At 68.1% G+C, this 45008-nt stretch carries 38 protein-coding genes and 1 tRNA gene; 15 read left to right on the plus strand and 24 right to left on the minus strand.

Annotated features, from left to right (window positions below; translation table 11 throughout):
• The coding region (locus AB4Z01_RS23540; protein WP_441698120.1) for a class I SAM-dependent methyltransferase at positions 1-1161 on the plus strand (1161 nt) is incomplete at its 5' end.
• A gap of 109 nt (positions 1162-1270) precedes the next feature.
• Here the strand turns inward: AB4Z01_RS23540 and kdsA are convergent.
• The 3 genes from kdsA to secG all read right to left on the minus strand — a co-directional run bounded on the left by kdsA (position 1271) and on the right by secG (position 4171).
• Positions 1271-2113: a 3-deoxy-8-phosphooctulonate synthase gene (gene kdsA, locus AB4Z01_RS23545; protein WP_441698122.1), complete on the minus strand. Its 843-nt coding sequence runs from the start codon at positions 2111-2113 to the stop codon at positions 1271-1273.
• Between the two features lie 11 nt (positions 2114-2124).
• Positions 2125-3753 carry a CTP synthase gene (locus AB4Z01_RS23550; RefSeq protein ID WP_441698124.1) on the minus strand — a complete coding sequence of 543 codons (1629 nt, stop codon included), beginning with the start codon at positions 3751-3753 and terminating at the stop codon, positions 2125-2127.
• A gap of 91 nt (positions 3754-3844) precedes the next feature.
• Positions 3845-4171, minus strand: coding sequence for a preprotein translocase subunit SecG (secG, locus tag AB4Z01_RS23555; protein WP_441698126.1), 327 nt, complete (start codon positions 4169-4171; stop codon positions 3845-3847).
• Positions 4172-4383: 212 nt separating this feature from the next.
• Here secG and AB4Z01_RS23560 point away from each other — a divergent pair, with 212 nt between their 5' ends.
• Complete coding sequence (locus AB4Z01_RS23560) at positions 4384-6714, plus strand: xanthine dehydrogenase family protein molybdopterin-binding subunit (protein WP_441698128.1); 2331 nt, start codon at positions 4384-4386, stop codon at positions 6712-6714.
• 2 nt (positions 6715-6716) lie between these two features.
• Here AB4Z01_RS23560 and AB4Z01_RS23565 read toward each other — a convergent pair whose 3' ends face one another.
• The 8 genes from AB4Z01_RS23565 to AB4Z01_RS23600 all read right to left on the minus strand — a co-directional run bounded on the left by AB4Z01_RS23565 (position 6717) and on the right by AB4Z01_RS23600 (position 16735).
• Positions 6717-8426: an amidohydrolase family protein gene (locus AB4Z01_RS23565; protein WP_441698130.1), complete on the minus strand. Its 1710-nt coding sequence runs from the start codon at positions 8424-8426 to the stop codon at positions 6717-6719.
• A gap of 139 nt (positions 8427-8565) precedes the next feature.
• Positions 8566-9465, minus strand: coding sequence for a LysR family transcriptional regulator (locus AB4Z01_RS23570; protein WP_441698132.1), 900 nt, complete (start codon positions 9463-9465; stop codon positions 8566-8568).
• A gap of 2 nt (positions 9466-9467) precedes the next feature.
• On the minus strand, positions 9468-10067 hold the full coding sequence (locus AB4Z01_RS23575) for an NUDIX domain-containing protein (RefSeq protein ID WP_441698134.1): 600 nt from the start codon (positions 10065-10067) through the stop codon (positions 9468-9470).
• A 113-nt stretch (positions 10068-10180) separates the two neighbouring features.
• Entirely contained in the window at positions 10181-12202 is a 2022-nt protein-coding gene (locus tag AB4Z01_RS23580; RefSeq protein ID WP_441698135.1) for a prolyl oligopeptidase family serine peptidase, read from the minus strand.
• A 93-nt stretch (positions 12203-12295) separates the two neighbouring features.
• Positions 12296-13756: an IMP dehydrogenase gene (guaB, locus tag AB4Z01_RS23585; protein ID WP_441698137.1), complete on the minus strand. Its 1461-nt coding sequence runs from the start codon at positions 13754-13756 to the stop codon at positions 12296-12298.
• 66 nt (positions 13757-13822) lie between these two features.
• Complete coding sequence (locus AB4Z01_RS23590; RefSeq protein WP_441698139.1) at positions 13823-14560, minus strand: RlmE family RNA methyltransferase; 738 nt, start codon at positions 14558-14560, stop codon at positions 13823-13825.
• Between the two features lie 29 nt (positions 14561-14589).
• Positions 14590-15636, minus strand: a complete 1047-nt coding sequence (locus AB4Z01_RS23595) for a Ppx/GppA phosphatase family protein (protein ID WP_441698141.1) — start codon at positions 15634-15636, stop codon at positions 14590-14592.
• Between the two features lie 283 nt (positions 15637-15919).
• Positions 15920-16735: a hypothetical protein gene (locus tag AB4Z01_RS23600; protein WP_441698143.1), complete on the minus strand. Its 816-nt coding sequence runs from the start codon at positions 16733-16735 to the stop codon at positions 15920-15922.
• Between the two features lie 365 nt (positions 16736-17100).
• Between AB4Z01_RS23600 and AB4Z01_RS23605 the strand changes: the two genes are divergently transcribed.
• Positions 17101-17174, plus strand: a tRNA-Gln gene (locus AB4Z01_RS23605).
• Between the two features lie 1295 nt (positions 17175-18469).
• On the opposite strand, the gene AB4Z01_RS23610 is transcribed toward AB4Z01_RS23605, so the two are convergent.
• Complete coding sequence (locus AB4Z01_RS23610; RefSeq protein WP_441698145.1) at positions 18470-19414, minus strand: toll/interleukin-1 receptor domain-containing protein; 945 nt, start codon at positions 19412-19414, stop codon at positions 18470-18472.
• Between the two features lie 152 nt (positions 19415-19566).
• On the opposite strand from AB4Z01_RS23610, the gene AB4Z01_RS23615 reads away from it, so the two are divergent.
• The 3 genes from AB4Z01_RS23615 (at position 19567) to AB4Z01_RS23625 (ending at position 21117) form a co-directional block, all read left to right on the plus strand.
• Positions 19567-20040, plus strand: coding sequence for a thermonuclease family protein (locus AB4Z01_RS23615; protein WP_441698147.1), 474 nt, complete (start codon positions 19567-19569; stop codon positions 20038-20040).
• A 152-nt stretch (positions 20041-20192) separates the two neighbouring features.
• On the plus strand, positions 20193-20606 hold the full coding sequence (locus AB4Z01_RS23620) for a hypothetical protein (RefSeq protein ID WP_441698148.1): 414 nt from the start codon (positions 20193-20195) through the stop codon (positions 20604-20606).
• A 328-nt stretch (positions 20607-20934) separates the two neighbouring features.
• Positions 20935-21117, plus strand: a complete 183-nt coding sequence (locus tag AB4Z01_RS23625; protein ID WP_441698150.1) for a hypothetical protein — start codon at positions 20935-20937, stop codon at positions 21115-21117.
• A 511-nt stretch (positions 21118-21628) separates the two neighbouring features.
• On the opposite strand, the gene AB4Z01_RS23630 is transcribed toward AB4Z01_RS23625, so the two are convergent.
• From AB4Z01_RS23630 to AB4Z01_RS23655, 6 genes are all read right to left on the minus strand, one after another.
• Entirely contained in the window at positions 21629-23152 is a 1524-nt protein-coding gene (locus tag AB4Z01_RS23630; RefSeq protein ID WP_441698152.1) for an ankyrin repeat domain-containing protein, read from the minus strand.
• Between the two features lie 198 nt (positions 23153-23350).
• A complete protein-coding gene (locus tag AB4Z01_RS23635; protein ID WP_441698153.1) occupies positions 23351-24469 on the minus strand; it encodes an acetoin dehydrogenase dihydrolipoyllysine-residue acetyltransferase subunit in 1119 nt (372 codons plus the stop codon).
• Positions 24466-25497, minus strand: a complete 1032-nt coding sequence (locus AB4Z01_RS23640) for an alpha-ketoacid dehydrogenase subunit beta (RefSeq protein WP_441698155.1) — start codon at positions 25495-25497, stop codon at positions 24466-24468. Before AB4Z01_RS23640 ends, AB4Z01_RS23635 begins: the two co-directional genes overlap by 4 nt.
• 12 nt (positions 25498-25509) lie before the next feature.
• On the minus strand, positions 25510-26478 hold the full coding sequence (locus tag AB4Z01_RS23645; RefSeq protein WP_441698157.1) for a thiamine pyrophosphate-dependent dehydrogenase E1 component subunit alpha: 969 nt from the start codon (positions 26476-26478) through the stop codon (positions 25510-25512).
• Between the two features lie 129 nt (positions 26479-26607).
• The gene (locus AB4Z01_RS23650; protein ID WP_441698159.1) at positions 26608-27246 is read right to left on the minus strand and encodes an OmpA family protein; all 639 of its coding nucleotides are present in this window, start codon (positions 27244-27246) and stop codon (positions 26608-26610) included.
• 63 nt (positions 27247-27309) lie between these two features.
• Positions 27310-28146, minus strand: coding sequence for a lytic transglycosylase domain-containing protein (locus AB4Z01_RS23655; protein WP_441698161.1), 837 nt, complete (start codon positions 28144-28146; stop codon positions 27310-27312).
• A 135-nt stretch (positions 28147-28281) separates the two neighbouring features.
• On the opposite strand from AB4Z01_RS23655, the gene AB4Z01_RS23660 reads away from it, so the two are divergent.
• The 7 genes from AB4Z01_RS23660 to lepB all read left to right on the plus strand — a co-directional run bounded on the left by AB4Z01_RS23660 (position 28282) and on the right by lepB (position 35020).
• Entirely contained in the window at positions 28282-29010 is a 729-nt protein-coding gene (locus AB4Z01_RS23660) for a FadR/GntR family transcriptional regulator (RefSeq protein ID WP_441698163.1), read from the plus strand.
• A complete protein-coding gene (locus AB4Z01_RS23665) occupies positions 29007-30185 on the plus strand; it encodes a PLP-dependent transferase (RefSeq protein WP_441698165.1) in 1179 nt (392 codons plus the stop codon). The genes AB4Z01_RS23660 and AB4Z01_RS23665 overlap by 4 nt, the downstream gene beginning before the upstream one ends.
• Before the next feature lie 28 nt (positions 30186-30213).
• A complete protein-coding gene (locus AB4Z01_RS23670; RefSeq protein WP_441698167.1) occupies positions 30214-31482 on the plus strand; it encodes an ABC transporter substrate-binding protein in 1269 nt (422 codons plus the stop codon).
• A gap of 67 nt (positions 31483-31549) precedes the next feature.
• Entirely contained in the window at positions 31550-32473 is a 924-nt protein-coding gene (locus AB4Z01_RS23675) for a carbohydrate ABC transporter permease (protein ID WP_441698169.1), read from the plus strand.
• A 4-nt stretch (positions 32474-32477) separates the two neighbouring features.
• The gene (locus tag AB4Z01_RS23680) at positions 32478-33329 is read left to right on the plus strand and encodes a carbohydrate ABC transporter permease (protein ID WP_441698171.1); all 852 of its coding nucleotides are present in this window, start codon (positions 32478-32480) and stop codon (positions 33327-33329) included.
• Between the two features lie 66 nt (positions 33330-33395).
• A complete protein-coding gene (locus tag AB4Z01_RS23685) occupies positions 33396-34334 on the plus strand; it encodes an acetamidase/formamidase family protein (RefSeq protein WP_441698173.1) in 939 nt (312 codons plus the stop codon).
• Positions 34331-35020 (plus strand): signal peptidase I, encoded by a 690-nt coding sequence (gene lepB / locus AB4Z01_RS23690; protein ID WP_441698175.1) that lies wholly within the window; start codon positions 34331-34333, stop codon positions 35018-35020. The genes AB4Z01_RS23685 and lepB overlap by 4 nt, the downstream gene beginning before the upstream one ends.
• 17 nt (positions 35021-35037) lie before the next feature.
• Here lepB and AB4Z01_RS23695 read toward each other — a convergent pair whose 3' ends face one another.
• The gene (locus AB4Z01_RS23695) at positions 35038-35706 is read right to left on the minus strand and encodes a peroxiredoxin (RefSeq protein ID WP_441698177.1); all 669 of its coding nucleotides are present in this window, start codon (positions 35704-35706) and stop codon (positions 35038-35040) included.
• Positions 35707-36143: 437 nt separating this feature from the next.
• Between AB4Z01_RS23695 and AB4Z01_RS23700 the strand changes: the two genes are divergently transcribed.
• Together AB4Z01_RS23700 and AB4Z01_RS23705 are read left to right on the plus strand one after the other, a co-directional pair.
• Positions 36144-36623: a (2Fe-2S)-binding protein gene (locus AB4Z01_RS23700; protein WP_441698179.1), complete on the plus strand. Its 480-nt coding sequence runs from the start codon at positions 36144-36146 to the stop codon at positions 36621-36623.
• On the plus strand, positions 36623-38830 hold the full coding sequence (locus AB4Z01_RS23705) for a molybdopterin cofactor-binding domain-containing protein (RefSeq protein ID WP_441698181.1): 2208 nt from the start codon (positions 36623-36625) through the stop codon (positions 38828-38830). The genes AB4Z01_RS23700 and AB4Z01_RS23705 overlap by 1 nt, the downstream gene beginning before the upstream one ends.
• 61 nt (positions 38831-38891) lie before the next feature.
• On the opposite strand, the gene pnp is transcribed toward AB4Z01_RS23705, so the two are convergent.
• From pnp to infB, 5 genes are all read right to left on the minus strand, one after another.
• The gene (gene pnp / locus AB4Z01_RS23710) at positions 38892-41027 is read right to left on the minus strand and encodes a polyribonucleotide nucleotidyltransferase (protein WP_441698183.1); all 2136 of its coding nucleotides are present in this window, start codon (positions 41025-41027) and stop codon (positions 38892-38894) included.
• Positions 41028-41274: 247 nt separating this feature from the next.
• A complete protein-coding gene (rpsO, locus tag AB4Z01_RS23715) occupies positions 41275-41544 on the minus strand; it encodes a 30S ribosomal protein S15 (RefSeq protein ID WP_441698185.1) in 270 nt (89 codons plus the stop codon).
• Between the two features lie 14 nt (positions 41545-41558).
• A complete protein-coding gene (truB, locus tag AB4Z01_RS23720) occupies positions 41559-42515 on the minus strand; it encodes a tRNA pseudouridine(55) synthase TruB (RefSeq protein ID WP_441698187.1) in 957 nt (318 codons plus the stop codon).
• A complete protein-coding gene (rbfA, locus tag AB4Z01_RS23725) occupies positions 42505-42939 on the minus strand; it encodes a 30S ribosome-binding factor RbfA (protein WP_441698189.1) in 435 nt (144 codons plus the stop codon). The genes truB and rbfA overlap by 11 nt, the downstream gene beginning before the upstream one ends.
• Positions 42940-43058: 119 nt before the next feature.
• Positions 43059-45008, minus strand: a 1950-nt coding sequence (infB, locus tag AB4Z01_RS23730) for a translation initiation factor IF-2 (protein WP_441698191.1), incomplete at its 5' end; no start/stop codon positions are given.

Consider the following 45008-nt stretch of genomic DNA (forward strand, 5'->3'; position numbering starts at 1 on the left):
GTCTACGACTTCTCGGGCAAGCAGCCCGGCCCCTTCGTCTCGGTCCGCCTGCACGACCCCGGCCTGCCGCGCAAGCTGTTCACGGCCCCGGCGCTGTCGGTCGGCGAAGCCTATATGGATGGCACGCTGACGCTCGAGGACGGGACCACGCTGCGCGACCTGTTCTCCCTGTACGGCCACAACTTCCAGGCGCTGGACGGCTATCCGCTGCAGGCGCTGCTGAATTCGGTCGGCCGCAGGCTGCGCCGGCTGCAGCAGCACAACCCGGTCGGCAAGGCGCAGGAGCACGTCCACCACCATTACGACCTGTCGCGCGAGCTGTTCGAGCTCTTCCTCGACGAGGACATGCAGTACTCCTGCGCCTATTTCGGCGACGGGGTGAGCACGATCGAGGGCGCCCAGATCGCCAAGAAGCGGCACATCGCCGCCAAGCTGCTGCTCGACGACGCCAAGAACGTGCTCGACATCGGCTCCGGCTGGGGCGGCATGGCGATGACGCTGGCCGAGCTGGCGCCGGTCGAGGTGACGGGCGTGACCCTGTCGGTCGAGCAGCAGAAGCTGGCCGAGGAGCGCGCCGCCAAGCGCGGCCTGGGCAACCGGGTGAAGTTCGAGCTGCGAGATTACCGCCAGCTCGACCAGCGCTTTGACCGGATCGTCTCGGTCGGCATGTTCGAGCATGTCGGCGTCGCCCATTATGACGAGTACTTCGCCAAGGTCCGCGAGCTCCTGGCCGATGACGGCGTCATGCTGCTGCATTCGATCGGGCGGATGACCCCGCCGGGCAACACCGGACCCTGGCTGCGCAAATACATCTTCCCGGGCGGCTACGTGCCGGCGCTGTCGGAGGTGCTGGCCGCGGTCGAGCGCCAGGGCCTGTGGGTCACCGATATCGAGATCCTGCGGGTGCACTACGCCGACACGCTGGCGGCCTGGAACGAGCGGTTCCAGCAGCAGCGGGAGCGCATCGCCAAGCTGTATGACGAGCGCTTCTGCCGGATGTGGGAGTTCTACCTGCTGGGCTGCGAGAACGAGTTCCGGATGGGCACCTGCATGGTGTTCCAGATGCAGTTGGCCCGAAAGCGCGACGCCGCCCCCCTCACCCGCGACTACATCACCGATACCGAGCGCCGCTACGCCACCATGGCCACGGCGGCGGAGTAGCCCGTCCTCTCACCTCTATGGCGCCATCCCCGCGGAAGCGGGGATCTCTTTCCGATCGTCCCAAAGGGATTCCCGCTTTCGCGGGAATGACGATTGTTTGGGCGACGGCTCAGATCCGGACCGGGTTGGCTTTGGCGATACGGTCGAGCGCGACCAGGGTGGTCAGCAGCGCCTCGAGCTTGTTCAGCGGCACCATGTTCGGGCCGTCGCTCGGGGCGTGGTCCGGGTCCTGGTGGGTCTCGATGAACACGGCGGCGACACCGATCGAGACCGCCGCCCGGGCCAGCACCGGCACGAATTCGCGCTGGCCGCCCGAGCTGGCGCCCTGCCCGCCCGGCTGCTGCACCGAATGAGTGGCGTCGAACACCACCGGATAGCCGGTCTGGGCCAGGATCGGCAGCGCGCGCATGTCGCTGACCAGGGTGTTGTAGCCGAAGCTGACGCCACGCTCGGTCAGCAGCACCTTGTCATTGCCGGTCGAGGCGATCTTGGCCGCGACATTCTTCATGTCCCAAGGCGCCAGGAACTGGCCCTTCTTGACGTTGATTGCCCGGCCGGTGGCGCCGGCGGCCAGCAGCAGGTCGGTCTGGCGGCACAGGAAGGCCGGGATCTGCAGGATGTCGACCACCTCGGCCACCGGCGCGCATTGCGCCGCGTCGTGGATGTCGGTCAGCACCGGGCAGCCGAATTTCTCACGGATCTCGGCCATGATCGGCAGGCTCTTCTCCATGCCCAGGCCGCGGGCGGCCGAGCCGGAGGTGCGGTTCGCCTTGTCGAAGGAGCTTTTGTAGACCAGCCTGAGGCCGAGCCTGCCGGTGATCTCGACCAGCGCCTGGCTCATCTCCAGCGCGTGCTCGCGGCTTTCCAGCTGGCATGGGCCGGCGATGATGGTCAGCGGGCGGTCATTGGCGAAGGTGACGGGGCCGACGGTGACGGCACGGGCAGCGGTCATGGTCCTGGTCCTCAGACGAGCCGGCTCTGCTCGATCGCGGCGCGGATGAAGTCGGTGAACAGCGGATGCGGATCGAACGGCTTCGACTTCAGCTCCGGATGATACTGGACGCCGATGAACCAGGGGTGGTCCGGCAGCTCCACGATCTCCGGCAGCACGCCGTCGGGCGACAGGCCGGAGAAGAACAACCCGGCCTGCTCCAGCCGCTCGCGGTAGTTGATGTTGACTTCATAGCGGTGGCGGTGGCGCTCGCTGATCTCGGTCGCGCCGTAGATCTCCTGCACCCGGCTGCCCGGCACCAGCGCGGCGGGATAGGCGCCGAGGCGCATGGTGCCGCCGAGGTCGCCGTCGTTGCGGCGGGTCTCCAGCGCGTTGCCGCGGGTCCACTCCGTCATCAGGCCGACCACGGGCTCGTTGGTCGGACCGAACTCGGTCGAGTTCGCCGCCGGCAACCCGGCCATGTGGCGCGCCGCCTCGATCACAGCCATCTGCATGCCGAAGCAGATGCCGAAATACGGTACCTTGCGCTCACGCGCGAACTGGGCAGCGCGGATCTTGCCCTCGGCCCCGCGCTCGCCGAAGCCGCCCGGCACCAGGATGCCGTGGACATGCTCGAGATGGCTAACCGCATCCTCCGATTCGAAGATCTGCGAATCCATCCAGTCGAGCTTGACCTTGACGTTGTTGGCGATGCCGCCATGGGTCAGGGCCTCGGCCAGGCTCTTGTAGCTGTCGATCAGCGAGGTGTACTTGCCGACCACGCCGATGGTGACCTCGCCCTCCGGCGCGCGCACGCGCCGGACGATGCCGGTCCAGCGCGACAAATCCGGCGCCTTCGGCTGAGCGAGGCCGAAATAGGCCAGGACCTGATCGTCGAAGCCTTCCTCGTGATACGAGATCGGCACGTTGTAGATGGTGTCGACGTCGAGGGCGGCGATCACCCGCTCCGGCCGGATGTTGCAGAACAGCGCGATCTTGCGCCGCTCATTGGCGGGGATCGGCCGGTCGGCGCGGCACAGCAGCATCGCCGGCTGGATCCCGACCGACAGCAGCTCCTTCACCGAATGCTGGGTCGGCTTGGTCTTCAGCTCGCCCGCCGCCGGGATGTAGGGCAGCAGCGTGACATGCAGGAACAGCGCGTTCTCCGGCTCGACCTCGTTGCCGAACTGGCGGATCGCCTCGAGGAACGGCAGGCTCTCGATATCGCCGACCGTGCCGCCGACCTCGCAGATGATGAAGTCTTCGTCGGTGATGTCGGAGCGGATGAACTCCTTGATCGCGTCGGTGATGTGCGGGATCACCTGCACCGTGGCGCCGAGATAGTCGCCGCGGCGCTCGCGCGCGATCACGCCCGAATAGATCTTGCCGGTGGTGACGTTGTCGCTCTTGCGGGCGGAGACGCCGGTGAAGCGCTCGTAATGGCCCAGATCCAGGTCGGTCTCGGCCCCGTCATCGGTGACGAAGACCTCGCCGTGCTGGGTCGGGCTCATCGTGCCCGGATCGACGTTGAGATATGGGTCCAGCTTCCGGAGCCGGACCTTGAAGCCCCGCGCCTGAAGAAGTGCCCCGAGTGCTGCTGCGCCCAGTCCCTTGCCAAGCGAGGAGACCACGCCGCCGGTAATGAAGATGTACCGCGTCATGGAATTCGACCCTACCTCAGATTCGTCCAGCCAAAAACAACGGGGCGGCCCCAGACCGGGGCCGCCCCGACATGACAGATATGCCGACGGCTTATTCGGTCGTCGGAACCGACGGCCCCGCCGGCGCGGTGCTGGCCGGCGCGCCCTGCGTCGGCGCTGCCGGCACCTCGTTGACGATCGCCGAGCCGGCACGGTGGGCGCCGGCCATGATCGCCAGGACGATGCTCGTGATCATGAACGCGCCCGCCAGGCCGGCGGTGACCCGGGTCAGCAGGTTGGCCTGGCCGCGGATCGAAACCAGCCCGCCGCCGCCACCGCCGCCGATGCCCAGGCCACCGCCCTCGCTGCGCTGGATCAGGATCACCCCGATCAGGGAGACGGCGATCAGGACGTGGATGACGAGCAAGACCTGCTGCACTGGACACCTGTCGACAAACGAAAACGGCCGGCTGCGCCCAGCAGCCGGCGATGGCGCTTATGTAGCGAAGACCAGCCCCCAATACCAGCCCCTCGCTGCGCCCGCGCATGACCTGCGCTGCATTCCGGCGCTGCTAATGTCTGACATGGCATTGACGCCCGCGGCGCCACGGCCGATCCTAACCTGATTCAGACCCCGGGAGGAGCACCATCGTGGCGACGAAGTTCGGCATCGGCCAGCCCATGCGCCGCAGCGAAGACCCCCGCCTGCTCAAAGGCGCCGGTCGCTACACCGACGATGTCTCCGCCCCGGGCCAGGCGCAGGCCTGGTTCCTGCGGTCGCCCTTCGCCCATGCCGAGATCCGCGGCATCGACACGACGGCGGCCGCGGCGATGCCGGGCGTGATCGGCATCGTCACCATCGCCGATCTCGATGCGGACGGGATCGCCGACCTGAAATGCTACGCCCCGGTGAAGAACCGCGACGGCTCCGACCAGGTGCTGCCGCCGCGGCCGATCCTGGCGCGCGGCCGGGTCCGCCATGTCGGCGAGGCGGTGGCGCTGGTGGTGGCCGAGACCATCGAACAGGCCAAGGACGCGGCCGAAGCGATCGAGGTCGACTATGATTCGCTGCCGTCGGCGACCGACCCCGTCGGCACGCTCGAGGGCCCGGCGATCTGGGATGCCGCCCCCACCAACCTTTGCTTCGACTGGGAGTTCGGCGAGAAGGACAAGGTCGAGTCGCTGTTCGCCCAGGCCGACCGGATCGTGAAGGTCGACCTCGTCAACAACCGGGTCGTCGCCTCGCCGATGGAGCCGCGCTGCTGCCACGCCGACTGGGACGCGACCGACGGCCGCTTCGTGCTCTACGTCTCCTGCCAGGGCGTGCACATGCTGCGCGACATGCTGGCGAACGACATCTTCAAGCTGCCGCCGGACCGGTTCCTGGTCCGCAGCACCGATGTCGGCGGCGGCTTCGGCATGAAGCTGTTCATGTATCCGGAATACCCGGCGACGCTGTATGCCGCGCGCAAGTTCGGCCGGCCGGTGAAGTGGACGTCGGAGCGGACCGAGGCCTTCATCAGCGACGACCACGGCCGCGACAACGTCACCACGGTCGAGCTGGCGGTCGACAAGGACGCCCGCTTCCTGGCGCTGCGCGTCGACCTGATCGCCAATATGGGCGCGTACCTGTCGAACTTCGCGCCGTTCATCCCGACCATGGCCGGCGGCGCCCAGATGCTGAACGGCCTGTACACGCTGCAGGGCGTCTATGAGCGGGTGCGCGGCGTGTTCACCAACACCCAGCCGGTCGACGCCTATCGTGGCGCCGGGCGGCCGGAGGCGGCCTATAATGTCGAGCGCATCGTCGACCACGCGGCGCGGGTGCTCGGCATCGACCCGGTCGAGCTGCGGCGGCGCAACTTCATCCCGCCCTCGGCCATGCCCTACGCCACGGTCACCGGCGTGACCTATGACAGCGGCGAGTTCACCCGCAACCTCGAGGAGGCGGCGCAGATCGCCGATGTCGCCGGCTTCGAGGCACGCCGGCGCGACTCGGCCGGCAAGGGCAGGTACCGCGGGCTCGGCATCGCCACCTATGTCGAGGCCTGCGCCGGCGGCGAGGACGAGGCCGCCGATGTCCGGGTCGCCCGCGACGGCAAGGTCACGGTCTATGTCGGCACCCAGACCAACGGCCAGGGCCACGAGACCGCCTACAAGCAGATCATCGCCGAGCATCTCGGCGTCGAGCCCGACAACATCACCATCGTCCAGGGCGACACCGACCTGGTCCGCACCGGCAACGGTACCGGCGGCTCGCGCTCCATCCCGGTCGGCGGCGCCGCGATCCGCGACGGGTCGCTGAAGGTCCAGGACAAGGCCAAGCTGCGGGCGGCGGACCTGCTGGAGACGGCGGCGGTCGATATCGCCCTTGTCGACGGCCGCTTCACCGTGGTCGGCACCGACCGGGCGTTGACCCTGGCCGAGATCGCCGCCCAGACCGAGTCGGCCGCCGACACCGAGATCGTGTTCGAGGAGCGCGGCAGCTTCGCCCCGCCCTCGGCGACCTTCCCGAACGGCGCCCATATCGTCGAGCTGGAGATCGACGGCGACACCGGCGCGCTGGAGATCCTGCGCTACACCGTGGTCGACGATTTCGGCCGGGTGCTGAACCCGCTGATGGTGACCGGCCAGGTCCATGGCGGCATCGCCCAGGGGCTCGGCCAGGCGCTGCTGGAGCACGCGGTGTTCGACCCCGACAGCGGCCAGTTGCTGTCCGGCTCGTTCATGGACTACGCCATGCCGCGGGCGGTCGACCTGCCCTTCGTCACCTTCAAGTACAACGAGATCCCCTGCACCACGAACCCGCTCGGAGTGAAGGGCGCCGGCGAGGCCGGGGCGATCGGCGCGCCGCCGTCGATCATCAACGCCATCGTCGACGCGCTGTCGCCGCTCGGGGTCGAGCATATCGATATGCCGGCGACGCCGCAGAAGCTGTGGCAGATCATCAACAGCCGGCAGCAGCGCCAGGCGGCGGAGTAGCGTCAGGCAAAGGCAGCGGCGCCGTCCCAGCGAGTCCAGAAGCTCGCCGGGACACCGCCGTGCCGGGCGTGGAACGCCTCGAGGCGCTGGCGGCTCCTGGGCTTGCCGCCAGTCTCGATCGCGATGCCGAGGAACCGGGCGGCGTTCATCCCCATGAAGCCGGCCGCCTGGGTGGCGCTCATGGCGAGCCGGCTGGTCAGGATGGTCCGCATCCCCTCGTAATAGGCCTCGTTTCCGGGGGCCTTCGACAGCATCACCCAATCGGTCCCATACATCAGGCGGGATCGGGCCGGGCCGCCCTGGCTGTCCAGGATGCCGTTCAGCGCTCCCAGCACCGTCCCGTTCGTCGCCTTCTGAGCGGCGGTCCGCTCCGCCACCGCGTCGTAGTCGCTCAGATCGGCATAGAGGTTGGGATAGGTCGCCATCATCGCGACGATCGCCGCGGTCCAGCCGTTGGACCCGACCTCGGCAAGATCCCAGAAGCCGCCGAAATGTCCAAGATTCAGGCGCAAACTCGGCCATCTCTCGAGCACCGGCCGCCAGGCGTCCGGCGAACCGCGCTGGCCTGCCGCCGGGTTCGGGAACTGGCTGTACGAGCAATGCGCCATCACCGGCACATCCTCGGCGACGCACCAGTCGTAGAGCGCGGCCAGGCCCTGATCGAGACGAGTTGCCCAGTCCGGCCGGGTCTGCCGGAGCCTGGCAGGATAGGTTGCGGGATCGGCTTCGGCGTTGCCGTAAGGCAGGAAGCCCATGACCGGGTACAGCTTCACGCCGATGAAGCCGCGCTGCTCGACGGCATCCTTGACCATCGCCAGGAGGCCGGGCTCGACCATCTGCCGCCAGGGGCAGAACGGCACATAGGGATGAACCGCATAGGGCCCCGGCCGGCGCGCGATCGCGGACATCACGTCGATCTGGTCGCGCAGCGGGCTGCTCTCCTCGTTCAGCCACTTGCCGTAGTCGATCAGGGCCGGGACCAGCAGGGCCACGTCGCCGCCGTTCCGCGCCGGCAGGGTGATCAGCCGCTGCACCAGCTCGGTCCGCGGGCGGGTCACCAGCTGGGCGAGGCGGAACACGCCGGTGACCCCGTCCTCGACGGCGGTGACGCCTCGCGCCGCATCCGTCGGCAGCGCGGCCGTCCGGCCCCGCGACGACAACGCCAGCGATCTCGCCGCACGGCTCGGGTCGCGGTTCGCCAGCCGCTCCAGCAGCTCTAAATCGCCACCGCCGGGGGCGGCTCTGGTCGCCAGCCTCTCGCCGTCCCCGGGCAGCAGTTCCACCGCCTTCTGGCGAAAGGCCGCAGCCTCACTCGTGTTGGCCACGAGATCCGCCGCCGCGCGCTCGATATCCGCCCGGATCGAATCGCCGTCGGCGGGCGTCCGGCCGCTCTCGAGCTCCCGAAGCTCCCGCTGCGGCGACCAGGCGCTGCGGTTCATGATCAGCGACACCAGGGTCACCAGCGGGACCAGCGGCAACCCGCCGACCGGCTGTCCTTCCAACACCACGTCGAGCACGAAGCTGGCGATCGGCAGGTCCCGGGCATTGAAGACATGGCAGTGGACGTCGATGGCATAGGCCGTGTCCGGAATCACCGGCAGCGGTTTCACCGGATCCAGCCGGCGGCATCCGAGCGAGGCCAGCAACGCGGCACCGCCGAGCCCGAGAAGCGCGTCCCGCCGATGCAATCCGGGCGGAGAGACGATGGCCATGGGTCCTCCAAATTCTTGATCGAAATGCGGGAACGGGTCGAGCTATGAAACCAATAGAAGCGAAATCTTTGGCTATTCGGAGGCAATTCGCGGCACGAACGTTACAAATCGATCGCGGATCTGGACGGAACGGAGCGGGCTAGGACATAGCGGTGTCCTCCCCGGCGAGACCGCGCCGCTGACGCCGGAACAGCGCGGCCAGAGCCTCGGCCACGGCGCGGACGGCAGCGTCGCGGCGCAGGTCGCCATGCAGCATCAGATAGACGTCCTCGGCCAGTTCCGGCACCGGGTCGCCGAGGCGCCGCAGCCGGTCGTCGGCATCGCCCAGGAAGCAGGGCAGCAGCGCCACGCCGAGCCCGTCGGCCGCCGCCCGGTGGCGCAGATAGACCTCGCCCAGCCGGCAGCGCGTCGTGCCCCGGGCGGCCACGGCGTCGAACCAGGCGGATTGCGACGGCGTCCGCTCCGGCTCCAGCAGGCCGATGAAGTCCAGGCCGGCGAGGCTGTCGTGCCCGCGCTGCTCCATGTAGGTCCGCGCGGCATAGAGGGCGAAGCCGATGTGGCCGATCCGGCGGGCCGCCAGATCACCCTCCTCCGGCACCCGGCGCATGCGCAGCGCGATGTCGGCCTCGCGCCGGGCGAGATTGGCCCTGGCGCGCGAAGTGCCGATCGCGATCGCCTGGCCGCTCTCGGCCAGCAGCGCCTGCAGATGGCCGGCCAGGAACAGCGAGACCGAGCTGGTGGCGGTCACCTGCACCGGCTCGGTCTCAGCCGCGGCCGCCTGATGCAGCTGGCGGAGCACGGCGCCCGCCCCCTCCTCCATGCCGCCGGCGGCCTGCAGCAGCGCCCGGCCCTGGGCGGTCAGCTCCAACCGGTTCGGCAGCCGGTCGAACAGCCGGGCGCCGGCCAGCTCCTCCAGCGACCGCAGGTGCCGACCGATGGTCGGCTGGCTCAGCCGCAGGCGCCGCGCGGCCTCGGTCAGGCTGCCGGCCCGGGCGACGGCGAGGAAGATGCGGATGTCGTCCCAGTTCGGCTCGCCCACGCTCAGTCCAGAAGTCGGTGCAACTGGGCGTATTGCAGCAGGAGAATGGTCTTGCCGTCCATGATCTCGCCGCGCCCGACCATGGCCAGCGCCTCGGCCAGGGTCGGCTCCAGGATCTCGATGTCCTCGCCCTCCGCGGCGACGCCACCGCCATCCGTGGTGCGGTCCGCCGGACTGTATTCGGCGACGAAGAAGACCAGCCGCTCGGTCACCGACCCCGGGCTCATGAAGGCTTCGAACACCCGGCGCGGCGCCGCCACCCGATAGCCGGTCTCCTCCTCCGCCTCCTGGCGGATGGCGGTCTCCGGGTCGCGGTCGTCAAGCAGGCCGGCGCAGGCCTCGATCAGCGGCTCCGGGTGGCCGTTGACATAGGCCGGGAAGCGGAACTGCCGGGTCAGCAGCACCCGGCCGCGCGCCGGGTCGTACAGCAGGATCGCCGCGCCATTGCCGCGGTCATAGGTCTCGCGGCTGAGGGTCTGCCAGCTGCCGTCCTGGCGCCGGTAGTCGAAGGTGGTCTTCTTCAGCACGTACCAGTCGTCGGACAGGGTCTCGACCGACTGGATCCGGATCCGGTCCTGCATGTCGGGAGAAAGGGACGCCAAGATGCCTCCATCAATCTTGTAGATGAGGGAGGCATCCTGACGGCGGCCACAGCGGCAGGCAGCACCCCAGCGCTGAACGACCGGCATTCAGAATTGGAGGGCTGCGCCCCGCCCTAGGTCAGCCTCTCCCACAGGAAGGCGTGGATCAGCGCCTGGTTGAAGGCGGTCTGGGCGTTGTTGGCGGCGGCGCCGTGGCCGCCCTCGATGTTCTCGTAGTAGAGGACGTCCTTGCCCATCGCGGTCATCAGGGCCGCCATCTTGCGGGCATGGCCGGGGTGCACCCGGTCGTCGCGGGTCGAGGTCAGGAACAGCACCGGCGGATAGGCCGCGTCCTGCCGCAGGTTCTGGTAGGGCGAGAAGGTCTGCAGGAACGCCCAGTCCTCCGGCTTGTCCGGGTCGCCGTATTCCGCGGCCCAGGAGGCGCCGGCCAGCAGCTTGGTGTAGCGCTTCATGTCGAGCAGCGGCACGGCGCAGACGATGGCGCCGAACAGCTCGGGATAGGTCGTCAGCATGTTGCCGACCAGGAGGCCGCCATTGCTGCCGCCCTCGATGCCGAGATGCGGGACCGAAGTGATGCCGCGGGCCACCAGGTCGCGCGCCACGGCGGCGAAATCCTCATAGGCGCGCGGCCGGTTCTCGCGCAAAGCCGCCTGGTGCCAGCGCGGGCCGTATTCGCCGCCGCCGCGGATGTTGGCGACGGCATAGACGCCGCCACGGTCGAGCCACAGCCGCCCCTCGCCCGGGATGTAGTGCGGCAGCAGCGGCACCTCGAAGCCGCCATAGCCGGTCAGCAGCACCGGGGCCGTGCCGTCGCGCGGCAGGTCCTTTCGCGCCACCACGAAGTACGGCACCCGCGTGCCGTCGGCCGAGGCGACGAAATGCTGCTCCACCGCATAGGGCGTGGCGTCGAAGAAGGAAGGCGCCTGCTTGAGCGATTCGAAGCCGGACTCGCCGGCGGTGCCGCGATGCAGCGTGTCCGGCTCGAGGAAGCCGGAGGCCAGCACCAGGATCTCGTCGTCCTGGTGCGGGGTGGTGGCGACATAGGCGATGGTCGCGGCCTCGGGCAGGCCCTCCAGGGTCCCGCGCTGCCAGCCGCCCTCGCCCGGCGTCAGCACATCGACCCGGCTCTTCACATCGTCGAGGATCTGCAGCACCAGGTGGTTGCGGGTGCCGGAATAGCTCGACAGCGCCGTGGTCTCACTCGGCTCGAACAGCACGGCGAGCTCGCGCTTGCCAGCCAGCCAGTCGTCGAACCGGGCGGCCAGCAGCGCGCCGCCAGAATAGGTGTTGCCGCCGACGGTCCAGTCCGTCCGCGGCGACACCAGCAGCCAGGGCCCGTGGGTGCCGGCCTCGGCGTCGCGCGGCAGGTCGACCAGGGTGAGGGCGCCGTCGTCGCCCAGCAGGAACAGCTCGCTGGTGTAGAAGTCGATGCGCCGGGCGACGAAATCGCGCTCGAAGCCGGGGAAGCGGTCGTGGAAGGCGTCCACCGCGAGGTCGTCCTCCTGCCCCTCATAGACGGTCGCCGCCGCCTCCAGGGGCTCGCCGCGCCGCCACAGCTTCGAGATCCGCGGATAGCCGGAACGGGTCAGCGACCCCGGCCCGAAATCGGTGCCGACATAGATCGAATCGGAATCCTTCCAGCCGAAGCGGCTCTTGGCCTCGGGCAGGAAGAAGCCGTCAGCGACGAAGCTGCGGCTTTCCAGATCGAATTCGCGGACGACATGGGCGTCGGCGCCGCCGCGCGACAGGGCGACCAGGCAGCGCCGGTAGTCCGGCTCCAGCACGTCGGAGCCATGCCAGACCCAGTTCTCGCCCTCCGCCTCGGCTAGGGCGTCGAGGTCGAGCAGCACCTCCCACACCGGCTCGGCGGTGCGGAACGAGGCCAGCGTCGTGCGCCGCCACAGGCCACGCGGATGGGCGGCGTCACGCCAGAAATTGTAGTAGCGGTCGCCGCGGCGGACGACATGCGGCAGCTTGGCCTCGGAATCGAGGATCTCCAGCATCTGCCGGCGCATCCGCTCGAACTCCGCGGTCTCGGCGAAGCGGCCGGTGCTCTCGGCATTGCGCGCCCGGACCCAGTCGAGGGCCGTCGTGCCGTCGATGTCCTCGAGCCACAGAAAGGGATCAGCGTCCATGGTGCCCGTGCCGGTTCAATCCGTTGGCCGGCCAGAATAGGGACGGCCGCCGGATCGGGCCAGCGTTACGGGCGAGGCTGCGACAAACGCCCCTTACAGCCCCGGACGGTAGTTCGGGGCCTCGTGGGTCACGGTGATGTCGTGGACATGGCTCTCGCGCAGGCCGGCATTGGTGATGCGCACGAACTCCGCCCGCTGGTGCAGGTCGGCGATGGTGCGGCTGCCGGTGTAGCCCATCGCCGCCTTCAGACCGCCGACCAGCTGGTGGACGACATTGGCGACCGGCCCCTTGTACGGCACCCGGCCCTCGACGCCCTCCGGCACCAGCTTCAGCGTGTCCGACACCTCCTGCTGGAAGTAGCGGTCGGCCGAGCCGCGCGCCATGGCGCCAAGCGAGCCCATGCCCCGATAGCTCTTGTAGGACCGGCCCTGGTACAGGATCACCTCGCCCGGCGCCTCATCGGTGCCGGCGAACAGCGAGCCGAGCATCACCACGTCGGCGCCGGCAGCGATCGCCTTGGCCAGGTCGCCCGAATATTTGATGCCGCCGTCGGAGATCACCGGGATGCCGGCCTTGCGGCAGACCTCGACGCAGTCCATGACCGCGGTCAGCTGCGGCACGCCGACGCCGGCGACCATGCGAGTGGTGCAGATCGACCCCGGGCCGATGCCGACCTTGACCGCGTCCGCCCCGGCGTCGATCAGGGCCCTGGCGGCGTCGCCGGTGGCGACGTTGCCGGCGACGATCTGGGTCGAGTTCGACAGGCGGCGCGCCCGCTCGACGCTCTTCAGAACGCCCTCGGAATGGCCGTGCGCGGTGTCCAGCACCAGCACGTCGACGCCGGCGTCGAACAGCGCCTCGGCGCGCGAGATGCCCTTGTCGCCGGTGCCGGTGGCGGCGGCGACACGAAGCCGCCCCTGCTCGTCCTTGCAGGCATTCGGGTGCAGCTGGGCCTTGAGGATGTCCTTGACCGTGACCAGGCCGATGCAGCGGTAGTCCTGGTCGACGACCAGCAGCTTCTCGAGCCGGTTCTGGTGCAGCAGGCGCTTGGCCTCGTCCTTGCCGACCCCCTCGCGCACCGTGACCAGCCGGTCCTTGGTCATCAGCTCGCGCACCGGCTGGGTCGGGTTGGTGGCGAAGCGGACGTCGCGGTTGGTCAGGATGCCGACCAGCTTGCCGTTCTGCTCCACCACCGGGAAGCCGGAGATGCCGTGCCGGTCCATCAGCGCCAGCGCCTCGGCCATGCTGGCGTCGGAGCCGATGGTGATCGGGTTCACCACCATGCCGCTCTCGAAGCGCTTCACCTTGCGCACTTCCTCGGCCTGGCGCTCGATGTCGAGGTTGCGGTGGATCACGCCGATGCCGCCGGCCTGGGCCATGGCGATCGCCAGCGGCGCCTCGGTCACCGTGTCCATGGCGGCGGAGAGCAGCGGGATGCCGAGCTCGATGCGCTTGGTCAAGTGGGTCCGCGTGTCCGCATCGGCGGGCAGGATCGACGAGGCCTGCGGGACCAGCAGGACGTCATCGAAGGTCAGGGCGTCGCGGAACTGCATGTGGAGGCTCCCAGAGCTTGGAAGCGCCGCAATATAACCCCCCTCGGTCCGTTGTGAAGCGCAGATCTAGGGGGCCTGCGTTGCGTCCCGCGGACCGGAGCTGCGGAAATCGGTCGCGACGATGTAGACCTCGGCGCTGTCCTGCCGGCTGGCGGCAGGCTTGACGTGGCGGACCTTGGCGAAGTTGCGCTTCAGCACGTCGAGCAGCTCCTTCTCGGCCCCGCCCTGGAACAGCTTGGCGACGAAGGCGCCGCCCGGCACCAGCACATCGACCGCGAACTCGATCGCGGTCTCGGCCAGCGCCATGATTCGCAGATGGTCGGTCATCTGGTGGCCGACGGTCGGCGCCGCCATGTCGCTGAGCACGAGGTCGGCCGGGCCGGCCAGCGCCTGCTTCAGCCGGTCCGGTGCCGCGGGGTCGAGGAAGTCCATCTCCAGGATGGTCGCGCCGGGCACCGGGTCCATGCCGAGATAGTCGATCCCGACCACCTTGCCCTGCGGCCCGACCCGCTCCAGCGCCACCTGGATCCAGCCGCCGGGGGCGCAGCCGAGATCGACCACGCGCATGCCGCGGCGCAGCAGTTTCAGCTTGTCGTCGAGCTGCACCAGCTTGAAGGCGGCGCGCGAGCGGTAGCCCAGGCGCTTCGCCTCGGCGACATAGGGATCGTTGAGCTGGCGCTCGAGCCAGCGGGTCGAGGACAGGGTGCGCTGCTTGGCGGTCTTCACGCGCACGGCCAGGCCGCGGCTGCCGCGGCCGCTCGGCCCCCCTGCCCTTGCGGCGCTCGGCTTCTTCGGTGTCTTCATGTCACTCGGATCGTGTCTGGCGGATGGTATCAGGCGTGAAGCGCCTGCGCCTCGGCCAGCAGGTCGAACAGGATGCCCTCGCGCACGCCGCGGTCGCCGACCCGCAGCTTGCCGACCGGCCAGGTGTCGCAGATCGCCTCAAGGATGGCGCAGCCGGCCAGCACCAAGTCGGCGCGGTCGCGGCCGATGCAGGGATAGGACGACCGCCCGGCATAGTCGAGGCCGAGCAGCATGCGGCTGGCGCGCCGCGCCTCCTCGAAGCTCAGGGTGCTGCCATCGACCTCGGAGCGGATGTAGCGCGGCAGGCCGAGATGCACCCCGGCCAGCGTGGTCACGGTGCCGGAGGAGCCGATCATCTGCACCCGGCCCTGGGCGATCAGCCCGCGCAGGTTGTTGCGCGCCTCGAAATCGGCCAGGGCGGCGGCGGTCGTCGCGGTCATCGCCGCATAGGTCTCGACCGAGACCTCGTGGCCGCCATGCAGCTCGGCCAGGGAGACGACGCCGAGCGGCATGCTGAGCGCATCGAGCGTCACCGCCTGGCCGTCGGCATCGATCTCCAGCCAGGTCAGCTCGGTCGACCCGCCGCCGATGTCGAAGATGATCGCATGCGGGATCGTCCGGTCCAGCAGCGGGGCGCAGCCGGCCGCGGCCAGTCGCGCCTCCTCCGTCGCCGGGATCATCTCCAGCTGCAGGCCGGTCTCGCGCCGCACCCGGTCGCGGAAGGCCGGGAAGTTGCCGGCTTGGCGGCAGGCCTCGGTGGCCACCGCACGCGACAGGATCACGTTCTGCCGCCGCATCTTGGCGGCGCAGATGCGCAACGCCGACAGCGTGCGCTGGATCGCCTCGGGCTGCAGCCGCCCGGTGGCGCCGACGCCCTCGCCCAGCCGGACGATGCGGCTGAAGGCGTCGACCACCTGGAAGCCGCCGGTCGCGGCGCGCGCGATCAGCAGCCGGCAGTTGTTGGTGCCGAGATCTACCGCGGCGTAAAGAGGTTCGAGCCTCGGCGCCCGACGCTGATCGCCGGCCGCGGTGGCCTCGGCGATCGCAATCGACTCCACCACTGACATTCCTTCCATGGCCGTCCGTCCCGTTTCGAACGGCGCCTCCGTCCCTTCACTGAACTGTAGCGCAGCCACGGCCAAAGTGGAAATGCCCCCGGAGTCGCATCCAGGGCGATCGGATGACGTGGCGAAGCGGCCCTGCGCCCCCTGATGGTCCGCGGCCAGCGCCGAAACCCCGTGTCCGTGCTGCAATTCGCATCACAGGCGGATACGGGCGGCGATCCACAGGACGGGTACGGTCTCGGCCCATAGGGCGGAGCTCGGCCTCGCGCGGGCGGCGGTTTTCGGCCCGATCGGCCTATGTCTGCCGGTCGGGCGGCGGCCGGGGATCGGGCGCGGGCGGCGCGGTGCCGGTCGGGCCGCATCGCCGGGGCTGGGCGGATACCGGTAGGGTGCGGACGACATTGCCGGACCGGTCGAAGACCTCGCCGGTGGTGAGGTCGTGCCGCCAGTATTCGCCTTCGGGTCCGCCGAAGTCGCTGGCCCATATGAGGTGCGCGTCGGGAAAGGACGGGTCCTGCGGCGGCGGGGCGGCTGCGGCCCTGCCGACGGTCCCGCCCGGTGACTTCGGGCCGGCGCCATCGGCACCGGCGGTTCCGTCGGGGTCGAGGGCGCGGCGGGACAGGCCGATGTCGCGGCGGAGCCGCTGGATCAGGATCTCGATCGGCAGGGCGGTGTCGGCGAGGTCGGCGTCGATACGCTCGTCCTCGGTGAGCCGTTCCCAGAGCTCGGCGGTGAGCCTTTCCTTGGCCTCGGGCTTCTCGGCGGCGATGGCGCGGGAGAGGCGCTCGGCGACGGCGCGGCGCCGGTCGTCCTTCTCGCTCCGCCGCCGGTCCTTGTGGCTTTCGGCCTCGCGTTGCGCCTTCTCGCGCTGCTCCCGCAGCTTCATCTTGAGGGCGATGGCGCGGCGGATGCCGAGGAAGAGGCTGCTGAAGCGGGTCTCCGCCTCCCCGGCGCGGTCGAGATCGCCGGCCTCGAGGGCGGCCATGCCCTGGGCCTGGAAGCCGCGGGCCAGCCCCTCGGCGAGCCCCGCCAGCCCGGACAGCATCGCAACGTCGTCCGTGGCCGGCGAAGCGGCGAAGGGGGTCCCGGAATTGATGGCACCATCGACCATTCCCATATTAGAACAAAATAGGAACATTAAGTCAAGCAAAGCCGCATCCGATTTGATTTGCAGAGCAGCCCCATGCCGTCATGACGAGCGGAGCGTGGCCATCCAGTCCTTCAGCCGCCGCACATGATGGCGACAGTCTGGATGGCACGCCCTTGCGGGGCTCGCCATGACGGCTTTTTTCATGGAGACCGGGAGAGAGTCCGAGAACCGGCCGGGCGATCCGTCCGCCGCGAGCGCCGGTGATGATCGGCAACGGATCGGACCGGCGGCGGCAGGGTCGCATCCGCTTTCGGCATGGCTGCCGTTCCTGCACGCGGGCCTTTACACGGGCGGATCGCTGGGGTAGACACCCTCCCGCCGGCCTCTGGGGGATCGTCTAGTGGTAGGACAGCGGACTCTGACTCCGCCAGCCTAGGTTCGAATCCTAGTCCCCCAGCCAAACTCCCCGGCTTCTCAGCTTTTTCGACGAGTTGGCCGGCTCCTTCGGGAGCTGACGTTACACGTTGCCGTTACACGGCGGCGGGTCACGCTCAGCCAAGCCCACGGGAGCCCTTCGTTGAACCAAGGGCCGCCGACTCGCTCGGCCGCCTCTGAGGGCTGAAGAAATGCTTCCCCCGTCTGACACCATTGGCGCCGCCGCCAGCACCATCCCGGCCTCTCCCTGCATCGTCACCGGAGGCGAGCGCATCTTCGCCCGCGCCTGCCGTAGCTGCTCGGCTTTCGCCCTTTCGTGCTTTCCTGACCACCCCAACGCCGTGGGTCGCTGCCCGAAGGCCGCCCCCGCCATCCCCACCGACGACCTGAAGGCCATGCAGCGGAATTGCGCGGCCTCTCCGTGCCTGGCCACTGGTGAGAGCCGGACCTTCTCTGGCGCCTGCCGCGACTGCCCTGCCCTCGCCATCTGGTGCTTCCCGGCCGGGCCGACTCAGGCCGTTGCGTGAAGGGGACCATCCGATGGGCAACCTCCTCCTTCTCGCTGGGGCCGTCCTCCTGGCCCTGAACGGCGGCTTCGCAGCCGGCGCCTGGTGGGCCACTCAGGGGCACCGCTAGGGCTCACTGACTGACCGAGAACAGCATTGGCGATGCCACAGCGGCGTCCTTCCGGGGGGCGCCGTTTCTCGTTGCAAACCAGCCGGTAACTCAGCGACCGACCCGAAGGAGCGGAGCAAGTATGAGCGACGGTCTCAACAAGGCCCTGCGGTTTGTCCGGGAGCTACAGAAGCTCGACACCCACCTTACCCTTTCATGCCTGCACACATTCCTTAGGGCCGCTGAGAACGGGGGCGGAACCATCGCCCACATCGTTCGGTTGTCGCCCTCCTCCAAATCTGCCGTGTGTCGACATGTTCAGGAGTTGAGTGAGGTCAGCGTTTTCAAGAACCAAGGCGGGAGGGTGGTTCCGGTGCCGGGCCACGGGCTCTTACTGACACGGGATCGCCCCGAGGGCCGGCGAGAGAAGGAGGTGTTCCTAACGGCGCGCGGAAGGGCGCTTGTGGCGATCATTGAGGGGATCATGCAGCGCACGCAAAACTCATAGTGGGCCGCTCGGTCCGCCTAGAATTGGCAAGCTGACGAGATCAATCCCACCCGGGCCTTACGTCGGTCCGATTACACTCAGGGCAGGCGATCGGAAAGATTGGCCTGTCCTTCTCTCTCGCTTCTCGCTTCTCATCCTGTGACAAAGCTTCCGCTACGAATCTGTGGCCGCAATTTCGACACCGAAACTGCCTAGCCTCACTCATATTCCACCCCTGCTCTCTCAACAAATTTGATCCAGAGCTGCTCAGCAATTTGCTCGGGCGTAAATTTCTCACTATCTCTGGTCATGAAATCATCCATTACTAAATACATTTTGTAATCATCGGCCTCAACGCGGATCGAGCCGTTTGAAGATCCATCATCGGCATATCGAGTGAAGATAAAATTTATATCACCAAAATGATGAGTTCGGCGCTTGCTATTTCGGACAGTGATATGGGCTTCCGATCCGCTCCGCTTGTCCCTATTCACGACGGTAGATGTGAAAGCAGCGTCACTCATTTTCTCAAATTTTGCTTTAAGAGATCCATCTCCTATACCATTTAGCTCGGCACATGATTTAGCAAAATAGTCGAGTATTGCGGCAAACGCGCTATCAGCAAAATCTCCTTTCTGAATGGAATCAAAGTCTCGCTTGATCTTTGGGTTTCGCGAGGTAAAGCCCGGAATCTGATACGAGGTTTGAGGAGTAGACGCGGGCCGTTCATTCTTTATCAGCCGCCTGATACCTGAAACCACATCAAGGTATGCGTTGTTCTGATTCGTCCACTCCGAAATTGCTTTACCATCCTTCGGCAGAGCCAAATATTCGCGGAACGGAGACGACGACCAATCGCATGGTTCAATCACGACGGGAACAATGCGCATCGAGCCCGCCAAGCACAGCTCTTGAGCCCGGGCAAACTCCTTTTCATAGCAATAATTTGACGCAAGGTAGTCCGGACTTAACAGAGCAATGAATATCCCACTGTCTTCAAGATTCTTACTGATCTCAGTATCAACGCTGTCGCCCGCGAGAACCTGGTTATCTGTCCAGGTGCTAATATCTCCTTCTCGTCGCAACATCGCCATATGCTTGTGAAGACGCTCCAATGCCTTCTCATCGGCATGAGAATACGAAATGAACGCCTTGGTTGCCATGATCGCCCTCGTGGATTCTGTCTTCAGAATGACATAGAAGCAGCCGGAATTCGAGTCAGGCACAGCTTCCCGAAATTGGGCATTGTGTGGTGCGCGAGGCGTAGCTAGGGAGGCGCAGCAAGCGCCTCCCGATGCCTAGATGCCGCACCTACATGGCCACGACGGCTGCCCTCCTCACGGTCCCCTCTCAGGCCCCAGCTAAGGAACCCATCACGGGCCGCGCTTCGGTCATCGACGGCGACACCATCGAAATCCACGGGCAACGCATCCGGTTCTTCGGCGTCGATGCTCCGGAGTCGCGCCAGCTCTGCCAGGACGAGAACGGGGGCCAGTATCGATGCGGGCAGCGGGCAGCCCTGGCGCTCTCTGACTTCATCGGCCAGGCGACTGTGAGGTGTGCCGAACGGGACCGCGACAAGTGGCGCCGGATCGTTGCCGTCTGCCGGGCCAGGGGCGAAGATCTGAGCGGGTGGATGGCTGCCCAGGGCCTGGGCCCCGTGGCGGATACCGAGTACAGCCGGGACTACGTGAGGCGGACGGAGGAGGCGAAGGGCGCGCGTAGGGGGATCTGGAGGGGGGCGTTTGAGATGCCTTGGGAGTGGCGGCGCAAGGGCAAGCCTTCGTGACTCGAGCAGACCACCTCCGCACATCATGCCGAAGGAGCCAAGGTTTTTTTGAGGAGGACCTCTGGTCGGCATCGGTCTTGAACCCTATTTAGGTGGTGCTTGCGGAATTGCGTCCATAGGTAGCTACTCACCCAACAGGTGGCAGGTGCGTCATGGGAGTCATCAAGATGATGGCCTTTCGGTCTGCCCTTCTCTTGCTTCCCCTCGTTACTTTGCCGCTGCAGGGCGCCACAGCTGCTCCCGCCGAAGGCACCTGTCAGAGCTTCGTTTCAGGTCTCGTCAGCGCCCGAGTTGAGCGATACCTGCTCGCTCGGCAAGACGGCAAAGACGCTTCTGCTGCGCTGAGACGGGCGTTTGAGTACGACTCGAAAGGGCCTGAAAAGGTCGCCCAGGAAACCGTTGCCGCATCTATCACAGCCGGCTGCGAGCCTGTGGTCATCCTGCGCGCCGGCGATTGCCTCGATACTGTATTCGGTTCGGAGTACGGCCAGCGGCTGATGACAACGCGGGATAAGTTTACGGACGTTATCATTGACGGGTGCGTTAGACAGACGCTTGAAGACTGAGCTCGCGCCGCGGATGACGAAGAAGCCCGATCCACGGCGGTTGAGGGGTATGACCCTGTAACCCAGGCAATCCGCGCCCTTGAAGCCCGCGTCGCCCAGGCCGTGCAGGATGTCGAGCGGTCTCGGCGGGAGCTGGAGACGTGCACCGCGGCGCTCCACGCCCTATGACTGCTCCCGGTGGCGGCATGAGGATCACCATCCGCAGCAAGGGGCAGCCTACGCGCGCGCCCGGCACCCCCTCGCGCGACCTTTGCCGGGGGCGGGCGTCGCTTGTTGACCCGGTCTCAGGCGTGCCTGAGCATGGCTCTCCATCTGATGGAGGAATGACGTGACCGATAGCCAGACAATGACGGTGAAACGTCTCAAGAAGGAATTGGCGGGCCTTGATGACGAGATGCGTGTCTGTGTTGGCCCGACCAATGAAGGCGGCTTCGCGCAGGCAACTTCGACGCAGCGACTGCCAAGCTCAGACGGCAAAATCCTCGTGATCCGATACAGCAAACTGCGCTGAGCCACAGGCGACCATCACTAGAGCTTCCCCAGGGGCGCCCGAAGGGGCGGTCTAAAACGCCCGAAAAATCCGTTCACTCATCTAAATGCATACGGATGCGCGGATCACCCCCGTACCCCCCCTCACGCGCCCTTTGCCGGCCTCGCAAAGTCGGCTTGACAGGTAAGGCCGCTTACTTGTCCGGTGCTGTCCTTTCCGTCTCTGATCATCGTTGGGAGGTGCGGCTTTGGAGTATACCGATCCATTAGCACCAGCCGGTTCCCCTGCCGTGTGACGGTGGCGCCCAGGACGGTCACCAAGCCCGCCGCTGCCCCTGCTAGGCCAATCACTCGGCGTCTTTCCCAGGCTCTCCCTTGTGGGCAGCGCGTGCCTCTGTGGGTGACACGTCAAGTGTACCAGTCGGCGCCACTGATCCGGCGGACTATGGAATATAACGTCCAATTGCCCCGCCATTTCACTCTGCTCTCTAGGGTACACCGGCGCGAGCAGCCCGCAGCCAAACTTCCTAGTGTCACCCGTTCCCAGGTCCCGCTTCGGCGAGACTTTCGCTTTCTTCCCTCAGCACCGCCGCGACCTCAGGGTGGCCGAAATGTTCGGCCCAGCCGAGCGGGGTGCTGGCGTAGGTCCGGTCGCGGATCGTCGCGTCGGCCCCGTGTTGCAGCAGCAGCTGGGCAGCGCGGGGGGCGTTGGCCCAGCCGGCGGCCATGTGCAGCGGGGTGACGTCGGCGGTGTCGCCCCAGACCACGCGCCGGTCGATGTCGGCGCCCTGCCCGATCAGCCACTCCACCACCTCCGCGCGGTGGCTCAGCAGCGCCCAATGCAGCGCGGCGCCGTTGTGCGGGGCACCGTCGATATCGGCGCCGCGGGCCAGCAGCGCCGCCATCGCCTCGATCCGGCCGCTGCGCGCGGCCCAGGTCAGCGCTTCGTCCAGCACCTCCTGCGGCGCGTCGGTCATGTGCCATTCCGGGAAGCCGCTGTGCGGGCGGTAGAAGCCGTGGTGATGCCCGGCCTCCGGCCACAGCCGCTCCTCCGCATCGAAGAACAGCGCGATCAGGTCCATCCGGCCGAGGCCGGCGGCGATGCGCAGGTTGAGCGGCGTCACTACCTCCGCCGCCAGCCGCTCGGCCACCGTACCGTGGCCCCAGAACAGAGCGACCGCCAGGGGCGTGCCGCCGTCGCCATAGGCCTCGGCCTCGACCAGGCCGCCGGCCGCGATCAGCCGGTCGAGCAGGGCCAGCCGCGCCTCGCGGTCGCCGCGGCCGCCGCCATAGGCGATGTCGTGCAGCGGTCCCCAGCCCTTGTCGTTGGCCAGATTCGGGTCGGCGCCGGCATCGAGCAAGTCCCCGGCCAGGACCAGCCGGTTCATCGAGATCGCCAGCATCAGCAGGCGGTTGCCGTTGGTGCCCTTGGCATTGACCAGGCCGGGATGGGCCACCAGCACCGCGGCCAGGGCGGCGCGGTCGTCGCTGCGGATCGCCTCGAAGGCGGTGCGGAACGGCTCCTCCGCCCGGCCGGCCCGCATCGCCTCGATCCGTTCGGCGAAACCGGCCCAGTCGTCGAAGCCGTGGCTGCGGGCGACGACCAGCTCGGCATCCTCCTGGCTCAGTGCGGTGGCGCGGATCTCGGCCTCCGAGGCCGCGGCGAAGCGCGGATGGAAGCGCTGCACCAGGCGCAGCGACCCGGCCTCGCCGGTGCGGTGGTTGCTGCGGATCCCGGCGGCGCGGTCGCGGTAGTATTGCAGCTCGACCTCGAAGGGCCGGGCGATCTCCGGCGCCCCCCCGGCCAGATGCGCCTGCAGCTTCGGCCATCTGGCGAAGCCGTATTCGCGGGCGACGACCCATTGCGCGTCGCTCAGCTTCGCCGCGGCGATCAGTTCGGCGTCGGGACGGTGGGCCAGCCGCGGATGGCTGTAGCGGAACCGGGCGATCGCCTCGGCCGCGCCGGCGCGCAGCGCCTTCAGCAGGTCCTTGGCGCGCTTCTTCTGCTGCTCCGGATCGGGCGACGCGGGCAGGTCCCGGGCATAGGGATGGGGCATGACGCTCCTCCTTTCACACACCCGGCATCCGCATCAACGGGCAGAAAGAAGGATCGACGCTGGCGACAGCTCTTCGGCAAGTGGGCGCTGCCCTTCCCGCGGACCGGATGCGTCTTGCACGCGGGACGGAGGCTAGCGGGAGAGGCCGGGTGCTGCAACATGCAGCTGCAGCACCCGGTTTGCGGCACCGTGTTCGACTTAACCGTTTCCGATAAAGGTCGCGAGCAGCCGGTTGACCTCGGCCGCCGCCTCCATATGGACCATGTGGCCCTTGCCGTCGAAGCGGTGCACCGGGATCGACCCCGGCAGCCCGTCGGCATGGGCGGCCGGCAGGATGGCGTCGGCCGTGCCCCAGATCACCTGCACCGGCACGCGGGCCGAGCCGAGCCGGTCGCGCAGCGATACGGCCTGGCGGCCGCCGGGGAAGAAGGCGCCGCTGATCGTCTTCAGCGCCGCCTCGACCCCGTCCAGGCGCTTGAACTTCAGCACGTCCTCGACCAGGTCGCGGGTCACCAGCTCGGGATCGGCGAACAGCGCCTCCAGATGCGGCTTCAGGTCCTTGCGCTTCTGCGCGCCGATGAAGCCGTCGATGTAGCCGCTGTTGATCTCCGCCCCCAGCCCGGCCGGGGCGATCAGCGTCGCCGAGGCCACCCGGTCCGGCGCGTCGAGCGCCAGCGACAGCGCCACCGCCCCGCCCATGGAATGGCCGGCCAGATGCGCCTTGGCGATGCCGGCGGCGTCGAGATAGGCCAGCACCGCCCCCGACAGCGCGGCGAGGTCGCCGGCCCCGACCTCCTTGCCCGAGCCGCCATGGCCCGGCAGGTCGATGGCGTGGACCGGGCGGCCGGTCAGCGCCGGCTGGGTGAACAGCCAGTTGTTGAGGTCGCCGCCGAAGCCGTGGATCAGGACCACCGGCGTGCCGTCGCCCTCGCCCGTCACCAGGGCCCGGATCGGCCGGCCGCCGGCCTGGATCACCTTGGGCTCGGGCGGCGGGGCGGCGCTCTCGGTCGCGGCCGCCGCCTCGGCCTGGAAGGCCGTGATGAAGCGGTCGAGCTCGCCGTCGTCGACCTCGCCCTCGACCACGACGCCGAGCAGGGCGCCGACCGGCAGGGTCTGGCCCTCCTCGGCCACCCGCCGGCGCAGCGTGCCGGCGACCGTCGATTCCAGCGCGTTGGTGATCTTGCTGGTCTCGATGTCAACGATCTCGGTGCCCGGCTCGATCCGCGCCCCCTCCGCCGCCGTCCAGGCGGCGAGCAGGCCCTCGGTCATCGCCAAGCCCCATTTGGGCATGGTGATCGGATGGATCGTGCCCGTCATTCCGCCGCCTCCCGCCGGCCCGGCGCACCCATCACGGTGCGCACCGCCGCCGCCACCTTGTCGGCGTTCGGGATGTACAGGTCCTCCAGCCCCGCCGCGAACGGCACCGGCACATGCGGCGGCGATACCATCTTGATCGGCGCCTTCAACGCGCCGAAGGCCTGGTCCACCACCTGGGCCGAGATGTCCGTCGCCATGTTGCAGCGCGGGCTGGCCTCGTCCACCACCACCAGCCGGCCGGTCTCCTCCACGCTCTCCAGTATCGTGTCCAGGTCGAGCGGCGAGGTCGTGCGCGGGTCGATGATGGTGCAGTCGATGCCCTCCTTGGCCAGTACCTCGGCCGCCGCCTTGGCCATCTGCACCATGCGGCCGATGGCGACGATGGTGACGTCCTCGCCCTCGCGCACCAGGTTCGCCTCGCCGAAGGGGATGGTGTAGGGCTCGTCCGGCACCTCCTCCTCCATGTCGTACAGCACCTTGTGCTCGAAGAAGATCACCGGGTCGTCGTCGCGGATCGCCTGGATCAGCAGGCCCTTGGCCTCATAGGGCGAGGACGGGATGACGCATTTCAGCCCGGGGATGTGGGTGAACAGCGGGTACAGGCACTGGCTGTGCTGGGCCGCGGCGCGGAAGCCGGCGCCGTACATGGTGCGGATGGTCAGCGGCGTCACCGCCTTGCCACCGAACATGTAGCGGAACTTGGCGGCCTGGTTGAAGATCTGGTCGAAGCAGACGCCCATGAAGTCGACGAACATCAGCTCGGCGACGGGCCTGAGGCCGCTGGCGGCAGCACCGGCCGCGGCGCCGATGAAGGCACTCTCGGTGATCGGCGTGTCGAGCACGCGGCTGGGCCCGAACTCCTTGTACAGCCCCTTGGTGACGCCCAGCGGCCCGCCCCAGGCGTCCTGCTCGCCCGGCGCGCCGGAGCCGCCGGAGATGTCCTCGCCCATCAGGATCACGCGCGGATCGCGCCGCATCTCCTGCGCCAGCGCCTCGTTGACCGCTTGGCGGAAGCTCTTCCTGCTCATGCCCTGCCCCCCTCAATACGAGACGTAGACGTCGGTCAGCAGATCGGCCGGCCCCGGCACCGCGGCGGCCTTGGCGTCGACCACGGCGCGTTCGATCGCCTGCTTGATCTCGGCGTCGATGGCGTCCATCTGCGCAATATCCAGCAGCCCGGCCTCGGTGACCCGGTTGCGGAACATGTCCAGGCTGTCGCGCTCGGCCCGGATGGCATCGACCTCGCCGGGGGCGCGGTAGGTCTGGGCGTCGCCCTCGAAATGGCCGTAGTAGCGGTTCAGCTTGACCTCGATCAGGGTCGGGCCGCCGCCGGACCGGGCGCGCTCGATCGCCTCCCGCGCCGCCTCCCACACCGCGAAGAAGTCGTGGCCGTCGACCATGATTCCCGGCATGCCGAAGCCCTTGGCGCGCTCGACGATGTCCTTGCAACTGACCGAATACTTGCTCGAGGTCGCCTCGGCATAGCCGTTGTTCTCGAACACGAAGATCGCCGGCAGCTTCCACACCGTCGCCAGGTTCAGCGCCTCGCAGGTGGTGCCCTGGTTCGAGCCGCCGTCGCCGGTGAAGGACACGGCGACGCCGCCGGTGCCCAGCGTCTTGGCCGCCAGCGCGGCGCCGCAGATCAGCGGCGGGCCGCCGCCGACGATGCCGTTGGCGCCCATCATGCCTTTGGACAGGTCGGCGATGTGCATCGACCCGCCCTTGCCGCCGCACAGCCCATCCTTGCGGCCGTAGATCTCCTTCATCATCGCCGCCGGATCGCAGTCCTTGGCGATGCAGTGGCCGTGGCCGCGATGGGTGCTGGCGATCGAATCGCGGTCGGTCAGGTGCAGGCAGACGCCGACGGCGCTGGCCTCCTCACCGGCATAGAGATGGACGAAACCCGGAATGTCTCCGGTGGCGAATTCGAGATGGACCCGATCCTCGAATTCGCGGATCAGGCGCATCTGTCGATAGGCACGCAAAAGGTCGTCGCGACTCAGCTGCACGGCCGTTCCTCCCGTTGCGGATCTTATGTCCGGCAATGAGCGTAACGCGCCGTGCTTCGGGTTGGGAACCCGTCCCGTACAGTCTCCGCCTTTGGTCGAAGAAATCCTCTCCGGGTTACTGCTCCCAGGTCACTGGCCGTTCGGCCGGATCGTCAGCGCCACCCGCCGGTTCTCCTGCCGCCCTGCAGCGGTGGCGTTGCTGGCGACCGGCTGGGCCTCGCCGACGCCGCCGATATTGATCCGCGGCGGGTAGACCCCGCGCGAGTTGATGTAGTCGGCGACCGAGCGCGCCCGCGCCTCCGACAGCCGCTGGTTGTACTCGGCCGAGCCGGTGTTGTCGGTGTGGCCGACCACGTCGATATAGGTGTTGGTGTACTGGTTCAGCGTCGCCGCGACGCTGTCGAGCGGCCCATAGAATGCCGGCTTGATGGTCGCGGAATCGGTGGCGAAGGTGACGTCGCCCGGAATGTCCACGATCAGGTTGTCGCCTTGGCGGGTGACATCGATGCCGGTGCCGGCCAGGTTGCGCCGCAGATCGGCCTGCTGCCGGTCCATGTAATTGCCGATGGCGCCGCCGGCGAGCGCGCCGACGCCGGCCCCGATCAGGGCGCCCGTGCCCCGGTTGCCACCGCTGACCAGGGCGCCGATGCCGGCCCCGGCCAGACCGCCGGCGGCGGCTCCGCCGATCGTGTTCGGCGCGCTGTCGAACTGGCACGACGCGACCGACGCGGCCAGGCCGATCACGATCAGGCATTTCGGGAAACGCATGGCATCCTCCTCGCAGGCAGTGGAGTGAGGATCGGCGCGAAACATGGCTTCTTCAAGCCCCGCTCAGTTGCGCAGCACGATGCAGGCGCCGCCGGCCCGGCGCAGGCGGGTGCAGAACTGGTTGCCCTCGGCCCGGCTCTGCGCCGGCACGCTGATCCGGTAGAAGCGCCGCGTGCCCATGCTGAGCATGCGGGTGCCGACGATCATCGGCTGGATCTCCGCCATCAGCTGCGGAAAGCGCCGGCGGACGCGGTTGTAAGAGGCCAGCGCCCGGCCCTTGGAGAAGTTGCCGGCGATCTGCACGTGCCAGGGCGCGGTCGGCGAGACCAGCTCGTCCCGGTCCGCTTCGGTCCGCAGCGACGCCAGGATCTCCAGGCAGGGCTTCGGGCTGCCGTCGAAGACGGGGACGCTGCCATCCGCCTTCGGCACCCAGTCATCGGCCGGGCGCTTGGTGACGAACAGGACATAGTCCTCGGTCTCCAGCGGCAGGAAGCCGCGGCCGCCGACCCAGCTCTCGACCCGGTTCGGGCCGGCATTGTAGCCGGCGGCGGCGAGGCCGAGATTGCCGAACTCGTCGCGCAACTCGGCCAGGAAGGCGGCGGAGGCCGGCAGCGCCGTCTCCGGATCGAACGGGTCCGCCAGATCGCGCATCTTGGCCGTGCCGGGCATGAATTGGGCCACGCCCTGAGCCCCCTTCGGGCTGACCGCCCGCGGCCGAAACCGGCTCTCCTTCCAGATCAGCCGGGTGAAGAACTCCAGCGGCAGGTTCTCGGCCGCAGCGGACTGCTCGATCAGCCGGCACACCGCCTGCTCGACCGTCTCGTCCTGCGCCGCGGCGGCGGCGCCACAGGACAGCAGGGTCCAGACCACCCCGATCCAGCCCCATGACCGCACGCGCATCTCGGACCACCTCGCAACGATGTTGCGATTTGTAGCCGCCCGCGCCGCAGCGACAAACCGATATTGACGGCATTCAATGCATTCGCTCAAAGTGGTCGGGATGTCAGACCAATTTTGACGGCTTGCCACTCCTCGATGTCCGCCCGCCTCCGCTCCTCCCTGTCGCCGATCCGCACGCCGACGCGTGACGAGGCGGTGTTGGCGGCGATCGCGGAGCATGTCGAGCGCACCGGCATCAAGCCCGGCGAAAGGCTGCCGCCGGAGCGCGACCTGGCCGAGCAGTTGCAGGTCAGCCGCTCCACCGTGCGCGAGGCGCTGAAGCGCTGGGAGGGCCTGGGCATCGTCGAGATGCGCAAGGGCAGCGGCACCTATCTGAAGGTGCCGGTGTCGACCGCCAGCATCCATCGGCCGCTGACCATCGACCGCACCTCGGACGTCGCCACGCTGTTGCACACGCTGGAGGTGCGGCGGGCGCTGGAGGGCGAGGCCGCGGCGATCTGCGCCCGCCGGGCGACGTCTGAGCAGATCGCGGAGATCGGCCGCCGCCTCGACATCATGGAAGCGCACCACACCAAGTACGGCGACGCGCCGGAGCAGGACTGGGAGTTCCACCAGTCGATCTTCCGCGCCACCGAGAACCCGATCTTCGGCCAGATCCTGGCGACCATGCGGGACGCCTTCCACCGCTTCTGGGAGAACCCGCTGGACATGCCGGACTTCGCCGGGCGCACCTTCCCCTATCACCGCGTGATGTACGACGCGATCGTCCGGCGCGACCCGGACGACGCCCGCAACGCCGCGCTGACCATCATCGACATGGTCGATGAGGACATCCGAGACGCCGACCGCAGACGGACCCGATGACCGACGATTTCGCAGCCCCCGACGCCTACGCGGCCGCCACCACGCTGGCGCATGACGACGCCTTCCCCTCCGGCGCGGTGGTGCCGCCGATCTACCAGACCTCGCTGTTCACCTTCGCCAGCTATGCGGAGATGGAGGCGGCGTTCTCCGGCCAGGTGAAGCGCCCGATCTATTCGCGCGGCGACAACCCGACGGTGCAGGAGTTCGAGCGCAAGGTGGCGGCGCTGGAAGGCGCCGAGGCGGCCCGCGGCACCGCCAGCGGCATGGCGGCGATCAGCTGCGCCGTGCTGAGCATCGCCGGCACCGGCGACCGCATCCTGTGCACCCGCCACGTCTATGGCGACGCCTATCGCCTGTTCGAGAAGCTGCTGCCGCGGCTGGGCATCACCGTCGATTATGTCGATGCGAGCGATCCGGCGGCGGTCGAGGCGGCGCTGCCCGGGGCCAAGCTGCTGTATCTCGAGAACCCGACCTCGATGATGTTCGAGCTGCAGGAGATCGGGCGTCTGGCGGCGCTGGCCAAGGCGCATGGCGCGGCCACGATCATCGACAATTCCTGGGCCACGCCGCTGTTCCAGCAGCCGATCAGGCACGGCGTCGACCTGGTCGTCCACTCGGCCTCGAAATATCTCTCGGGCCACAGCGATACGGTGGCCGGGGTGATCGCCGGGTCGGCCGAGCGCATCGCCCGGGTCAACGACCTGGCCTATCCCTATCTCGGCGGCAAGCTGTCGCCCTTCGAGGCCTGGCTGCTGATCCGCGGCATGCGCACCCTGCCGCTGCGCATGCGCCAGCACCAGGAGAGCGGCTTGGCCATTGCCCGCCGCCTGGCCGACCACCCGCTGGTCACCCGCGTGCTGCACCCGGCCTTCTCCAACCACCCCGGCGGCGCCACGCTGACCGGCCACAGCGGCCTGTTCTCCTTCGAGGTCGAGGAGGAGGTCGACGTGCCGCGCCTGGTCGACGCGCTGCGCCTGTTCAAGCTCGGCGTCAGCTGGGGCGGGCATGAGAGCCTGGTGATCCCGGCCCGCGCCTCGCTGCGCCAGGCCCAGGGGCCGAACTCGATGTCCGCCTTCGGCGTCACCCAGCGGATCGTCCGGCTCGCCGTCGGGCTCGAGGACACCGAGGATCTGTGGGCCGATCTCGCCCGCGCCCTCGACACTTCCGTGAACTGATCTTCGTTCTGCAAACAGGGAGGCAAAAATGAAACGACTGTTGCTCCTGGCCGGTCTGGCCACCATCGCCTTCACCGGCCCGGCGCTGGCCGACACCAACCTCAAGCTGGTCGAGGTCATCACCAGCCCGCAGCGCACCGAGTTCCTGAAGGGCCAGATCGGCAAGTTCGAGGCCGCCAATCCGGGCACGCATGTCGAAATCGTCTCGCTGCCCTGGGGCGAGGCGTTCGAGAAGTTTCTGACCATGGTCCAGGCCGGCGAGACCCCGGACATCGCCGAGATGCCGGAGCGCTGGATGTCGCTCTACGCCAACAACGGCCAGCTCGAGGACCTCTCGGCCTACATCGCCAAATGGGATGAGGCCAAGACCCTGGGCGACCGGGCGGTGCAGTTCTCGAAGACCGTGAACGACACCCCCTACATGGTGCCCTACGGCTTCTATCTGCGCGGCCTGTACTGGAACAAGAAGCTGTTCCAGGAGGCCGGCATTGCGGCCCCGCCGAAGACGCTCGACGAGTTCATGGACGTGTCGAAGAAGATCGCGGCGCTGGGCGGCGGCAAGACCGGCTATTGCCTGCGCGGCGGCAAGGGCGGCACCGGCGGCACCGCCTTCTTCATGCTGACCATGGACGGCAAGGGCAAGTTCTTCAACGACGACGGCACCTCGACCCTCGGCGACGCCGATGCGGCCAAGGGCATGCAATTCCTGGTCGACCTGTACAAGGCCGGCGGCGCGCCGAAGGACAGCCTGAACTGGGGCTTCAACGAGACCGTCACCGGCTTCTACTCCGGCACCTGCGCGATGCTGGACAATGATCCGGACGCCATGATCGGCATCCTCGACCACATGAAGCCCGAGGATTTCGCCGTCGCGCCGATGCCGCTCGGGCCCGGCGGCCATGCCTATCCCTCGATCGGCTATGCCGGCTGGTCGATGTTCGCCAACAGCGAGCACAAGGAGGAGAGCTGGAAGCTGATGTCCTTCCTGCTCGACAGCGCCCAGAACAAGGAATGGGCCAAGTTCGTCGGCGTGCTGCCGATCCACAAGGGCGCCGAGCAGGACGAGCATTTCGCCGGCGAGCGCTATGCCGGCTGGTTCCAGGAGCTGAACGACCCGCGGTGGCAGCCGATCCCGTGGCCGGCCCATCTCGAGGAGTTCGGCTACTTCTTCGACGTGATGTCGGTGCAGAGCTTCCAGGAGGCCCTGCTGGGCCAGAAGCCGACCGCCGACGTGGCCAAGGAGTGGGCCGACTACCTCACCGCCGCGCAGCAGAAGTTCCTGGCCGGCAAGAAGTGACGTCAACCGGCCCGTCATCCCGTGCCGCGCCGTGCGGGATGACGGGCCGATGCACAAGTCGAGTCCTATGACCGTGACCCATGCGATCCCGGGCGCCCGCCCGGGATCTTTCCGCCGCACGTTGGGCAATGCGCTGGAGCCCTGGCTCTATCTCAGCCCGGCCATCATCCTGCTGACGCTCAGCATGCTGGTGCCGCTGATCGTCGGGCTGTCCTATGCCTTCCAGAATTTCGGACCGTTCGGGAAGAGCACCTGGGCGGGGCTGAAGAACTTCGAGACGCTGGTCGGCGACCCGAATTTCTGGCGGGCGCTGAAGAACACGGTCTGGTGGACCGTCGGCAGCCTGGTGTTCCAGTTCTTCGGCGGCCTCGGCCTCGCCTTGCTGCTGAACCGGGATTTTCMGGGCAAGCGGCTGACCCAGGCGCTGGTGTTCCTGCCCTGGGCGGTGCCGACCTTCCTGTCCGGCCTGGTCTTCGCCTGGCTGTTCAACCCGGTGGTCGGCCCCCTGCCCTACTGGATGGCCGATCTCGGCCTGCTGCCGGAGCCGCTGAACATCCTGTCCGACCCGGACCTCGCCATGTGGGGCCCGATCCTGGCCAATGTCTGGTTCGGCATCCCGTTCTTCGCCATCACCCTCCTGGCGGCGCTGCAGGCGATCCCGGGCGACTACTACGAGGCGGCGGCGATCGACGGCGCCGGCGCCTGGCAGCGCTTCACCCGGATCACCATCCCGTTCCTGGCGCCGACCATCGCCATCACGGTGCTGCTGCGCACGATCTGGATCGCCACCTTCGCCGACCTGATCTGGGTGATGACCAATGGCGGCCCAGCCAACGCCACCAGCATCCTGTCGACCTATATCTTCGCCCAGGCCTTCTCGCGGCTGAACTTCGGCTACGCCTCGGCCGTGGCGACGGTGCTGCTGCTTCTCCTCCTGCTCTACGCCGCGATCCTGATCCGGATGCGCAAGAGCCTGCTCGCGGGGCAATGAGACCATGACCGTCGTCGGACGCTCGCCCCTCGGCCGCCTCGCCGGCGGCACCGGCTTCTACCTCGGCATCGGCGCCTATCTGCTGTTCGCGCTGTTCCCGCTGTACTGGCTGATCAAGATTTCGGTCACCCCGACCCAGCTCCTGTTCTCCGAAGGCATCACCTTCTGGCCATCGGAGTGGACGCTGGCGAATTTCAGCTCGGTGCTGACCGCCAGCAACTTCCCGCGCTATTTCCTGAACAGCGTCATCGTTTCGATCGCCACCGCGGCGGTGGTGACGCTCTGCGCCTCGGCCTCCGGCTATGCCTTCTCGCGCTTCCGCTTCAAGGCCAAGCCGGCGGTGATGTTCGTGCTGCTGCTGACCCAGACCTTCCCGCTGGTGATGATCATCCCGCCGGTCTACCGGCTGATGGCGCCGCTAGGCCTGACCAACAACCTGATGGGGCTGATCGTCATCTACAGCGCCTTCAACGTCGCCTTCGCCACCTTCCTGATGCAGTCCTTCTTCGACGCCATCCCGAAGGATCTGGAGGAGGCGGCGATGATCGACGGCTGCAGCCGGTTCCAGGCGCTGCGCCGGGTGATCCTGCCGCTGACGCTGCCAGGCATGGGCGCGACTCTGGGTTTCGTCTTCACCGCGGCCTGGAGCGAGCTGCTGTTCGCGCTGATGCTGATCAACTCCGACAGCCAGAAGACCTTCGCCGTCGGCCTGCTGACCTTCGTCGCCAAATTCGGCGTCGACTGGGGGCAGATGACCGCGGCCTCGGTGCTGGCGCTGATCCCGGTCTGCATCTTCTTCGCCGTGATCCAGCGCTACCTGGTGCAGGGACTGACCGCCGGCGCGGTGAAGGGCTGACCTGGGGGCTTGAACAGGGCCCCGAAACGTCGGAGCGTGTCGGCTCCACCGGAGGGGAACCCGATCATGCCGCGACACCATGTGCCCGCGTCGGCCGAGACCTGTGCCTGGGGCTATTTCGACGCAGCGCGCGAGCCGGTGCTGACGATCGACAGCGGCGACACGGTCGTGATCGATACCGTGAACGGCGGGCCGGACGTGCTGCCGAAGGGCGATTTCCACATCCCGCCCGAGATCCACGAGATCCATCAGCGCTGCGACCGGTCGACACCCGGCCATATCCTGACCGGCCCGGTCGCGGTTCGCGGCGCCAAGCCCGGCCAGGTGCTCGAAGTGCGGATCCTCGACGTCTCGCTGCGCCAGGACTGGGGCTACAACTTCATCCGGCCGCTGGCCGGCACTCTGCCCTATGAGTTCGAGGAATCGCGCCTCCTCAACATCCCGCTCGACGCCGAACGCGGCACCGCCCGGCTGCCCTGGGGGCTGGACCTGCCGCTGAACCCCTTCTTCGGCGTCATGGGCGTGGCGCCGCCGCCGGGCTGGGGCCGGATCAGCTCGATCCAGCCGCGGGCCCATGCCGGCAACATCGACAACAAGGAGCTGGTTGCCGGCACCACGCTGTACCTGCCGGTGTTCAACGACGGCGCCCTGTTCTCCTGCGGCGACGGCCATGGCGCCCAGGGCGACGGCGAGGTCTGCGTCACCGCGATCGAGACGGCGCTGCAGGGCACCTTCCAGCTGGTCGTCCGCGACGATCTGAGCTTCACCTATCCACGGGCCGAGACCCCGACCCACCACATCACCATGGGGATGGACCCGGATCTCGACCAATGCGCCGAGATGGCGCTGCGCGACATGATCGTGCTGCTCGGCGAGACCGCCGGCTTGTCGCGCTACGACGCCTATACCCTGTGCAGCCTGGCCGGCGACCTGCGCATCACCCAGACCGTGAACGGCTGCAAGGGCGTGCACATGATGATGGCGAAGGCGCTGCTGGGCCGATGATGCGCCGGCGCGAGGCGATCGGGCTCGCCGGGTCCACCCTGCTGGCCCTGTCGGCAGGCCCGGCTGCCGCGGCAACGTTCGGCGAGTGGGTCGACGGCGCCGACATCGCCGCCCGTTTCGTCGCAGCCGGCATCCCGGTCAAGAGCTATGCGATGGGCAGCACGTCGATGATGCCGACGCTGGGGGAGGAGGATGTCCTGCTGGCCGATCTGCGAGCGGCGGGATCCGTGCCCGGCCGCGGCGAGATCATCGTCTTCCGGCCGCCGGGCCCGGATACGGTCTATATCAAGCGAGTGATCGGCCTGCCGGGCGATCGCATCGCCCTGAAGGCCGGGCGGCTGGTCTTGAACGGCAAGCTCGTGGAGCGGCGCCCGAAGGGCCGTGTCGAGCTGGACCTGCCCCTGGGGCCGACGCCGGTGTCCGCCTATGAAGAGGCGCTGAGCGGCGTCCGGCCCTACCAGATCGTCGAGATGTCCGATACCGGCATGCTGGACGACGTTTCCGAAAGCGTGGTGCCGTCGGATGCAGTCTTCGTGCTGGGCGACAACCGGGACAACTCGATGGACAGCCGGGCCACCCGAATGGGTCCGATCCCGATCGGCAACATCATCGGCCGCGTCGTCTACCGGCTGCGGCCGAACTCCGGCTGGCTGGTGTCGCCGGAGACGGTTCCCGGGCTCGGCTGAGCCCGGGAGCACGATCCTCAGTCGCGCGGCTGGGCGACGGTGCGGAGGTAGGGCTTCAGGGTCTTGAAGCCGGCCGGGAACTTCTGCTTGGCCTCCTCGTCSGARACCGAGGTGACGATGATGACGTCCTCGCCGTTCTTCCAGTCGGCCGGGGTGGCGACCTTGTGCTTSGAGGTCAGCTGCAGCGAATCGATCACCCGCAGCACCTCGTCGAAGTTGCGGCCGGTGGTCATCGGGTAGGAGATCACCAGCTTGATCTTCTTGTCCGGCCCGACGACGTAGACGTTGCGCACGGTCTGGTTGTTGACCGCGGTGCGCCCTTCGGAGGTGGTGCCGGCATCGGCCGGCAGCATGCCGTAGAGCTTGGAGACGACGAGCTCGGAATCGGCGATCACCGGGAAGTTCGGGGCGTAGCCTTGGGTTTCCTTGATGTCCTGGGCCCAGCTCKCATGCCGGTCGACCGGGTCGGCGCTGAGGCCGATCACCTTGACGTCGCGCTTGTCGAAYTCCGGCTTCAGCTTGGCCACGGCGCCGAGCTCGGTGGTGCACACCGGGGTGAAGTCCTTGGGATGCGAGAACAGCACGCCCCAGGACGAGCCSAGCCAGTCGTGGAAGCGGATCCGCCCCTCGGTGGTCTCRACTTCGAAATCGGGCGCGTCCTCACCAATCGCGAGCGGTCCGGCCATCCTTACCTCCATCACGACAAATCGTCTGCCCGAACCCTTCGGGCACCACTATCAGCCTGAAAGCGAATCGCTACGGCGCCATTTCAGGCTACGGTGAACAAGCTTCAATCGTAACAGACAAAAGCAGCTGTCGATATGTAACGGCTGTGCAGTATTTTGTGAACATTGACATTGGCTCGGCGTTCAATACTCGGTTAAATACGCGATCGCATCACCCATCGACGCCAAGAACACGGCCGGCATGCAAATTGCCATCCCGGCCGTGTTATTTTTCTGCGGATGAGACTGGATGCCGCAGCGATGCTTGTAAGGGGACGCGGGTCGGCGTCCCTGGCACAGTTGTACGACAACGGATCGTATCCTCACTCTCCCGAATACCGGACCCGGCTCGCAGCGGCGGCCGCCGCGCATGCCCGGTCGCAGAGACGGAGCTGTCCATGGCTGTCGAACTGAACATCAATGGCCGGACCGAGCGGATCGACGCGCCGCCGGAGATGCCCTTGCTGTGGGCGCTGCGCGACGAGCTCGGGCTGGTCGGCACCAAATTCGGCTGCGGCGCCGGGCTGTGCGGCGCCTGCACCGTACATCTCGACGGTGCCGCGGTGCGCGCCTGCCAGACCGCGATCGGCGATGTCGGCAGCGGCAAGATCGTGACCATCGAGGCAATCGGCGCCACCGATATCGGCGCCCGGCTGCAGCAGGCCTGGCTGGCCTTCGACGTGATGCAATGCGGCTACTGCCAAGCCGGCCAGATCATGTCCGCCGCGGCGCTGCTGGCCACCACCCCGGCGCCCGGCGACGACGACATCGACTCCGCCATGGCCGGCAATCTCTGCCGCTGCGGGACCTACACCCGCATCCGTGCCGCCATCCACAAGGCGGCCGAGCGGAAGGCCGCGGAAGGGAGTGCCGGCTGATGGGATACCTTCTTCCTGAGGCCGGCCTGGGCCGGCGCGCCTTCCTCAAGGCCTCGCTGCTGGTCGGCGGCGGGCTGCTGATCGACGCCACCCTGCCGGTCGGGGCGACGGCCGCCAGCGGAGGCGGCACGCTCGGGGCCTTCATCGCCATCGCGCCGGACGGGCGGGTGACGATCACCGGCAAGAACCCGGAGATCGGCCAGGGCATCAAGACGTCGCTGCCGATGATCATCGCCGACGAGCTGGACGTCGACTGGGACCAAGTCACCGTCACCCAGGCGATGGTGAACGAGGCCGCCTATGGCCCGCAGACCGCCGGCGGCAGCCGGGCGACGCCGGCCAACTGGATGCCGCTGCGCCAGGTCGGCGCCGCGGCGCGGGTGCTGCTGGTCGACGCCGCGGCCAGGCGTTGGGGCGTGCCGGCGGACAGCGTCACCACCCGCTCCGGCCGGCTGCTGCACGCCGCTACCGGGCGCAGCCTGGGATATGGCGAGGTGGCGGCCGCGGCGGCGGCATTGCCGATGCCGGATCCGGGCAAGGTCCGGCTGAAGGATCCGGCCGAGTTCCGCATCATCGGCAAGCCGACCGGTGGCTGCGACAGCCCGAAGGTGGTGCGCGGTGAGCCGATCTTCGGCATCGACACCCGTCTGCCCGGCATGCTGTACGCGGTGTTCGAGCGCTGCCCGGTGTTCGGCGGCACGCTGAGATCCGCCGATCTCGATGCCGCCCGCAGCCAGCCCGGCGTGCGCCAGGTGTTCACGGTCAAGGGCAACGGCCGGCCGGAAAGCCTGGTCGACGGCGTGGCGGTGCTGGCGACCAACTGGTGGCTGGCCAACCAGGCGAGGCAGACGCTGAAGGTCGAATGGGACGAGGGGCCGGGCGCGGCCCAGAGCACCGAAGCCTACGACGCCCAGGCCAAGGCCCTGTTCGACGGCACGCCGCAGGCCGAGCTGTTCCGCGCCGGCGATGCCGAGGGCGCGCTGGCCCGGGCCGCGAAGCGGATCACGGCGGACTACGCCTATCCGTATCTGTCGCACGCGCCGCTGGAGCCGCAGAACTGCACCGCCCTATATCGCGAGGACGGCACGCTGGAGCTGTGGGCGCCGAGCCAGATGCCGCAGCGCGGCCGCGGTCTGGTGGCCGAGGCGCTGGGGCTGAAGCCCGAGGCGATCACCATGCACATGCCGCGCATCGGCGGCGGCTTCGGCCGGCGGCTGATGAACGACACTGTGGTGCAGGCGGCGGCGATCGCGCGGCAGGTGCCGGGCACGCCGGTCAAGCTGCTGTGGACCCGGACCGAAGATATCCAGCACGATTTCTACCGCCCGGCCGGCTGGCACCGCTTCACTGCCGGCTTCGATGCGGCCGGCAAGCCGACCGTGTTCACCAGCCATTTCGTCACCCTGACCCGGGGCGGCAAGCCGGTGTCGGGCGGCGAGTTCGACTTCCAGGAGTTGCCGGCCCTGCTGACGCCGAACCTGCTGTTCGCCCAGTCCGGCATCGACAGCGTGGTGCCGACCGGGCCGATGCGGGCGCCGCGATCGAACGGCCTGGCCTGGGCCTACCAGTCCTTCCTGGACGAGGTGGCGCAGGCGGCCGGCACCGAGCTGCCGACGCTGTTGCTCGGGCTGCTCGGCGAGTCCCGGGCGCTGCCGGCGCGGCAGGGGTCGCAGGTGCAGTTCCACACCGGCCGGGCCCGCGGCGTGATCGAGAAGGTGCTGGCGATGTCCAACTGGCCGGTCAAGCCGGCGGCCGGCAGCGCCAAGGGCTTCGCCTTCTACTTCTGCCATCTCGGCTATTTCGCCGAGGTGGTGGAGGCGGCGGTGGCGCCGGACGGCACGGTGCGGGTGCCGCGGGTCTGGGTGGCCGGCGACATCGGCAGCCAGGTCGTCAACCCGTCGGGCGCCGAGAACCAGGTCCGCGGATCGGTGATCGACGGGCTCGGCCAGGCGCTGGGCGGTCTCGCGATCAAGCTGACTGGCGGGCGGGTCGAGCAGGAGAATTTCGACAGCTACCCGCTGCCGCGCATCCCGGGCACGCCGGACATCACGGTCGAGTTCGTGAGAAGCGACTTCCCGCCGACCGGCCTGGGCGAGCCGGCGCTGCCGCCCGTGATCCCGGCGCTGTGCAACGCCGTCTTCGCTGCCACCGGCAAGCGGGTGCGGCAGCTGCCGCTGGATACGTCGGGCTTCACCCGGCCGGCATAGGCGTACAACGAAAAGGGGCGGCCCGAAGGCCGCCCCCTGTCGTCTCCACTGTGGCGAAGCCTCAGAACGTCGTCTCCGGCTGCGACCGCGACTGCTCGTCGCGCGGCAGCTCGGCGCCGGTCTGCTGGTCGATGAACTTCATCGACAGCTTGATCTTGCCGCGGTCGTCGAAGCCCAGGACCTTGACCTTGACCTCGTCGCCGACCTTCAGCACGTCCGCCACCTTGGCGACGCGGCCGGGCCGCATCTCCGAGATATGGACCAGGCCGTCGCGGCTGCCCAGGAAGTTGACGAAGGCGCCGAAATCGACCGCCTTCACCACCTTGCCGCTATAGACCTTGCCGACCTCGGGCTCGGCGACGATGCCCTTGATCCAGTTGATCGCCGCCTCGGCCGCCGTCTCGTCGACCGCCGCCACCTTGATGGTGCCGTCGTCCTCGATGTCGATCTTGGCGCCGGTGGTCTCGGTGATCTCGCGGATCACCTTGCCGCCGGTGCCGATGACTTCGCGGATCTTGTCCTTCGGGATCTGGAAGGTGGTGATCCGAGGGGCGTTCTTGTTGACCTCGCCGCGGGCCGCCGACAGCGCCTTGGACATCTCGCCCAGGATGTGGACGCGGCCCTCGCGCGCCTGCTCCAGCGCGATCTTCATGATCTCCTCGGTGATCGAGGTGATCTTGATGTCCATCTGCAGGCTGGTGATGCCGCGCTCGGTGCCGGCCACCTTGAAGTCCATGTCGCCGAGATGGTCCTCGTCGCCCAGGATGTCGGTCAGGACGGCGAAGCGGTCGCCCTCCTTGATCAGGCCCATGGCGATGCCGGCCACCGGGTTGGACAGTGGCACGCCGCCATCCATCAGCGCCAGCGACGTGCCGCAGACCGTGGCCATCGAGGACGAGCCGTTCGACTCGGTGATCTCCGACACCACGCGGATGGTGTAGGGGAACTGCTCCTTCGACGGCAGCACCGGGTGGATCGACCGCCAGGCCAGCTTGCCGTGACCGATCTCGCGGCGGCCCGGGCTGCCCATGCGCCCCGCTTCACCGACCGAATAGGGCGGGAAGTTGTAGTGAAGCATGAAGTTCTCGCGGTACTCGCCCTCGAGCGCGTCGACGATCTGCTCGTCCTGGCCGGTGCCCAGCGTGGTGACCACCAGCGCCTGGGTCTCGCCGCGGGTGAACAGGGCCGAACCGTGGGCCCGCTTCAGCACGCCGACTTCGGCGACGATCGGGCGGACCGTCTTGGTGTCGCGGCCGTCGATGCGCAGGCCGGTGTCCAGGACGTTGCCGCGGACGATGTCGCTCTCGAAATCCTTGAACACCTTGGAGCCGACGGCCAGCTCGGCGTCGTTGCCCTCAAGCAGGGCCAGCGCCTTCTGCTTGACCGCATCGACCGCGGCGTAGCGGTCCTGCTTGCGGACGATCTTGTAGGCGTCGCGCAGCTCGCCGGCGACGGCCTGGAACTTGCCGCGGACGGCGGCGACCTCGGCCGGCTCCTCGGTCAGGGCCCAGGGCTCCTTGGCGCACAGCTCGGCCAGCTCGATGATCGCCTGGATCACCTGCTTGGACGCGGCATGGCCGAAGGCGACGGCGCCGAGCATGATCTCCTCGGTCAGCTCATGCGCCTCGGACTCGACCATCAGCACGCCTTCGTCGGTGCCGGCGACCACGAGGTCGAGCTGGCTCTCGGCGGTCTGGGCGATCGTCGGGTTCAGCACGTACTGGCCGTCGATGTAGCCGACGCGGGCGGCGCCGATCGGGCCCAGGAACGGGATGCCCGAGATGGTCAGGGCGGCGGAGGCGCCGACCAGGGCCGCGATGTCCGGATCATTCTCCAGATCGTGGCTCAGCACCGTGGCGACGACCTGGGTCTCGTTGCGGTAGCTCGGGTGGAACAGCGGGCGGATCGGGCGATCGATCAGGCGGCTGACCAGCGTCTCGTTCTCGGACGGGCGGCCTTCGCGCTTGAAGAAGCCGCCCGGGATCTTGCCGGCGGCGAACGCCTTCTCCTGGTAGTTCACGGTCAGCGGGAAGAAGTCGAACTTCGACTTCTGCTTCGACCCGACCGCGGTGCAGAGCACGACGCTCTCGCCATAGGTGACGAGCACGGCGCCATCGGCCTGGCGGGCGATCTTGCCCGTCTCGAGGACCAGCTTGCGGCCGCCCCAGTTGATCTCTTTGCGATAGACGTTGAACATCGCTTTTTTTCCTTCATCGGACACCCCGTGCCGCAGCGGCCTATCGGGGTCGGGCCGCTCCAKGCCGGGCCCGGGGGCTAAAAACGACAAGCGCCGCCGGCAGGGTTGCCGGCGGCGCCGATGTCACGAAATCAGAGACTCTCTTCCGATCGTCATCCCCGCGAAAGCGGGGATCTCGTCACGTCCAAAGCGGATGGAGATTCCCGCTTTCGCGGGAATGACGTGGAAAGGAGAGTGCATGCGTCTGTTAGCGACGCAGACCGAGACGCTTGATGACCTCGTCATAGCGCGCGACGCTCTTGCGCTTGAGATAGTCGAGCAGGCGGCGGCGGCGGCCGACCATGATCAGAAGACCCCGACGGCTATGGAAGTCCTTCGAGTGGATCTTCAGGTGTTCGGTCAGGTTGGCAATGCGCTCGGACAGGATCGCGACCTGCACCTCCGGCGAACCGGTGTCCCCGGCCTTGGGGGCGTAGGCGCCAATGACTTCCTGCTTGCGCTCCGGCGTAATCGACATCGTGGTCTCCTGAATCAGAGGTTGAGGATGCGCACCGGCCGGATCTCGCCGCCGTCGATACGGGCCAGGGCCACGGGGGCGTCCCCGCAGGTGGCCAGAACGATGGCGTCCGGGTTGTCCGGATCGAGATCGAGGGCGGCGATCCGCTCCCGATCCGAGCGCCGCAGCAGCGCGACCGACTGGCCGTGCCGCATCCGTTGCGCTTCAGCTTCCGTCAGGGCCACCGCCGGGATGTCGTCCAGCGGGGTCTCGACCGGAAGCAGAATGCCGTCGAGGGCCGATTGCTCGGCCCCCGGCTGCTTGGCTAGCGCGTCGATATGCTCCAAGGGGACCGCGTCGTCAAGGCCGAAGGGCCCGACTCGCGTGCGGCGCAATGCGACGATGTGTCCCACCGTGCCGAGGGCGATGGCGATGTCGCGGGCCAGGCCACGCATATAGGCGCCCTTGCCGGACTGCACGTCGAAGGTGGCGTGGTCGCGGTCCGGGATCTCGGCCAGGCGCAGATCGTCGATCCGGATCAGCCGCGGCGCCAGCTGCACCGCCTCGCCGGCGCGGGCCAGATCGTAGGCACGCTCGCCATCGACCTTGATCGCGGAGAAGGCCGGCGGCACCTGGCTGATCTCGCCGATGAACCGCGGGATGATCGCGGCGATGGCGTCGGGCTCGGGGCGCGCGTCGCTGGTCGCGGTGACCTGGCCCTCGGTGTCGTCGGTGTCGCGCGCTTCGCCCCAGCGCACGGTGAAGCGGTAGGTCTTCTCGCCGTCCATGGCGTAGGGCACGGTCTTGGTCGCCTCGCCCAGCGCGATCGGCAGGATGCCGCTGGCCAGCGGGTCCAGTGTGCCGGCATGGCCGGCCTTCTCGGCATCGAAGATCCGGCGGATGCGGCCGACCACCTGGGTCGAGGTAACGCCGACCGGCTTGTCGACCACCACCCAGCCATGGACCGGGCGGCCGCGCTTTCTACGCGCCATCGGCGTCGTCCGCCTTGCCGTCCGACGGATCTTCGTCGTCATCGGATAGGTCGCGGGCGATCACGTCCTGGTGCAGCAGCGTGTTGATCTTCTGCGCATAGTCGAACGAGGTGTCGGCCTGGAAGCTGAGCTGGGGCGTGTGGCGCAGCCGGACGGTCTTCGCGACCAGGCCGCGCAGGAAGGATGCGGCACGGCGCAGCGCCGGCAGCACGACGTCCATCTTGTCGCCGTTCAGTGTGGTGACGAAGACGGTGGCGTGCTTCATGTCCGGGCTGGGCCGGACCTCGGACACGGTGATCGAGACGCCGGCGAGGTCGGGGTCATGCATCTCGCCGCGCAGCAGGATCGCGGCCAGGGCGTGACGCAGTTCCTCACCAACGCGCAGCTGGCGTTGGCTCGGGCCGTTGGCAGTGGTGTGTCGCATGGGGTCGTTCTCAAAACGCCGCGGTCCGGCATAGCCGGACCGGGGGAAGGATCCATCCGCCGCCGATCGAGGATAGTCCCGATCGGCGACGGTGGTGCAGGAAATCAGGAAGTCCGGCTTTAGAGCTGCCGGATTTCCTCGACCAGCTCGAAGCACTCGATCACGTCGCCGGTGCGCATGTCGTCGTAATTCTCGAAGGCCATGCCGCACTCGTAGCCCTCGCGCACTTCGCGGACTTCGTCCTTGAAGCGCTTCAGGGTCTTCAGCGTGCCCTCGTGGATCACGACGTTGTCGCGCAGCAGGCGGACACCAGAACCGCGCTTGACCACACCGTTGGTGATCATGCAGCCGGCGACCTTGCCGACCTTGGTGATGTTGAACACCTCGCGGATCTCGGCATTGCCGATGTAGTTCTCGCGCATCTTCGGCGCCAGCAGGCCGGTCAGGGCCGCCTTCACGTCGTCGATCACGTTGTAGATGATCGAGTAGTAGCGGATCTCCACACCGTCGCGCTTGGCCATCTCCCGCGCCTGCGGGTTGGCGCGGACATTGAAGCCGATCAGCATGGCGCCGGTCGACGCGGCGAGGGTGACGTCGCTCTCGGTGATGGCGCCGACCGCGGAGTGCAGCACCCGCACCTTCACCTCGACATTGTCGCCCGCAGCCTTCTCCAGCGAACCGGCGATGGCTTCGACCGAACCCTGCACGTCACCCTTGATGATGACCGGCAGCTCCTTCGCCTCGCCCTCGCGGATCTTCTCGAACATCTGCTCGAGCGAGCCGCGCGCGGTGGCGACATGGGACGCCTCGCGGCGCTTGCGGGTGCGGAACTCGGTGATCTCGCGGGCCCGGCTCTCGCTGTCGACGACCACGAAGTCGTCGCCGGCGAGCGGCGTGCCGTTGAGACCCAGGACCTCGACCGGCTGGGCCGGGCCCGCCGATTTCAGGTTCTGGCCGCGATCGTCGAGCAGGGCGCGCACACGGCCCCATTCGCCGCCGGTGACGAAGATGTCGCCGACCTTGACGGTGCCGCGCTGGACCAGGACGGTCGCGACCGAGCCGCGGCCGCGCTCCAGCTTCGCCTCGATCACCGAGCCTTCGGCCGGACGGTCCGGGTTGGCCTTGAGGTCCAGCACCTCGGCCTGCAGCAGGATGGCCTCGACCAGCTTGTCGAGGCCGGCGCCGGTCTTGGCCGAGACCGGGACGTCGAGCGTCTCGCCGCCCATGTCCTCGACCACGATCTCGTGCTGCAGCAGCTCGGTGCGCACGCGCTCGGGCTTGGCGTCGGGCAGGTCGATCTTGTTGATCGCGACGATGATCGGCACGCCCGCGGCGCGGGCGTGGCGGATGGCTTCGACCGTCTGCGGCATGACGCCGTCATTGGCGGCCACCACCAGCACGACGATGTCGGTGGTGTTGGCGCCGCGGGCCCGCATCTCGGTGAAGGCGGCGTGGCCCGGCGTGTCGATGAAGGTGACGCGCTGGCCCGATGCGACCTGCACCTGATAGGCGCCGATGTGCTGGGTGATGCCGCCGGCCTCGCCGGACACCACGTTGGTGTGCCGCAGCGCATCCAGCAGCGAGGTCTTGCCGTGGTCGACATGGCCCATGATGGTGACGACCGGGGGCCGCGGCTGCAGGTTCTCCGCCGCGTCCTCGTCGCCGCGCATGCCGATCTCGACGTCGGATTCGGCCACGCGCTTTACCTTATGTCCAAATTCCGCCACCACCAGCTCGGCGGTGTCGGCATCGATCGACTGGGTGATGGTGGCCATCACGCCCATGCGCATCAGCGACTTGACCACGTCGCCGCCGCGCTCGGCCATGCGGTTGGCCAGCTCCTGCACGGTGATGACCTCGGGGATGATCACCTCGCGGGAGAACTTCTCCTGGTTCTGGCTCAGCTGGGCCAGGCGCTCGCGTTCGCGGGCCCGACGCATCGCCGCCAGGCTGCGGCCGCGGGTCTCGCCGTCGTCGCTGAGGGCCTGAACCACCGTCATCTTGCCGGAGCGGCGCTTCGGCTCGGACTTGCCGGGGCCGGGCGCGCGCCGGGGCGGGCTGGCCGGCGC

Origin of the sequence: Inquilinus sp. YAF38 (assembly GCF_052113205.1) — a bacterium.
In the GTDB taxonomy this organism is placed as follows: Bacteria; Pseudomonadota; Alphaproteobacteria; order DSM-16000; family Inquilinaceae; genus Inquilinus.

Coding starts and splice junctions, on each gene's coding strand:
- kdsA (WP_441698122.1), bottom strand. CDS start 2,113: ATGACCGCTGCCCGTGCCGTCACCGTCGGCCCCGTCACCTTCGCCAAT.
- AB4Z01_RS23550 (WP_441698124.1), bottom strand. CDS start 3,753: ATGACGCGGTACATCTTCATTACCGGCGGCGTGGTCTCCTCGCTTGGC.
- AB4Z01_RS23565 (WP_441698130.1), bottom strand. CDS start 8,426: ATGGCCATCGTCTCTCCGCCCGGATTGCATCGGCGGGACGCGCTTCTC.
- AB4Z01_RS23580 (WP_441698135.1), bottom strand. CDS start 12,202: ATGGACGCTGATCCCTTTCTGTGGCTCGAGGACATCGACGGCACGACG.
- guaB (WP_441698137.1), bottom strand. CDS start 13,756: ATGCAGTTCCGCGACGCCCTGACCTTCGATGACGTCCTGCTGGTCCCG.
- AB4Z01_RS23590 (WP_441698139.1), bottom strand. CDS start 14,560: ATGAAGACACCGAAGAAGCCGAGCGCCGCAAGGGCAGGGGGGCCGAGC.
- AB4Z01_RS23595 (WP_441698141.1), bottom strand. CDS start 15,636: ATGGAAGGAATGTCAGTGGTGGAGTCGATTGCGATCGCCGAGGCCACC.
- AB4Z01_RS23600 (WP_441698143.1), bottom strand. CDS start 16,735: ATGGTCGATGGTGCCATCAATTCCGGGACCCCCTTCGCCGCTTCGCCG.
- AB4Z01_RS23610 (WP_441698145.1), bottom strand. CDS start 19,414: ATGGCAACCAAGGCGTTCATTTCGTATTCTCATGCCGATGAGAAGGCA.
- AB4Z01_RS23615 (WP_441698147.1), top strand. CDS start 19,567: ATGGCCACGACGGCTGCCCTCCTCACGGTCCCCTCTCAGGCCCCAGCT.
- AB4Z01_RS23620 (WP_441698148.1), top strand. CDS start 20,193: ATGGGAGTCATCAAGATGATGGCCTTTCGGTCTGCCCTTCTCTTGCTT.
- AB4Z01_RS23630 (WP_441698152.1), bottom strand. CDS start 23,152: ATGCCCCATCCCTATGCCCGGGACCTGCCCGCGTCGCCCGATCCGGAG.
- AB4Z01_RS23635 (WP_441698153.1), bottom strand. CDS start 24,469: ATGACGGGCACGATCCATCCGATCACCATGCCCAAATGGGGCTTGGCG.
- AB4Z01_RS23640 (WP_441698155.1), bottom strand. CDS start 25,497: ATGAGCAGGAAGAGCTTCCGCCAAGCGGTCAACGAGGCGCTGGCGCAG.
- AB4Z01_RS23650 (WP_441698159.1), bottom strand. CDS start 27,246: ATGCGTTTCCCGAAATGCCTGATCGTGATCGGCCTGGCCGCGTCGGTC.
- AB4Z01_RS23655 (WP_441698161.1), bottom strand. CDS start 28,146: ATGCGCGTGCGGTCATGGGGCTGGATCGGGGTGGTCTGGACCCTGCTG.
- AB4Z01_RS23660 (WP_441698163.1), top strand. CDS start 28,282: ATGTCCGCCCGCCTCCGCTCCTCCCTGTCGCCGATCCGCACGCCGACG.
- AB4Z01_RS23665 (WP_441698165.1), top strand. CDS start 29,007: ATGACCGACGATTTCGCAGCCCCCGACGCCTACGCGGCCGCCACCACG.
- AB4Z01_RS23670 (WP_441698167.1), top strand. CDS start 30,214: ATGAAACGACTGTTGCTCCTGGCCGGTCTGGCCACCATCGCCTTCACC.
- AB4Z01_RS23680 (WP_441698171.1), top strand. CDS start 32,478: ATGACCGTCGTCGGACGCTCGCCCCTCGGCCGCCTCGCCGGCGGCACC.
- AB4Z01_RS23685 (WP_441698173.1), top strand. CDS start 33,396: ATGCCGCGACACCATGTGCCCGCGTCGGCCGAGACCTGTGCCTGGGGC.
- lepB (WP_441698175.1), top strand. CDS start 34,331: ATGATGCGCCGGCGCGAGGCGATCGGGCTCGCCGGGTCCACCCTGCTG.
- AB4Z01_RS23700 (WP_441698179.1), top strand. CDS start 36,144: ATGGCTGTCGAACTGAACATCAATGGCCGGACCGAGCGGATCGACGCG.
- AB4Z01_RS23705 (WP_441698181.1), top strand. CDS start 36,623: ATGGGATACCTTCTTCCTGAGGCCGGCCTGGGCCGGCGCGCCTTCCTC.
- pnp (WP_441698183.1), bottom strand. CDS start 41,027: ATGTTCAACGTCTATCGCAAAGAGATCAACTGGGGCGGCCGCAAGCTG.
- rpsO (WP_441698185.1), bottom strand. CDS start 41,544: ATGTCGATTACGCCGGAGCGCAAGCAGGAAGTCATTGGCGCCTACGCC.
- truB (WP_441698187.1), bottom strand. CDS start 42,515: ATGGCGCGTAGAAAGCGCGGCCGCCCGGTCCATGGCTGGGTGGTGGTC.
- rbfA (WP_441698189.1), bottom strand. CDS start 42,939: ATGCGACACACCACTGCCAACGGCCCGAGCCAACGCCAGCTGCGCGTT.